This window comes from Nocardiopsis sp. NPDC006198, assembly GCF_040613895.1.
In the GTDB taxonomy this organism is placed as follows: domain Bacteria; phylum Actinomycetota; class Actinomycetes; order Streptosporangiales; family Streptosporangiaceae; genus Nocardiopsis; species Nocardiopsis tropica.
Genome location: NZ_JBEXSY010000020.1, coordinates 1 through 57,671 on the forward strand (window position 1 = coordinate 1; position 57,671 = coordinate 57,671).

Sequence of the window (57,671 nt, forward strand, 5' to 3'; positions counted from 1 at the left end):
GGTCGAGAAGGGGTGCGACCAGGTCGTCTGGCTCGACTCCCGCGAACACCGCTGGGTCGAGGAGATGGGCGGCATGAACCTGTGGTTCGTGTTCGGCTCGGGTGAGAACGCGCGCCTGCGCACGCCGCCGCTGACCGGCACCCTCCTGCCCGGCATCACCCGTGAGTCCCTGCTGACCCTGGCCCCCGACCTCGGCATCCCGGCGGAGGAGGCCCCCATCTCCACCGACGAGTGGCGCGAGGCGGCCGAGTCGGGGGAACTCACCGAGGTGTTCGCCTGCGGCACCGCGGCCGTGATCACGCCCGTCGGGTTCGTCAAGAGCGACGAGGGCGCGTTCACGGTCGGCGACGGCACGCCCGGACCGGTCACCATGCGCCTCCGCGAGGAGCTGGTGGGCCTCCAGACGGGGCTGCGCGCCGACAAGCACGGCTGGATCACCAAGTTCTCGGGCCGTGACGTCTAGGGCGTGACTGCGCGCGGGCCGTCCTGGAGGGGCGGCCCGCGCGGGCCGCCGCCTCCCCGGGAGCGCGTACGCCCCGGCGTGTCCCGGCGCCGCGGTCCGAGGGGGTGAAACGTCCGTTCCGAGAAACTCCCGTCTCGAACAATGGGACAATCGGCCGCTGAACACGGAGGACCCGGCCGCCTTGTGGCACACTGACCTCATGCCGTCTCAGGTTCTCATTATCGTGAGGCGCGCTGGCTGACCGACGTACCTCGCCAGCGCGCCGACCTCTCGTGTCCACGGGGGGTCTTTTTTGTTGGCGGGGGCCGGTCGGCCACACCACAGCATCCACCTTCGGGAGTTCCGCCCATGAGGGACGACAGTTTCCACGTCTTCGACACCACGCTGCGCGACGGAGCCCAGCGCGAGGGGATCAACCTGCGGGTCTCCGACAAGCTGGCCATCGCGCAGTTGCTGGACGACTTCGGGGTGGCGTTCATCGAGGGAGGGTGGCCGGGGGCGAACCCCAAGGACACCGAGTTCTTCCAGCGGGCTTCACGAGAGCTCACGCTGAGGCACGCGCAGCTCACCGCGTTCGGCGCGACCCGCCGGGCCGGTGTGCGGGCCGCCGACGACCCCCAGGTGGCCGCCCTGCGCGACAGCGGCGCGCCGGTCGTCACCCTTGTCGCCAAGAGTGACGACCGGCACGTCGAGCGCGCCCTGCGCACCACCCTCGACGAGAACCTCGCCATGATCGCCGACACGGTGTCCCACCTGCGCGAACACGGCCAGCGCGTGTTCGTGGACTGCGAGCACTTCTTCGACGGCTACCACCACAACCCCGACCACGCCCTCGACGTGGTCCGCACCGCAGCCGGGGCGGGGGCCGACGTCGTCGTCCTCTGCGACACCAACGGCGGCATGCTCCCCGGCGACATCACCCGCGTCGTCACCGAGGTCCGCGAGGCCACCGGCGCCCGCCTGGGCATCCACGCCCAGGACGACACCGGCTGCGCCGTCGCCAACACCCTCGCCGCCGTGGACGCCGGTGCCACCCACGTGCAGTGCACCGCCAACGGCTACGGGGAACGGGTCGGCAACGCCAACCTGTTCTCGGTGGTCGGCGCCCTCACCCTCAAGCGCGGCCTCGACGTGCTCCCCGACGGCTGCCTGCCGGAGATGACGCGCGTCGCGACCGCCGTCGCGGAGATCGTCAACCTCACCCCCGACACCCACCAGCCCTACGTGGGGGTGTCGGCGTTCGCCCACAAGGCGGGGCTGCACGCCTCGGCGATCAAGGTCGACCCCGACCTGTACCAGCACACCGACCCCGCCCTGGTCGGCAACACCATGCGGATGCTCGTCTCCGACATGGCCGGACGGGCCTCCATCGAGCTCAAGGCCCAGGAGCTGGGGCTGGACCTCTCCGGCGACCGGGCGCTGGCCGGCCGGGTCGTGGAGCGGGTCAAGGCCCTGGAGCTCTCCGGGTACAGCTTCGAGGCGGCCGACGCCTCCCTGGAGCTGCTGCTGCGCGAGGAGCTCGGTTCCCCGGTCCGCTACTTCGACACCGAGTCGTGGCGGGTCATCACCGAGCGCAGGCCGGCCACGGGCGCCGACTCCCTGTCCAACGGCTACGAGAGCCTCACCGAGGCCACGGTGAAGCTGCTCGTCAAGGGCGAGCGCGTGATCGCCACCGCCGAGGGCAACGGTCCGGTCAACGCCCTCGACCGGGCGCTGCGCAGCTCCATGGAGGGCGCCTACACCGCCCTGGCCGGACTGGAGCTGACGGACTACAAGGTCCGCATCCTGGAGGGCACCTCGGGTACCAACGCCGTCACCCGCATCCTCGTGTCCTTCAGCGACGGGGCGGGGGAGTGGACCACGGTGGGCGTCGGCCCCAACGTCGTCGACGCGTCCTGGGCGGCGCTCGAACAGGCCGTCACCTACGGACTCCTCCGGCAGGGCTATCCGCAGGTCTGACGGGACGGCCCGCGGCGGGCGCGCGGCGGCGGGTCAGTCGTCGGGGTCCTCGTCGGCCCCGTCGGCGGGCCCGTTGTCCGGGTGGACCCAGCCGTTGGCCTCGCACCCCTGGAGGCCGAGGGTCTGCTGCTGCATCACGGGGGCGGGCTCGCCCTCGCCGGGGCAGTTGACGTGGCCGTGGCCCAGGGTGTGCCCCACCTCGTGGTTGATCAGGTAGACCCGGTAGGTCTCCAGGTCGTCGTCGAAGTGGGGGACGCTCCCCACCCAGCGGTTCTGGTTGATGATCGCCCGGTTGCCGTTGGCGCAGGAGACGTACCCGTTGGTGTTGAGCGGGGCGCACATGCGGTCGACGGTGTCCGGCGCGGCCAGCAGGACCCGGATGTCGGCGTCGTCGCCGTCCACCCGCTGGAGCGAGCGCTCCCCGTCGTCCCCCCAGCTGCGGGGGTCGCCCAGGATCTCCTCGACGGCGGCCACGAAGTCCTCGGCCTTGCCGGGGAGCCCGTCCTCGACCTCCACGGCGAAGGTCGTCAGGGGGCCGTCCCCCATGACGTCGCTCTCGCCCTCCATCACGGTCATCTCGCCGTCGGCGCTGTCGACCTCCTCCTCCACGGAGCGGAGGAGGACGGGCTCCTCCTCTTCCGCCTCCTCCGGGGAGGGGGAGGTCTCCTGACCCTGCCCGGAGGCGCTGTCCACCTGCCCGGACTCCTCCGCCGAGGCCCTGGGGTCGCCGGAGTCGTCGGGAACGCCGTCGCCCACAGGGGCGGTGGCGGAGGTCTCCGAGGGGGAGTCGAGGTCGGACGGCGGCGCGGGCACGCTGATCATGAGCACGGCCGAGGCACCGGAGACCAGGCACAGGCCCAGTGCCAGCCCCATCGGGTACCGGCGTCGGCGGTGCCTGGCACGGGACCGGCCCGTGGGCGAAGCGGACGTGGGCACGACGAGCAACCTCTCGACAGTGGATATCGGACCCAGCATGCCAGAGTTCACCCGGAGTTCGGGCCAGGCGGGCATCCGGGGAACCCCGGTGTCCCGGAGCTCGGCCGTTGTGCGCCCGGAGGCCTGCGGACCGTCGCACCCCGGGTTCCGGTCCTGGCCCGCCGGGGTTCCGGACCGAGTCCCGCCCGCACCCCGGCCCCGGCGCGCGGATACGCTTCAACCGCAAGAGAGACAACGGGGCTGCTGGGAGGCACCAGGTGCGCATCGCACGGTTCGCGGTCGGGGACGAGGTCGGTTTCGGGCTGATCGACACCGATTCCGACAGTGGGGAGGAGTTCGTCGCGAGGCTGAGCGGACACCCTCTCCTCGGCGACATCAAACTGACAGGTGAGAGGGCCAGGCTCTCCGACGTCCGGCTGCTCTCACCGGTCCTGCCCACCAAGGTGGTCTGCATCGGCAAGAACTACGCCGACCACGTCGCGGAGATGAAGGACGTCACGGGCGAGTCCACCGACGAGCCCGTCGTGTTCCTCAAGCCGTCCACCTCCGTGGCCGGTCCCAACGACCCGATCTTCCACCCCTCGGTCTCGGAGCGGGTCGACTTCGAGGGCGAGCTGGCCATCGTCATCTCGCGGCCCTGCCGGGAGGTGCCGCGCGAGCGCGCCAAGGACGTGATCTTCGGGTACACCGTCGCCAACGACGTCACCGCACGCGACCTCCAGAAGAAGGACAAGCAGTGGACGCGGGCCAAGGGCTTCGACTCCTTCTGCCCGATCGGGCCCTGGATCACCACCGGGCTGAGCATCGAGGAGGCCCAGGACCTGGCGCTCACCACCACCGTGGACGGGGAGGTCCGCCAGTCCGGGCGGACCTCGCAGTTCATCCACGACATCCCGGACATCATCGCCTATGTCACTTCCTTCATGACGCTCCTCCCCGGTGACGTGGTCCTCACCGGCACCCCGGCCGGGGTGGGGCCGGTGCGGATCGGCCAGGAGGTCTCGGTGACGGTGGAGGGGCTGGGCACCATCAGCAACCGGGTGGTGGCCCGCGACTGACCGGGCTCCGCGGCCGGGAGCCCGCGGAACACCGTCCCACCACGGGGCCGGCGGCGCGCCTCGCCGCCGGCCCACGGACCAGCGGAAGGCCCACACGTGACGACCCCCCGACACCGCCGCCCCCGCCCCCTCGTCCTCGCGGGCGCGCTCGCGGCCGTGCTCCTGGTCGCGGGGACCTTCTACTGGACCGCCGTGCGCGACGACGGCGGCGAGACCGTACGGGAAGCGGAGGTACCAGTGGACCACCCGCGCCGCATCATGCTGGCGGGCGACTCGATGACCCAGGGCGCCAACGGCGACCGGACCTGGCGCTACCACCTGTGGAACCACCTCGCCCCGCAGGTGGAGGGGCTCGACTTCGTCGGCCCCTACACCGATCCCGCCACCCGGGAGATGATCCTGCCCGTCCCCACGACCGGGGACGAGGCCGTGGAGAGCCCCGCGCAGGACCCGGCCGAGGGCTACGAGGAGGGCGGCGGGGACGGCGCCCCGGCGGACCGCCCGGGACAGGAGCCCTCCGGCCCCTCCCCCGGGGAGCCGCAGGGGCTGGAGGGGGTCGTCTGGCCCGGAGCCGACGGCGACCCGGACACCGTCGAGTACCGCGACCCCGACTTCGACCAGAACCACAACGCCCTGTGGGGGCGCACCCTGCGCGACGCCGCGGCCTCCATCGGGGAGGAGGTCCGGGTCCACCGGCCCGACGTCCTGTGCGTCATGCTCGGCGTGAACGACCTGCTGTGGCCCGTCACCATGGAGGAGATGGAGCACCGGCTGCGCGGCTACGTGGAGTCGGCCCGCGCGGGCAACCCGCACCTGCGCATCGTGATCGCCGAGGCCCTCCCCATCGCCCTGGCCGAGTCCGACGAGGGGTTCGCGCTGCGGGTCTACGCCTACAACGAGCTCGTCCGCGAGGTCGCCGCCGACCTGTCCACGGACACCTCGCCCGTGATCAGCCTCGACGTCGCGGGCAGGGAGTCCTGGGACGCGGCCGCCGACACCTACGACGGCACCCACCCCAACGCCGGCGGTGAGACCAAGATCGCCGCGGCGTTCGCGGACGCCCTGGCCCAGGGGTACGGGATCGGTTTCGGCTTCCCGAGGCCCCTGGCGGTCAGGCCCGCGCAGGAGTGAGGCCGCCCGGCCGCCGGCGGACCTCCCCCGGGCCCCCGCGCACCACGGATACCCTGGGCTGCGTGACTGAGACTTCGCTTCGTACCCGCTTCGCCCCGTCCCCCACGGGCATGTTCCACGTCGGCGGCGCCCGATCCGCACTGTTCAACTGGGCGCTGGCCCAGCAGAGCTCCGAGGGGCGCATGGTGCTGCGCATCGAGGACACCGACGCCGCCCGCAACCGTCCCGAGTGGACCGAGGGCATCGTCCGTGCGCTGGCCTGGCTCGGCATCGGCGAGGACGACCCGCACTTCGAGGGCCCCTACTTCCAGTCGGCCTACGCCGACAAGCACCGCGAGACCGCGCAGGAGCTGTACAAGAACGGCCGCGCCTACTACTGCGACTGCACCCGAGAGCAGGTGCAGGAGCGGCGCGACAACCCCAACCTGGGGTACGACGGCCACTGCCGTGAGCGCGGCCTGGAGCCGGGCCCCGGCCGCGCGCTGCGCTTCCGCGTGCCCGACGGCGGGCCCACCGTGGTGGAGGACCGGATCCGCGGCCGGGTGGAGTTCGAGCACTCCGCCATCGAGGACTTCGTGATCGCGCGTGCCGACGGCTCGCCGCTGTTCGTCCTGGCCAACGTCGTGGACGACGTGGAGATGGGCATCAACCAGGTCGTCCGCGGCGAGGAGCACCTGTCCAACACCCCCAAGCAGCAGCTGCTGTGGGAGGCGCTGGGCCTGACCCCGCCGGTGTGGGCGCACCTGCCCGTCATCGTCAACGAGCAGCGCAAGAAGCTGTCCAAGCGCCGTGACAAGGTGGCCCTGGAGTCCTACCAGGAGGAGGGCTACCTCGCCGAGGCGATGGTCAACTACCTCATGCTGCTGGGGTGGGCCCCCGGCGACGACCGCGAGATCATGCCGTGGTCGGAGATGGTGCCCCTGTTCCGCATCGAGGACGTCAACAGCTCCAGCGCCTTCTTCGACGAGAAGAAGCTCCGCGCGTTCAACGGCGAGTACATCCGCGCGCTGAGCGCCGAGGAGTTCGCGGAGCGCTGCCGGCCGTGGCTGACCGGCGACGCCGCGCCGTGGGACCCGGCCGACTACGACCCCGAGGTCTTCGCCGCCGTCGCACCGCTCGCGCAGAGCCGTGTGGCGGTGCTCAGCGAGATCGTGCCCAACGTGGACTTCCTGTTCCTCCCCGAGCCCGTCGAGGACGAGAAGAGCTGGGCCAAGGCCATGAAGCCGGGCGTCGGCGCGGAGATGCTGGAGGCCGCCCTGTCCCGCTTCGCCGACCCGGGGCTGCCGTGGACCGCCGAGGACCTCAAGACCGCCACCGAGGAGACCGGCGCGACGCTCGGCCTGAAGCTGGGCAAGGCGCAGGCCCCGGTGCGCGTCGCGGTCACCGGGCGGACGGTCGGACTGCCGCTGTTCGAGTCGCTGGAGCTGCTCGGCCGCGAGCGCGTGCGGGCGCGGCTGGAGGCCGCGCTGGCCAAGCTGCGCGCCCAGGAGGCCTCCGCGTCCGAGTAGGCGCGGACCCCGGTCCGGGGTGGTCGGAGCCACAGGCCGGCCGCCCCGCATTCGGTTCGCGACCACTCCGAATGTCCGCTAGAGTTATCCACGTCGCCGAGGGGGACAGGGAAGCGGAAGCTACCGGGTCCTCCCAGAGCACTGGGGTATGGTGTAATCGGCAGCACGACTGATTCTGGTTCAGTTAGTCTAGGTTCGAGTCCTGGTACCCCAGCGCAGACTTGCGGTCTCCGTGAGTCTCACGGATCTCTGATCCGGTGCGCCCCCGTCGTCTAGTGGCCTAGGACGCCGCCCTCTCAAGGCGGTAACGGCGGTTCGAATCCGCTCGGGGGTACCAACAGGGAGAGACTCCCACGGTGTGGGAGTTTTTTTCTGGGTCGGTGCATGTCACCGATGTCCGGTTGGTGTGGGTATCGTGGTTTCGCGGTCCTGCTCCGACCCGTCCGGCCCCCGTCGTCTAGTGGCCTAGGACGCCGCCCTCTCAAGGCGGTAACGGCGGTTCGAATCCGCTCGGGGGTACCAGTCAGGCTCCATCCGCAAGGATGGGGCCTTTCGTGCGTCCGGGGCCGCCCCCCTCGCCGTGGCCTCAGGGCCCGCCGCCCGTGCAGGACGCCGGTCGGATCCGTGGGGCACCACCGTTGTCGCGGCCTCCCGGAGCCGTCCGTCCCCGGCGCCGCGGACCTCCTGCCGAGGTCTGCCCCGAAACCGCCGCCCGCCCGCGCTCCGGTCGTGCGGGGACCGGGGCCGGGGGCGCGGAAACCGTTCGCCGCCGCCGCGCGTGGCCCGGGTGTGCCCGCGCGGGCGGGCCGCCCCTGGAATACTGGGGCGGCGCAGTCTCCCCGACCGCCCAACCCCCTGTCGGAGCGTATGAAGAGCGACCTCTCCCCCCGGACGGCCGACCGGGCCGCACGCCCCTCCCCGCGGGGAGGCGGTGCGCCGTGACCGGCCGTGAGCTCGGTCCCGGGCGCCACCAGGACAAGGAGGTCCGGGAGGTCCTCAAGGAGCTGGGGGAGCGGGGGTGGGTGCTCAGGCGCGAGGGCCACTGGGGCCGCCTGTACTGCGACTGCGGCTGCACCCGCATCCAGGTTCCCGGGACGCCGAGGGACTCCGGCCGGGCCGCACGCCGGATCAGGCAGGAGGCCCGGCGCTGCCCCATGCCCCCGGACGACCCCCGGCGCGGTGCGAGCGGCCCCCGCGGGTGATCCCGGCGCGGGAGCCGGCGGGGCGGCCGGCCCCGCGGCGGAGCGGACGGCGCGTCCCGGGGTCCGGCCGCGGACGGCGGGTGCGGGCCGCGGCGGCGGCCCCGTCCCGGGCATGGTGCGATCACGCCGCGGCAGGTACCCTGTTGTTGACGTTTGTCAACGCCGACGCGGGGCCGGCGCGCCCCGGTCCCCGGTGCGCGGGGCGGTGCGACGGAGGAGGGCGGGGCCGATGGCCGAGTACGAGTTCGTCTTCGTCGTCGACGGGATCACCCTGGACGACCACGACTCGGTCCACACCCTCACCGAGGACCTCGACGCGGTGGTCTCCTCCTCCCACGGGGTGACCCGGCTGACCGTGGCCGGGGCCGGGCCCGACGCCGTCACCGCGGCCAGGGCGCTCATGGAGCGCGTCCACGCCACGGCGCCCCGGGTGCGGCTGGTCCGTCTGGACCGGGAGCTCGTCGGTGTCTCCGACATCGCGGAACTCACCGGCCGGACCAGGCAGAACGTCACCCAGTGGACCCGCGGCCAGCGCCGGGACGGCGTCCCGTTCCCCGCGCCGGAGGCGACCGTCGGCCGCTCCTCCGTGTGGCTGTGGTCCGAGGTCAACGCGTGGCTCGGCGGGATCGGCCTGGACGACGGCGAACTGCGCCCCACCCGCGCGGAGGCCACCGAGATCGACTGGCTCCTCCAGACCACGCGCAAGGTCGAGCTGGCCCTCGTGCGCCACGTCGACAGCCCCGACGTGCGGCGCGTGTCCAAGCTGCTCGCCGCGCACGCCCGCACGACCCGCGAGTTCATCCACTACCTGGTCAAGAACCCCCGGGTGCGCGATCCCCGGGGGCGCTACACCATCCTGGTCTGCTCGCCCGGCGACGAGGCCGTGGACGTCTTCCGCCGGCTGGAGTCGTTCGACCACCCCGTCGTGCTCGCCACGGTCACCAACCGCATCCACGCCCTGGTCATGGTCGACGGCGAGGGCGGCGCGGCGAAGCCGACCGAGCTGGTGCGCGGGATGACCGTGCGCGACTGGCTGGGGATGATCGCCCTGTCCCCGGAGAGCGAGTTCACCGTGGCGGCCGAGGGGGCGTCCACGAAGACGGCCACGATCTCGGCCCGTTCGCCCATGGACCTCGTGGGCGCCTGACGGTCGGGGCGGGACCGGCCCGGGCGCGGACCGACGTGCCCGGTCTTCGGGCCGGTGCCGTGCCGGGGCCGCAGGCGGCCCCCGGGGACCGCGGAGCGCCCGTGCGCACCGCCCCGGACGCGGAACCGCGCCGCCCGGAGCACCGGGGGCGCGGTCGCCTGTTCGAGGTGGGTCGGTTCCGGCGGAGGGGCGGGCCCCGTCCTCCGGTCGACCCGGGGGAAGGGCCTGCGGACGGTGGGGCGCGTCAGTGGGCGACCTCGGTGTGCAGCGACTCGCTGATCTTCTCGGCGGCCGACAGCACGGCCTGGGAGTGGATGCGGCCGGGGGAGCGGGTCAGGCGCTCTATCGGGCCGGACACCGAGACGGCGGCGATCACGCGCCCGCCGGGGCCGGACACCGGGGCGGACACCGACGCCACGCCCTGCTCCCGCTCGGCGACGCTCTGGGCCCAGCGGCGGCGGCGCACCTGGGCGAGGCTGGCGGCGGTGAAGCGGGCGCCCACCAGCGACCGCCGTATGCGGTCGGAGTCCTCCCAGGCGAGGAGGACCTGGGCGGCCGAACCGGCGTTCATGGGGAGCTCGCTGCCCACGGGGACCGTGTCCCGCAGGCCGCTGCTCCGCTCGGAGGCCGCCACGCACACCCGCAGGTCGCCCTGGCGGCGGTAGAGCTGGGCGCTCTCGCCGGTCAGGTCGCGCAGCTGCACGAGGACGGGGGCCGCGACGGCCAGCAGGCGGTCCTCCCCGGTCGCTATGGAGAGTTCGCCGAGGCGGGGGCCGAGCACGAACCGGCCCTGGCTGTCCCGGGAGACCATGCGGTGCCGTTCGAGGGCGACGGCCAGCCTGTGCGCGGTCGGCCGTGCCAGTCCGGTGATCTGGACCAACTGGGCGAGGGAGGCCGGACCGGACTCCAGGGCGTCGAGGACGGACATGGTCTTGTCCAGGACACCGACGCCGCTGGATGAGCTAGAGTTGTCCATGGCTTGATATTGCCGTCTCGAAATATGGAATGCAAGTCGGCCCGCAGTCCGCGCAGGGCACACCGAGACGAGCCCGACACGTCTGACACGAGAGAGGCGACCGCCCATGGCACGCACGATGGCCGAGAAGGTCTGGGAGGAGCACGTCGTCCGACGTGCCGACGGCGAGCCGGACCTGCTCTACATCGACCTCCACCTGGTCCACGAGGTGACCAGCCCCCAGGCCTTCGAGGGGCTGCGTCTGGCCGGCCGCAAGGTCCGGCGCCCGGACCTGACCATCGCCACCGAGGACCACAACGTCCCCACGCAGGACCTCCTCGCCCCGATCGCCGACCCCGTCTCCCGCAAGCAGGTCGAGACGCTGCGCAAGAACTGCTCCGACTTCGGCGTGCGCCTGCACCCGATGGGCGACATCGAGCAGGGCGTCGTGCACGTGGTCGGCCCCCAGCTGGGCCTCACCCAGCCCGGGATGACCATCGTCTGCGGCGACAGCCACACCAGCACCCACGGCGCGTTCGGGGCCCTGGCCTTCGGCATCGGCACCAGCCAGGTCGAGCACGTGCTGGCCACCCAGACCCTGCCCATGGCGCCCTTCCGGACCATGGCGGTCACGGTCGACGGAACGCTGCGGCCGGGGGTGTCCGCCAAGGACATCATCCTCGCCGTCATCGCCAAGATCGGCACCGGCGGCGGCCAGGGCTACGTCATCGAGTACCGGGGCGAGGCCATCGAGGCCCTGTCCATGGAAGCCCGCATGACCGTGTGCAACATGTCCATCGAGGCGGGCGCCCGCGCCGGGATGATCGCCCCTGACCAGACCACGTTCGACTACATCGAGGGCCGCGCGCACGCCCCCCGGGGCGAGGACTTCGAGGCCGCCGTCGAGCACTGGAAGAGCCTGCGCACCGACGAGGGCGCCGTCTTCGACGCCGAGGTCGTCCTGGACGCCGACGAGCTCAGCCCGTTCGTCACCTGGGGCACCAACCCCGGCCAGGGCGTGCCCCTGCACGCCGAGGTCCCCGACCCCGCCTCCTACGAGGACCCCTCGGCCCGCGCCGCCGCGGAGAAGGCCCTGGCCTACATGGACCTCGCGCCGGGGACGCCGATGCGGGAGGTCCGGGTGGACACCGTCTTCCTGGGCTCGTGCACCAACGGCCGCATCGAGGACCTTCGCACCGCCGCCGAGATCATCCGGGGCCGCAGGGTCGCCGAGGGGGTGCGCATGCTCGTGGTCCCCGGGTCCATGCGGGTCAAGGAGCAGGCCAACGCGGAGGGGCTGGGCGAGGTCTTCGAGGCCGCCGGCGCCGAGTGGCGCGAGGCGGGCTGCTCGATGTGCCTGGGCATGAACCCCGACCAGCTCAAGCCGGGCGAGCGCAGCGCCTCGACCTCGAACCGCAACTTCGAGGGCCGCCAGGGCCGCGGCGGGCGCACCCACCTGGTGTCGCCGCAGGTCGCCGCGGCGACCGCCGTGCGCGGCACCCTGTCCTCGCCCGCCGACCTGGCCGCCCTGTAGCCCCTGACCCGTTAGGAGAGACCTCCCCATGGAGAAGTTCGACGTCCACACCGGTCGGGCCGTGCCGCTGCGCTCCAGCAACGTCGACACCGACCAGATCATCCCGGCCGTCTACCTCAAGCGGGTCGCCCGGACCGGCTTCGAGGACGGCCTGTTCGCCGAGTGGCGCAAGTCCGACCCGGACTTCGTCCTCAACCGCCCCGAGTACGAGGGCGCGTCCGTGCTGGTGGCCGGCCCGGACTTCGGCACCGGCTCCTCCCGCGAGCACGCCGTCTGGGCGCTCCAGGACTACGGCTTCAAGACCGTGCTGTCCTCGCGCTTCGCGGACATCTTCCGCGGCAACTCGCTCAAGGGCGGGCTGCTGACCGTCCTGCTGCCCCAGGAGGTCATCGAGCGCATCTGGAAGGCCGTCGAGGCCGACCCGGCGACCGAGGTGACCGTCGACCTCGTCGAGCGCGAGGTGCGCTCCCCGGGCGCCGGGGTGCAGGAGCCGTTCGAGCTCGACGACTACACCCGCTGGCGGCTGATGGAGGGGCTGGACGACATCGCCCTGACGCTGCGCCACACCGACGAGGTCGGGGCCTTCGAGGCGACCCGGAAGCCGTGGCTCCCCGTGACCCTGTAGGGGCCGGATCGTGTTCTGGGCCGGGGATCGAGGCGTCGTGTGACGCAGCACACCCCCGGCCCAGAAATATTTTACCTTTACTTGGTGTGAGCGTTCGCTTACGTTCCCGCTGTCCTTAAGCTCGGCGTGTCTGCTGCCCGGAATCCGGTTATACGTAGGCATTTGAGAGCTACAGAAGGGGTCAAAAGGGACCGCAGTCCCGGGCTCCACCGGTCCAGACCGCACCCTCCGTGAGGCTCCCCCGCAGGTGGGGAAGGCGCCGACACGCCTTGCCCGTAGGCGTTTGTATTTGTGTAAGGGCCTCTGCTTCCCCTAATTTCGTGCGAGCAAGGGGGAACCGGAGGAACCTTATGAACAAGCGTGACCTGATCGACGCGATCTCCGATCGTCTCGGAGACAAGAAGACCGCGACCGAAGCGGTCAACGCTGTGCTTGAGACCATTCAGGCAACCGTGGCGTCGGGCGACAAGGTCGCCATCACGGGCTTCGGCGTTTTCGAGAAGTCCGAGCGCGCGGCTCGCACCGCGCGCAACCCGGCCACCGGGGCCACCATCAACGTCCCCGCGAGCTTCGTTCCGAAGTTCCGCGCCGGCGCTGACTTCAAGGCCCTCGTCAACGGGGACAAGAAGAAGTAGCCCACCGCCACACGGCGACGGGCCGAGTCCGCCCGGGTTCCCTTCGGGGAGCCCGGGCGGATCTCTGTTCCGGGTGCGTCTGTTCCGGGTGCGGCGAAGGCGTCCCGTGCTCCCGACGGCGGGAGGCACGCCCGGAGGGCGGTCACACGCGCCACAGGGCGTTCTGTGCGTCTCAGAGGTCCCACGAGCGCGGGACGGGTCCTCCCGGAGCCCCCAGGGGCGTCAGGGCGCGCCCTGCGACCGCAGGCAGCTGCCCGCGACCGTCTCCCACAGCTCACGGGTCCGCGGACCCACCCCCAGGCCCACCGCGTCGCACAGGTCCTCCGGGGTGTCCACGTCCCGCCGGACCGACGCCACGTCGGGGAGCGCGATCTCGTGCGCGCCCCCGTCCCGGTGCCGCGCACGCGAGGCCCCCTCGAACGCGGGGGTGAAGGGGTGCCCGGGCGCCGCCGCGAGCAGGGTCGTCCCCACACCCGGGGCGTCCGGCAGGAACGAGCGCCCGTGGCGGGCCGCCGCGGCGAGGACCCGGCCCAGCTCGTCCGGGCGCAGCGCGGGCAGGTCGGCCGACAGGGCGCACACCCCGGCCCCGGGCCGCCTGCGCCGTGCGGCCGCGGCCCCGTGGGCCAGGGCGGAGTTCAGCCCGGTGCCGGGCTCGCCGCCGACCACGACCGCGCCCAGGCCGGTCAGCTCGGCGCCGGCCCGGGGGTCCTCGGTCACCGCGAACACGGCCTCCACGCCGGGGCAGGCCAGGGCCGCCTCGACCGTGTCGCAGGCGATCGCCAGCGCCAGGTCCTCCCGGAGCCCCCCGGCGGCCAGGGCCAGTCGGGTCTTGGCGCGGCCGAGGTGCTTGACTGGGACGACGAGGGACCAGCGCACCCCGGGGCGCGGCGCCCCGCCCCGTACTCCAAAGCCGGTCACGCTTCCCCCGGGACGTCGAATCGGCCACGACAGTCACGAGGGTAGGCGCTCGGGGGAGGCGCGGCGCGGGCGCCCTGTGGCGTGTCGGAGCCTTGACCTGGCGGCCCTTCCCGGGCCGGTCCGGCGGGGGCACCTGGGAGGGTTCCGCCACGTCCTACACTGAACCGGTTGTGCTCCGCGGCCCGGACGGGCCGGGAGCGATGAAGTGAGGAGTCCCGTGGCCAAGCAACGAGAATCGCGGTGGGTGAAGGCGGTCGTCTCCCGGATCGTCAGGTTCGTGCTGTGGTTCATCACCAAGCCGACCTGGGAGGGCACCGAGAACGTCCCGGCCCGGGGCGGGGTGATCATCGCCGCGAACCACCTCTCGATGGCCGACCCGCTGACGGTCGCGCACTTCCTCTACATCGGGGCCCGCCGCTGGCCGACCTTCACGATGAAGGACGGGGTCATGAAGATCCCCGTGGTGCGCGCGGTGGCCAGGAGCACGGGGCAGATCCCGATCAAGCGCGGCAGCACCGACGCCGTGAAGGCGCTCCACGAGGCGGAGGTCGCCCTCACCCGCGACGGCTCCTCGGTGATCTTCTACCCGGAGGGCACCTGCACCCGCGACCCGGGCCTGTGGCCGATGACCGCCAAGACCGGGGTGGCGCGGCTGGCGCTGACCACGGGCGTGCCGGTCGTCCCGGTCGCGCACTGGGGCGAGCAGAACCTCCTGCCGTACGGGGCCAAGAAGCCCAGCCTGTTCCCGCGCAAGCGCATCGACTTCCGCGCCGGGCCGCCGGTGGACCTGTCCCGGTTCGAGGGCCGGCCGCTGACCGCGACGGTCCTCAAGGAGGCCACCGAGCTCATCATGGGCGACATCACCGCGCTCCAGGCGCAGATCCGCGGGGAGGAGCCGCCCGCGATCCCCTTCGACTTCAAGAGGGCGCGGGAGGAGGCCGCCGAGGCCAAGCGGGCCGAGCGGCTCACCGGCGGTGACGCCGACGGCGGAACGGGTGACGGCGCCGCGGGCGGCGGCGACAACGGGAAGAGCAGCGCGGGGACGTGACGGGGCAGATGGGTACCGACAACGTGAGGATCGCCGTTCTCGGCGCGGGCTCCTGGGGCACCGTGTTCGCGAACATCATCGCGGACGCCGCCGACCTGGCCCGGGAGCGGGACCCCGGCGCCAAACCCGTCGAGGTCGTGCTGTGGGGGCGCAGGGCGTCCGTCGTGGACGCGGTCAACGAGACCTCCGAGAACCCGGACTACTTCCCGGGCATCGGCCTGAACCCCCGGCTTCGGGCCACCACCGACGCCGCCGGGGCGCTCGCCGGGGCCGACGTGGTCGTGCTGGCGGTCCCCTCGCAGACACTGCGCGCGAACCTCGTCGAGTGGCGGCCGCACCTGCGCGAGGACGCGGTGGTCGTCAGCCTCATGAAGGGCGTGGAGCTGGGGACCTGCCTGCGCGTCAGCCAGATCATCGCCCAGGTGCTGGAGTACCCGGAGGAGCGCATCGCGGTCGTGTCGGGCCCCAACCTGGCCCGGGAGATCGCGGAGCGCCAGCCCGCCACCGCCGTCGTCGCGTGCCCGCACGAGGAGACGGCCGTCCGGCTCCAGTCGCTGTTCAAGTCGGCGTACTTCCGTCCCTACACCAGCACCGACCTGGTCGGGGTGGAGATCGGCGGCGCGATGAAGAACGTGATCGGCCTCGCCGTGGGCGTGGCCGAGGGCATGGGGTTCGGGGACAACACCAAGGCGTCCCTGATCACCCGGGGCCTGGCCGAGACCACCCGCCTCGCGGTGGCCCTGGGCGCCGACGAGCACACGCTGTCCGGCCTCGCGGGCATGGGGGACCTCGTCGCGACATGCTCCTCGCCGCTGTCGCGGAACCGGACCTTCGGTGAGAAACTGGGCGCGGGCAAGACCCTCGAACAGGTCGTGGCGGAGACCAGGCAGACCGCCGAGGGGGTCAAGTCCTCCGAGTCCGTCCTCGAACTCGGGTGGGCCAACGGGGTGGACATGCCGATCACCGAGGCCGTCGTCAAGATGATGCACCACGACCTGAGCCCGGCCGAGGCGCTGGTGGCGTTCATGTCGCGCACCAGCAAGCCGGAACGCTACGGGGTCTGAGAGCGAGCACGATGTCACACACAGCAGGGTCCGGCGGCGGCGAGCACACCCGGGCGGTCTCCCTCCCCGGGGCGCCGGTTCCGCAGGAGCGCCCCATGCGCATGCCGGTCCACAGGGCGACCACCTACGCGTTCGACACCTCCCAGCAGTACGCGGACGTCCTCGCGGGGGCCTCCCCCGGCTACTCGTACGCCCGCATCGACAGCCCCACCGTCGACGCGTTCGCCGACGCGGTGGCCGCGCTGGAGGGCTCGGGCCTGGAGGAGGACGTGCGCGGACAGGCCTTCTCCTCGGGCATGGGGGCGCTCAGCACCGTGTTCCTGGCGCTGACCGAGGCCGGCGCGCACGTCGTGGCCTCCCGCTCCATCTACGGCAACACCCACTCGCTGCTGGACCGGCTCCTGCGCCGGTTCGGGGTGAGCACCGACTTCGTGGACATCACCGACCTCGACGCGGTGCGCGCCGCCGTCGGTCCGCGGACCCGCGTCGTGTTCACCGAGACGCTGTCCAACCCCACGATGACCGTGTCCGACCTGCCGGGCCTGGCGCGGATCGCCCGCGGGGCGGGGGCCGCGCTGGTGGTGGACTCCACGTTCGCGTCACCGGCGGTCTGCCGGCCCCTGGAGCACGGCGCCGACGTGGTGGTGCACTCCGCCACCAAGTACATCGGCGGCCACAGCGACACCACCGGCGGCGTGGCCGTGGCCTCGCCGGAGCTCATCGGGCGCATCCGCTCGGCGCGCATCGACCTGGGCCCCTGCCTCGCCCCCGACGAGGCGTACCTGCTCCACCGCGGCCTGGAGACGCTGCCGCTCCGGGTGCAGCGCCAGTGCGAGACCGCGGCGGCCTTCGCCGCGGCGCTGGAGGGCCACCCCCTCGTGGAGCGGGTCGACCACCCCTCCCTCGACTCGCACCCGCAGTCCGTGCTCGCGGACCAGCTGTTCGACGCGGGGCGACGCGGAGCGGTCGTGACCGTGCACCCGGTCGGCGGGCGGGAGGCGGGTACGGCCTTCGCCGACCGCCTGCGCGTGGCGACCATCGCGGCCTCGCTCGGGGGCACGCACACCCTGGCCGGACACGTCGCCTCCACCTCGCACCGCAGCATGAGCGGGGCCGAACTGGCGGCCGCGGGCATCTCCCCGGGCGCGGTGCGGTTCTCCATCGGCCTGGAGGATCCCCAGGACCTCATCGAGGACGCCCTCCGGGCCCTTGACGGGGGAAACTGACACATCACGGGTATTTCTCCCGGTTCCGGTTCCATCAGTTGGCGAGATAAGGTCAGGCAGCATGTCGTCCGAGCAGCGCAAGATTCGGGTCGCCGTCGTCTTCGGCGGGCGTAGTTCCGAACACGAGATCTCCTGCGTCACCGCGGGAAGCGTGTTGTCCGTCATCGACGGGGACCGCTACGAGGTCGTGCCCGTCGGCATCACCAGGACGGGCAACTGGGTGCTGACCTCGGGCGATCCCGAACGGCTGCGCATCGACGAGGCCACCCGGGCGCTCCCGACCGTCCCCGAGGACGGCGCGGACCTCGCCCTGCCCTTCGACGCGGCCGGCCAGCTGATGGTCGTCAACCCGGAGAAGGGCCCCGAACGGCTCGCCGAGGTGGACGTCGTCCTGCCGCTGCTGCACGGCCCCTTCGGCGAGGACGGCACCATCCAGGGGCTGTTCGAGATGATGGGGGTCCGCTACGCGGGCGCCGGGGTGTTCTCCAGCGCCGCCGCCATGGACAAGGTCTTCATGAAGGCCATGCTCCGCGGCAACGGCATCCCCACCAGCGACTTCGTCGCGATCTCCGACCGCCAGTGGCGCACGGAGCGCAAGCGGGTGCTGGACGACGTCGCCGAGCTGGGAGCCACCGTGTTCGTCAAGCCCGCCCGCGCGGGCAGCAGCGTCGGCATCACCAAGGTGCGCGACACCTCGGACGCCGACGCCGTGGTCGCCGCCGTCGAGGCCGCCCGGGAACACGACCCCAAGGTGCTGGTGGAGGCGCAGGTCGTCGGCCGCGAGATCGAGTGCGGCGTCCTGGAGGCCGAGGACGGCGGGACCCCCGACGTGTCCTTCCCGGCCGAGGTGCACGTCGCCGACGGGTTCGACTTCTACGACTTCGAGGCCAAGTACCTCTCGACGAGCAGCCTCACCATCCCGGCGCGGATCCCGGAGGAGGTCACGGCGAGACTGCGCGCGATGGCGGCGGACGTGTTCGAGGCGATGGGCTGCGAGGGCCTGGCCCGTGTGGACTTCTTCTACACCGAGGACGGCGAGATCCTCGTCAACGAGCTCAACACGATGCCCGGGTTCACCCCGGCCTCGGCGTTCCCCCAGATGTGGGCCGCCACCGGTGTGGACTACGCGGCGCTGATCGAGCGGATGATCGCCTCGGCGCTGCGCCGCGCCCCCGGCCTGAGGTAGCGGGCGGGGCGAAGGGGCGCGGAACCCCCGGAGCGGGCACGCGCACGGGGGCGGTGACGCGTCCCGACACCGTCCACAGGCGGGTGACCGGTCGGTTGCCCGCCTGCGGCTCGCCCGGGAGACTGGGATCCGGGGGAGCCACCGCCTCCCGACGGCAGGCGCGGGTCCCCCCGGCTCCAGCCTAAGCGCGCACCGCGCCTCCGACCAGGCCCGATCCTCACCTGTGGACGACCGGGCCGACCTGCGACCGGCCGGGCTCAGCCCGGGTGCGGTCCCCGGGGCGGGTGCTGCGGGCCCCGGTCGCCCGGGTACGCCCGGGGCGGCCGGGTTCCCTCCGTACCGGGGGCTCCCCGGTGCGTGCTCCCGGCCGGGCCGCCGAGGGCCTGCCCGCCCGGCCCGGTCTGCCCACCCGGTCCGACCTGCCCGCCCCGCCCGTCCTGTCCGGACGCGAGCCCGGCAGGTCCGGAGGGCACCAGGTCGCGGGTGAGGATCGCGCCGGCCGCCGTGGCGGCGGGGAAGACCACGACCGCCACGAACGGGATCGCCAGCAGGAGGTAGGTCGGCACCGCGAAGCCCAGCACCCGCATCCGCCGCCTCGCCATGTGCTCCCTGCGGTCGCGGATGGTCGTCAGTCTCCGGCGGTCGAACGCGCTCGCCAGGAGCTCGATCGCCAGCAGCCACCCGCCCAGCAGGGCGGCCAGCACCGGGCCGACCACGGGCCCCACCAGAGGGACGAAGCCGACCACGAGGACGAGCACCGACACCAGCAGGGACACCGCGACGATCACCAGCGACTGGCGCACGGCACGCCACATCGACGCCATCAGCGACTCGTCGGGCTCCTCGGGCGCGTTGCCCAGCTCCTCCTCGACCAGCTCGGTGATCTTGTCGTAGATGGGCGACCCGAGCGTCAGGGTCACGGTCGTGAACGTCACCACCATCAGCAGGACCGTACCGGCCAGGATGCCGACCGACACGGCTCCGCGGAGGAGCCCCTGCCAGAAGGGGTCCCAGCCGTCGCTGAAGGGCGTCGCCCAGGCCGCCAGGTCGACCAGGTTCACCACGAGGAGGACCAGCAGGCCCAGGAACACCAGGGAGGTGAGCAGGGCGGGCAGGGCCCCGAGCAGGAACAGGCGCGGTTTGCGCAGAAGCAGGACGAAGCCGCGTGCCAGGACGCCGACGCCGCCGAAGAATTCACGTACAGGATTGGCCACGGGGGAACACTAGAGGAACCCGGCCCGGGTGTCAGATCCGGGCCGGGACCTCCGCGCGGACGGGCCCCGCGCGGAGGTCCCGGCGGGGTCAGCCCGAGCCGACGTCGCGGTACCAGCCCTCCGCGCGCGCGAGCTCCTCGTGCGTCCCGTGCTGGACGACCCTCCCGTCGCGCACCACGTAGATCCGGTCCACCCGGTCCAGACCCGTCATGTCGTGCGTGATCAGCAGGGTGGAGAACCCCTCGGCGGCGGCGAGCAGGTCGTCCACCACCGCGTCGCGGGTGTCCGGGTCCAGGTGGGCCGTCGGTTCGTCCAGCACGAGCACGCGGGGCGCCGCCAGCACGGCGCGGGCCAGGGCCAGCCGCTGCACCATACCGCCGCTCAACCCCAGGCCGTGCGTGCCCACCTGCGTGTCCAGCCCCTTCGGGGTCGCCGCGACGTCGTCGGCCAGCCGCGCCCGCCGCAGCGCCTCCCACAACTCGCCGTCGTCCGCCTCCGGCCGGGCCAGCCGCAGGTTCTCCCGCAGGGTCGAGGCGAACACGTGCGGGTCCTGCGGGACCCCGGACACCATCCCGCGCACCTCGTCCGCCGGGTACGTCGTGATGTCCTCGCCGCCGAGCTCCACCCGGCCGCCGTCGGGGTCGCGGAACCGCAGCAGCACCGACGCCAGGGTGCTCTTGCCGGCCCCGCTCGGACCGATCACCGCGACCGTCCACCCGGCGGGGATCTCCAGGTCCACCCCGTCCAGGGCCCACGGCTCGTCCGGCCCGTAGCGCACCCGCAGGTCACGCACCCGCACCGTCGGGTCGCCGCCGGGGTCGAGGCCCGCGCGGGTGGGCGGGGCGGTGGCGGGCGGGGTGTCCAGCACCCCGAACAGGCGGGCTCCGCTCGCGCGGATCGCCCCCAGCTTCGCGGCGACGGCGGGCAGGGGGGCGACGATCTCGAACGCCGCCAGGGTCGTCAGGACCAGGACCGCCAGTGACACGGCGCTCAGCGAGCCGCCCTCCACCGCGGCCACCCCGAGGAACAGGGCTCCCCACACGGTCAGCCCCGTGATCAGCGCGGACGCCCCGGCGCCGAGGCCGAGGACCGCCGCGTCCCGCTGCGCCAGGCGCGTCAGCTCGGCATCGGCGGCGTCGACCCGCTCCACCTGCCGGTCCATCGCGCCGTAGGCGACCAGGTCGGGCGCCCCGTGCAGGGTGTCCACGAGCGCGGTGGACAGCTCGCCGCGCGCCTTGCCCTGCCGCCGGCCCGGCTCCCGGCCCAGCGCGGCGGCGGCGAGCGGGACCGCGAGCCCGGCCAGCAGCAGGCCGCCGGCCAGGAGGAGCCCGCCCGGCACGTACACCGCCGTCAGGAAGAGGACGGTCGCGCCGCCGGTCACCAGGGAGATCAGCGGGGGTGTCAGCCCGCGCACCAGGAGGTCCAGGGTGGCCTCGGTGTCGTTGACCAGACGGGAGACCAGGTCGCCGGAGCGGAAGCGCCCGAACGGCTCGGTCGCGGCCAGCCGCTCGTAGACCCGCACCCGCACCTCGGCCAGCGTCCGGAACGCCGCGTCGTGGGTGACCAGCCGCTCCAGGTAGCGCGCGACGCCGCGGCCCACGCCCAGCGCACGGGTGGCGACCACGGAGAAGCCCAGCGCGGTGATGCCGGGATGGTTCGCCGCGGTGGCGAGCATCCACGCGGCGACCCCCAGCAGAGCGACCCCGGCGCCGGTGGCCGCGGCGCCCAGCAGGACCCCGAGGGCGAACCTCGCGCCGCGGGGCCGGGCCAGGGCGGCCATCCGCCACAGCGGGTCGCGCCGGCGCCCGCCCCCGGGGAGCGGCGGGGCGTCCCCGCCGGGGCCGGTCCGCACATCCGTCCCGGGAGCCCCTGCGGCTCCGGCGTTGTCGGCGTCGTCGCGGTTCATCGCGGCACGCTCCCTTCCCGGGTCGGCAGTGGCAGCGTCACGGTCCGCAGGGTGTCGCCGGGGAAGCCGCGCGCCCAACCGGTGTCGTGGGCGACGATGACGGCGGTCCGCCCCTCCAGGAGCCTGGCGACGGCGGTGCGCACAGCCGCCGCGTTCTCCGGGTCCAGGTGGGCGGTGGGTTCGTCCAGCAGCACGAGCGGGGCGTCGCGGCACATCGCCCGGGCCAGCGCGATCCGCTGCCGCTGCCCCGCGGACAGCCGTGCGCCGCGCTCGCCGAGCCTGGTGTCGTAGCCGTCGGGCAGGGCGCGGACGAAGGCGTCGGCCTCGGCGAGCCGGGCCGCCTCCCGCACCCGCTCCGGGGAGGCGCCGGGGGCGCCGAGCCGGATGTTGTCGGCCACGGACACGTCGAAGAGGTAGGGGTGCTGGGGCACCCACGCGACGCCGAGCCTCCAGTCGTCGGCCGGGATCCCGTCCAGGGCCTCCCACCCGCCGCCGGGCGCGCGCACGCTGATCCGCCCCGCCGTGGGCTCGGTCAACCGCAGCACCAGTGACAGGAGGGTGGTCTTCCCCGAGCCGCTGGGCCCGGTGAGCAGTACGTGCTCCCCGGCCGCGACCTCCAGGTCCAGCCCGGACAGCGCGGGCACGTCCCTGCCCGGGTAGCCCATCCCCACGCCCTCGAAGCGGATGTCGCCGCCCGCAGCGGCCGCGGCCCGGCCGGTCGCCGGGGGAGCCGAGCCCTCCGCCGTCCCCCCGCCGCGCCTGCGGTCCAGTTCGGCGAACACCTGCTCGGCGGCGGCCACGCCTTCCATGCTCGCGTGGAACCGGGCGCCGACCTCCCTCAGCGGCAGGTACGCCTCGGGTGCGAGGATCAGCACCAGGAGGGCGGTCTGGTAGTCCATGTGGCCGCCGAGCAGGCGCAGGCCGACCTCGACGGCGACCAGCGCCACCGCCAGGGTCGACAGGAGCTCCAGGGCGAACGCCGACAGGAACGCGACCCGCAGCGTTCCCATCGTCGCCCGGCGGTGGTCCTCGCCGACCCGGCGGATGATCGCCGCCTGCGCCTTGGCGCGGCGGAACACCGCCAGGGTCGGAAGCCCCTCCACCACGTCGAGGAAGTGGCCGCCCAGGCGGCTCAGGAGCCGCCACTGCCGGTCGGTGCGCGCCTGCGTGTGCATCCCGATCAGCGCCATGAAGACCGGGATCAGCGGAAGGGTCACCAGGACGACGATCCCGGAGATCCAGTCGGCCCGGAACACGACGGCCAGGACGGCGAACGGCACGATCGCCGCCAGGACGAGCTGGGGGAGGTAGCGGGCGAAGTAGTCGTCCAGGGCGTCCAGGCCCCTGGTCGCCAGGGTCACCAGTTCGCCCGCCTTCGGCGACCCCTGGCCGTCCTCGGCGCCGGGGCCGGCGGTCCACACCCGGCCGGACCCCGTCACGTGCGCCACCAGGCGGCGGCGCAGCTGCGACTTCGTGCGCGCGGCGCTGTACAGGGCGGAGGTCTCGGCCAGGTAGGACAGCAGCGCCCGGGCCAGGGCGATGGCGGCGACGCCGCCGATCGCCCAGCCCAGCAAGTCCAGGCCCTCGCCCTGCCAGGCGCCAGTGACGGCGCGGGCGAGCAGCCATGCCTGGGCCAGGATCAGGCCCGTGATGAGCACTCCGCTGACCACGGAGACCGCCAGGTGCACCCGGACCGCGCTCGCGGTGCGGACCAGGCGCGGATCAAGGGGTTTCATGCGTGCGGTCCTCGTCGTCTCGGCCGGGTCCCGCGGGTACCCGGGGTGTGCGGTTCTCACACGGTGGCGCGGTGCGGGCTCCGGGCCAGTATCCACCGGGGCGTCCCGGCCCCGCGGGGAGCCCCGCGCCGGGCCGGGAGCGCCGCGGTGCGGGGCTCCCGCCCCGAGGGTCAGGCGACGGGGGTCCTCCGGGGCTCCGCCGCCCCGCCCCCGTGCCCCGGTCCGTCCGGCGCGGTGACGCTCTCCCCGGTCACCGAGGCGCCGGTCACCCGGCGGCGGAACACCCAGTAGCTCCAGCCCTGGTACAGGAGCACCAGCGGCAGGAAGACCACCGCCACCCACGTCATCACCGTGAGCGTGTAGTCGGCGGAGGACGCGTTGTCCACGGTCAGGCTGAACGCCGGGTCGGTGGTGGAGGGGAGCACGTTCGGGAAGAGCGCCCCGAAGAGCGCGGCGACGGCGGTGAGGACGGTCAGCGCCGTGAACGCGAACGACCACCCCTCGCGCCCCTTCCAGGCCGCGGCGACCCCGCCCACCAGGGCGGAGGCGGCGACGACGACGAGCGGCAGGGTCCACGGGTGGCCGTACGCGGCCTGGGTCCACAGCAGGAAGACGGCGCCCGCGGGGACCGCCGCGCAGGCCGTGCCCAGGGCGGCCCGCCGGGCGCGCGCCCGCACCGGCCCGTCGGTCTTCAGGGTCAGGAAGATCGCCCCGTGCAGGGTGAACAGCGACAGCGTCGTCAGACCGCCGAGCAGGGCGTAGGGGTTGAGCAGGTCCGGCAGGGAGGCGGTGACGATGTGGTCGGCGTCCATGGCCACGCCCCGCACGACGTTGGCGAACACGACGCCCCACAGCAGGGCGGGTGCGGCACTGCCGAAGAAGATCGCCCGGTCCCACCAGGTCCGCCAGGCGTCGCTGTCGCGCTTGCCCCGGTACTCGAAGGCGACGCCGCGCAGGATCAGGGCGATGAGGATGGCGAACAGCGGGATGTAGAAGCCGCTGAACAGCGAGGCGTACCAGGCGGGGAACGCGGCGAACATGGCGCCGCCCGCGGTGAGCAGCCACACCTCGTTGGCGTCCCACACCGGGCCGATGGAGTTGATGGCGACCCGGCGGTCGACGGAGTTGCGCCTGCCCATGAACGGGAGGAGCGTGCCGACCCCGAAGTCGAACCCCTCCAGGACGAAGTACCCGATCCACAGGACCGAGATGGCGATGAACCAGATGACGGGGAGTTCCATGGTCCGTGGCTCCTAGTAGCTGAAGTGCGGGATCTCGGACTCGTCCTCGTCGTTCTCCAGGGCGGGGACGAGGTGGGAGGGTCCGGCCTTGACGTACTTGACCAGCAGTCCGACCTCCACCACGGCGAGGAGCCCGTAGACGGCGGTGAAGATGCTCAGGCTCATCGCGACGGTCCCGAGGCTCACCCCGGGCGAGACGCTGTCGGCGGTGAGCAGGTAGCCGTGCACCGTCCAGGGCTGCCGGCCCATCTCGGTGAGCACCCAGCCGAAGATGTTCGCGGCCAGGGCGGCGGGCAGGGACAGCATCGCCGCGAGGTAGAACCACCGGTTGGTCGGGGTGCGCTCCCTGCCCCTGGTGAGCCACAGGCCCAGGGCGGCGACGGCGACCCCGGAGAGGCCGAAGCCCATCATCAGGCGGAAGGACCAGTAGACGACGAACACGTTGGGGGTGTAGTCGCCCGGGCCGTAGTACTCCTCGTAGGCCTGCTGGAGGTTGTTCATCCCGTGGACCTCGCCGTCGAACGTGCCGGTCGCGAGGAAGCTGAGCACGTTCGGGACGGTGACGTCGATGGGGTTGTAGCGCTCCTCCGTGTCGCCGACGGCCAGGGCGGAGAAGGGGGCCCCCTCCTCGGTCTCCCACAGGGCCTCGGCGGCGGCGAGCTTCATGGGCTCGTACTCGGCGGCGAGCTTGGCCTGGTGGTCGCCGGAGAAGACGACGACCGCCCCGGCGACGAGGGTGAAGACCAGGCCGACCTTGAGGGTGCCGCGGAAGAGGGCGAAGTCGCTCCTGGGCGGCGTGACGCCCGCGGTGCCGGTGTCGCCGTGCCGCTGGTTGCGCCAGAGCTTGTAGGCGCTGACGCACACGACGAACAGGCCGGCGGTGATGAACGCCGCCGAGACGGTGTGCAGGTAGGTGGACCAGGCCTGGTCGTTGCTGAGGACGGCCCAGATGTCGTTGAGCTCGGCGCGCCCGTTCTCCGGGTTGACGGTGAAGCCGACCGGGTGCCGCATCCACGCGTTGGCGGCGAGGATGAAGTAGGCGGACAGGTTGGTGCCGACCGCCACCATCCAGATGCAGGCCAGGTGGACGCCGCGCGGGAGCCGGTGCCAGCCGAAGATCCAGAGCCCGATGAAGGTCGACTCGAGGAAGAAGGCGAGCAGGGCCTCCATGGCCAGGGGCGCCCCGAACACGTCGCCGACGAACCGGGAGTACTCGCTCCAGTTCATGCCGAACTGGAACTCCTGCACGATGCCGGTGACCACGCCCATGGCGAAGTTGATCAGGAAGAGCTTGCCGAAGAACTGGGTCGCCTGGAGGTACTCGTGCTTGCCGGTGCGGTACCAGAGGGTCTGGAGCACGGCCACGATGAACGACAGTCCGATCGTGAGCGGAACGAACAGGAAGTGGTAGATCGTGGTGACACCGAACTGCCACCTCGCGAGTTCAAGAGCTTCCATGCCCACCTCTCAGGTACCGACCTCCGGTAGTACTACACAATGTAGTGCTACGACGTGTCGTCGTCTCTGCGGGCCCCCGGCAATCGCGTGTGGTCCGCGTCTCGGCGGACGCCCGGGGCGGCGCACGCGGATCGCGCCGCACCGGCCCCGGGTGAGCGAAATCGGCCTGACCTGCGGTGATTCGGTTGCGGTTCCCTGCTCCGGCCGCCCGTCGGTACAGGGGGGAGGGTCCTTGTGTGCTTGGGCACACGCCGCGCCGGGCCCTCTCCCACGGGGTCGGGAGGGGGCCGCACACGACGACGGCGCGCCCCGGTGGCCGGGTGCGCGCCGTCGTCGTGTGCGGGAGCGGTCGGTCAGTCCCCGCCGGAGCCGCTCCGCTCGTCGATCATGCCCTCCATGAGGTTCACCTCCGACTGCTGGGCGTCGATCATCCCCTGGGCGAACCGGGTGACCATCTCCTCGCCGCCCAGGTCCACCTCGGCCTCGGCCATCTCGATGCCGCCCCGGTGGTGGGCGATCATGAGTTCGAGGAACAGGAGTTCGGCCTCCACGCCCTCGGCGTCCTCCAGGGCCTCCAGGTCCTCGGGGCTCGCCAGACCCGGCATGGTGTCGGGGACCTCCCCACCGCCGTCGCCGTGGTCGTGCCCCTCCATCCAGGTCATCGGAGGCTGGGCCCCCCGGGCGGGCAGGTCCCAGGCCATCAGCCAGCCCTGCATGATGCCGATCTGCGCCTGCTGCGTACGGGTCATGTCGGTGGCGACTGTGTGCAGCTCGGGGTCCTCGGTCTTGTCCAGGATGACCATCGACATGTCCACCGCCTGGGCGTGGTGAGCGCTCATGTCACGCAGGAATCCGGCGTCCGCCCCCGTGTCCAGCGGGTAGGACGGGCGCCCGAGGAGATACCCCGCGGCGAGGGCCAGTGCGACGAGGATCACCGTGGTCCAGGTCGGTACCGAACGCCATGACACCTGCGGGGACGCGCCCTCCTCCGAGAGCCGCTCCGCCCGGGAGTGCTCGCCCTCGTCCGGGGTTCCGTCGGCGTCCCCGACGCCGTCGGCGGCTCCCGAATCGGGGCCGTTCGTCTGTTCCATAGGAACCATCCTGGTCAAATCGCCCAACTGTGGTGCCAAAGTAGAGGATAGATAAGTCCCTTATGTCACCACCCACCTCAGGAGACCCCGTGGCAAAGAAGAAGACGGCGGAGGAGCGCCGCCAACGCGCAGCCGAGCTCAAGGCGCAACGCCTCAAAGAGGAGCGCCGCCGTAAGATCCTTACCATTTCCGGGGTCGTCACCGCTGTGGTTCTGGTGGTGGGCCTGATCGCCTTCCTCGTCTTCATGGAGGTCCGCAGCCGGTCGGTCTCCAACGTGGCCGAGTACGAGGTCCCCTCGTACGAGCACGTCGAGACGGGTCAGCCGGTCGACTACGAGCAGTCCCCGCCCGTGGGCGGCGACCACTGGAGCGCCTGGCAGAACTGCGGCGTGTACCCCGAGCCGGTCACCCCCGAGTTCGCGGTCCACTCCCTGGAGCACGGCGCCGTGTGGATCAACTACGAGCCCGGCCTCCCCGAGGACCAGGTCGAGCAGCTGGTGGGCATGTACAGCGCGGGCGACTACCTCGTCATCAGCCCCTACGAGGGTGAGATGGAGGCGCCGATCGTCGCCTCGAGCTGGGGCCGCCAGATCACGGCCGAGACCGCCGACGACGAGATGCTCCAGCGGTTCGTGCGCCTCTACGAGCGCGGCACCGACGTGCCCGAGCCGGGGGCCTCCTGCTCCGGCCAGGTCGCGGAGACGGCGGCCGAGGTCGAGTCCCTGCTCACCGGTGGGGGAGCCGAGGGCGGCGAGGGCTCCGGCGAGGAGGACCCCGACGCGCCGGCCGAGGGCTCCGAGGAGCAGCCCATGGAGGAAGAGGAGTGACGGCGTCCCCGTCCGCTCCGTGAACGCCTGAGAGGAGGACCCGGCCCCTCGGCCGGGTCCGACGACCGCGGGGGCCGCCGTACGCCGGCGGCCCCCGCCCGTGTGTCCGGGACCGGTCAGAGCTCGCCGTCGGGCAGGGGCGGGACGTGCTCGGAGACCAGGTCGCTGACCGTGCTCAGCGCCCCCGCCGGGGCGCCGTGGGCCGGCGGGACCGACAGTTCGACGTAGGCCTCGCGCCCGACGACCGTGTACAGGGTGGGGGCGTCCTCCGGCTGGGGCAGCCAGGCCACGCCGTTGACCTCCTGGAGGAGGGAGTCCGGAGCGAGGACCACGGGCCGCGGGACCCCGCAGCGCAGTCCGATGGCCGGGTCGCCCCAGGCCGCGGTGAGTTCCGAATCGGGGCGCACCCGGGCGCGCTCGGCCTCCAGCAGTGTGTCCGGCAGCGCCTCGACGAGCCCCGCGCAGGTCCGCGCGGTCGCCTCGTCCGCCTCGGGGGGCTCCATCCGCACGGTCTGTGCGCCGCAGCCCGTGGCCACGAGCGCGACGGCCAGAGCCGCTCCGGCGAACCGCTTCAGCACAAGCAACCCCCGGGGTGCCGCCGACGCGGCGGAGCGCGTCAGATGTTGACGATGGGACAGGTGAGGGTCCTGGCGATCCCGTCCAACCGCTGGATCCGCGCCACCACGAGGGTGCCCAGCGAGTCGATGTCGGAGGCCTCGGCCTGGACGATCACATCGTAGGGCCCGGTCACGTCGTGGGCCGTCTCGACCCCCTCGATGCCCCGGATCCGCTCCGCCACCTCCGCAGCCTGACCGACCTCGGTCTGGATCAGGATGTATGCCTGCACCATGAGAACTCCTTCGTGTGCGCCGGGTGTGAGCGGTGGGCGGTGAGCGGTTCCCGGCCGAGCCGGGGGTGCGGCCGATGACGAACGGATGACGGACGTGGGTCCGGACCGCTGCGCCGGAGCGTCACCGTACCCTGATCCCTGTGCAGAACACCATTGGGGGCCTGGGGGAGTTCGCTCTGATCACGCGCGTGACGAGCCAATTCCCCACGACGGACGATGTAATCCTCGGACCCGGCGACGACGCGGCGGTCGTCGCGGCGCCCGACGGCCGAACGGTCGCGACCACCGACCTGCTGGTCGAGGGGCGCCACTTCCGGAGGGAGTGGTCCACCGCCCGGGACGTCGGCCACCGGGCCGTCGCCCAGAACTTCGCCGACATCGCCGCGATGGGCGCCCGTCCCACCGGCCTCCTCATCGGCTTCGCCGCCCCCTCCGACCTCCCCGTGGCCTGGGCGGAGGAGTTCACCGCCGGTGTGCGCGACGAGTGCGCGGTCGCGGGCGGGGCCGTCGTGGGCGGCGACATGGTCGGTTCGGACACCCTCACCATCGCCGTCACCGCCCTCGGCGACCTCCAGGGGAGGGCGCCCGTCCGCCGGGACGGGGCCCGGCCGGGCGACGTGGTCGCCTACACCGGTCACCTCGGGCTGTCCGCCGCCGGCCTGGCCCTGCTGGAACGGGGGATCGACGGCCCGGCCGAGTGCCTGTCCGAGCACCGCCGCCCCAGCCCGCCCTACGCGCGGGGCGTCGAGGCCGCCCGGCTCGGCGCCACCGCCATGCTCGACGTGAGCGACGGTCTCGTGCAGGACCTCGGGCACGTCTGCCGGGCCGGCGGCGTACGCATCGACCTGGACTCGGCGGCGCTGCGCCCCGACCCCGCGCTCCTGGAGGCGGTCGCCGTTCTCGGCGCCGAGGGGCCCGGGGCGGCGGCGGAGGCCGCGGTCGCCCTCATGGTCGCGGGAGGGGAGGACCACGCGCTGGTCGCGGCGTTCCCCCCGGGCACCGCCCTGCCGGGCCACTGGCACCGGATCGGGTCGGTCACCGACCCCGCGGCCGGGACGCCGGGCGGTGGCGGGGCGGGGGACGAGAACCCTGTCACAGTGGACGGGCGTGCGCCCCGGAACAGGGGCTGGGATCATTTCCGCGAAGGGTGAGCCCCTTTGGATTTGTCCTGTTTGGCTGTCACGCTAGGCTTTGCCAACGCGGCCCGCGTCTCGTTCCGGGCTGACCGCCCGGGTCCGTGTGGCGCGGCGGCCCCGGGAAGCCCCATGAGGAGCGGCCCGGGAACGGGCGGAGAAGACATCCCGGCGTGACCGAGGGCGACGGGCGGGCAGCGGAGCGTCGAGAGGCGGTTTATGGGGCGCCATGGCTGGCAGAACGGCACCCGGCGGGGTGCGCACCGCAGTGAGCCGACGGACGTCGGCGCGCTGCGACGGCTCGGCGGCCTCATCGAGAGCACGGTGCCCAAACGCGTCGAACCGCCCCGGCTCCTCAACGTGCTCGTCGTCTCCGGTGTCATCCTCGGGCTGATCCTGTTCGGCTACAGCACCACGCAGATCTATCTGCAGTTCGGCGGCGCGCCGGGCTCGAGCCGGACGCCGGGGACGCAGGACGGGGCCCAGCCGACCCACGACGCCTCCCCGGGGACGGAGGGGGACGAGTCGGCCGCCGACCGGCCCCGGGTCCCGCAGAACCAGGCGGGCGCGGAGCCCACCACGGTCGCCTACCAGGTGCTGGGGACGACGTCGGCCGGGTTCACCGGCCACGTCACCGTCACCAACACCTCGCGGACCAGGCTCGACGCCTGGGAACTGGCCCTGGCCTTCGACAGCGCCGAGATCACCGACGTGACCGACGCCGACTGGGAGCCGATCGACGACGGCATCCTCGCCCGGCAGCCCGGGGACCGGGACGGGCTGGACCCGGGAGCCTCCGCCACCCTGACCTTCGAGGCCCTGGGCGTTCCGCAGAGCCCGGTGCGCTGTTCCCTCAACGGGCACGTCTGCGAGCTGTGACCCCGGCGGCCGGAGCACGGCCGCCCCCGTGCGGCCGGGCCGCCGCGCCCGGTCCCGTACCGTCGGGGCGGAGGCACGACGAAGGCCCCCCGACCGTGGTCGGAGGGCCATCGAGGAACATGCAGCGGTGCGGGGACCCTAGCGGGTCACCTTGCCGGCCTTGATGCACGAGGTGCAGGCGTTCACGCGCTTGGGCGTGCCACCGACACGGGTGCGAACAGTCTGGATGTTGGGGTTCCAGCGGCGGCGGGTGCGACGGTGCGAGTGGGAAACACTGTTACCGAACCCTGGTCCCTTGCCGCAAACGTCGCATACGGAAGCCACGGTAACTCCATTCAAGCGCTCAGGATCGCGCACGTCGCCGCACGCGAAGATTCATCCGACCGGGAGAGGTCGGGCGGACAGGTCGGCGCGGACGCCAACCGTGGAAGAGTACACGAAGGACAAGGCCGTACACGGATCAGACCGCTGGCCAGCGCCCGTACGCGCAACGGTGGAACGTGGTGTGGTCGAGGACCCCAGCACCCACCGGCGCATCGAATCCCCCATGGCGGGCATGGCGAAAACGCGATGAACTCTGACGAGTATACCCCGGTCCGGTGGGGCGGACGCCCGGCCGCCGACGGGGCCCGCCGCCGGCCGGCCCCCGGAATCCCGGCGGACGACGACGCGGTGGGCGCCCGAGCGTCGCAGCGGGGGTCTACCGTTGCGGTGACCAGCGATCCAGAGACGCCGGGACGGGAACAGACGTGACTACCTGGGACGAACCGCTGAGCAGGGGACCGCTCAGGGGCAAGACGGCGAAGGCGCTCGCCGAGAAGCTCGACCTGCACACCCTCGGTGACCTGCTGCGCTACTACCCGCGCAGGTACGACCGGCGGGGCGACCTCACCGACCTCGCCGCGCTGCGCGAGGGGGAGGAGGTCACCGTGCAGGCCCGCGTCCTGGACGCCAGGAGGCGGACCGTCCCCGCCCGGCAGGGGCGCCGGCGCATGGACATGATGGAGGCCACCGTCACCGACGGCACCGGCCGCCTGCACCTGACCTTCTTCAACCGGGGCTCGTACCACCAGAACGCGCTCGTCCCCGGGCGGCTGGCCATGTTCTCGGGGCGGGTGTCCACCTTCAAGGGCCGCCGCCAGCTCGACCACCCCCAGTACGAGCTCCTCGACGAGGAGGGCGACACGGAGGAGCGGGCCCAGGCCTACGCCGACGAGCTCATCCCCGTGTACCCGGCGGTCAAGGGCCTGGACTCCACGACGATCGCGCGCACGGTCGCCACCGTCCTCGCCGACGTCGACAGCCTCCCCGACCCGCTCCCCCCCGGACTGCGCGGGAGCCGCGGACTGCTCGGCGTCGCCGACGCGCTGCGCCGCATCCACCGGCCCGCGGAGTGGGCCGACGTCGGCGCGGCCCGGCGCCGCCTCAAGTGGGACGAGGCGTTCGTGCTCCAGCTCGCGCTCGCCCGCCGCCGCAGGCAGGCCGAGGAGCTGCCGGCCAAGCCCCGGCCCGGGGCGGACGGGGGGATCCTCGACGCCTTCGACGCACAGCTCCCGTTCACGCTCACCGACGGCCAGAGGGAGGTCGGCGAACGCCTCGCCCGGCGCCTCGACGCCTCCCACCCCATGCACTGCCTGCTCCAGGGCGACGTGGGCGCGGGAAAGACCCTGGTGGCGCTGCGCGCGATGCTCCGCGTGGTCGACTCCGGCGGCCAGGCGGTCATGCTCGCCCCCACCGAGGTCCTCGCCCAGCAGCACCACCGCTCCGTCAACGCCATGCTCGGCGCCCTCGGACGCGCCGGGCAGATCGACGGGGCCGACACCGCGACCAGGGTCGCCCTGCTCACCGGTTCCATGAACGCGGCCGCCCGCAGGGAGGCCCTGCTGGACGCCGCCTCCGGCGCCGCGGGGATCGTCGTCGGCACCCACGCCCTCCTCCAGGAGCACGTGTCCTTCGCGGACCTGGGGCTCGTGGTGGTGGACGAGCAGCACCGGTTCGGTGTGGAGCAGCGCGACGCCCTGCGGGAGAAGGCCGTGGACGGCCGTCCGCACGTGCTCGTGATGACCGCCACGCCGATCCCGCGCACCGTCGCGATGACCGTCTACGGGGACCTCGACGTGGTCGCCCTCACACAGCTGCCCTCCGGGCGGGCCCCCGTCTCCACGCACGTGGTGCCCGCCGCGGAGAAGCCGCACTTCCTGACCCGGGGCTGGGAGCGCATCAGGGAGGAGGCGGCCGAGGGCCACCAGGCCTTCGTGGTCTGTCCGAGGATCGGCGACGACGACGCCGGGGAGGCCGGCGAGGAGGTCGGCGCCGCCCCGGAGGGGGACGCCCCCGGCGGGCGCCCCCCGCTCGCCGTGCTGGAGGTGGCGGCCCGGCTCGCGGAGGGCCCGCTCTCCGGTCTGCGCGTGGAGAGCCTGCACGGCCGGATGGCCCCGGACGACAAGGACGCCGTCATGCGCCGCTTCTCCGCGGGGGAGACCGACGCGGTCGTCTCCACCACCGTCATCGAGGTCGGCGTGGACGTGCCCAACGCCACTGTGATGGTCATCATGGACGCGGACCGGTTCGGGGTCTCTCAGCTCCACCAGCTGAGGGGCCGGGTCGGGCGGGGCGGGCTGCCCGGGCTGTGCCTGCTGGTCACCGATGCGGAGGAGGGCTCGCCGGCCCGGGAGCGGCTGGCGGCCGTGGCGGCGACCACCGACGGGTTCGAGCTGTCCCGCGTGGACCTGGAGATGAGGCGCGAGGGCGACGTCCTGGGCGACTCCCAGTCGGGGGCCCGCTCCAGCCTGCGGATGCTCACCCTGCTCAAGGACGAGGAGTTGATCGGCGAGGCCCGGGAGGAGGCCACCGCCTACGTGGCCGAGGACCCCGGGCTGGAGGCCCACCCCCCGCTGGCCGAGGCCCTCGAGGCGCTCCTCCCGGAGGAGCGGGCGGAGTACCTCGACAAGACCTGACCGGGGAGGCGAGGGGCCGGGCGCGAGGCGGCCGGGGCCGTCCGGGGTTCTCCTGCCCCGGACGGGACACTCCGCTCCGCCGCGCCCCGGCCCCTGCGGCGCACCGGGCCCCGCCCGCCGACCCGCCGGGCGTCCGGGCGCACCCCCGTCCGGCGTGGCCCCCCGGACGCGGCCCGCCCCCGTGGGGTTCCGGGATCCGGCTCCGCCCCGGCGGAGTCCCGGCCCCTGCGGCGCACCGGGCCCCGCCCGCCGACCCGCCCGTCCACAGGCGGGCGACGGGTCTGGCGGGGCCCCGCCGACCGGCCTACCGTGGTATCAGGGGGCCGCCGGCTCCGCCCGCACCGTGCTGCCCCCGGTCGGCACCGCGGTCCGCCGCCCCCGGCCGCTACCGTGGGGGCATGACCCGCATCATCGCCGGGACGGCCCGCGGACGGCGCATCTCCGCGCCCGACGGCCGCAACACCCGCCCCACCAGCGACCGCGCCCGCGAGGCGCTGTTCTCCTCCGCCCGGTCCGACCTCGGCCCGCTCGACGGCCTCCGTGTCCTGGACCTGTACGCGGGCTCCGGGGCGATCGGCCTGGAGGCCCTGTCCCGCGGCGCCGCCCACGCGCTGCTGGTGGAGGCCGACCGCAAGGCCGCCCAGGTGATCCGGGACAACATCGCGGTGCTCGGGTTCTCCGGAGCGCGCCTGGCGTCCGACCGGGTGGAACGGGTCGTCGGCCAGGACAACCCCGGCGCTCCCTACGACCTCGTGGTGGCCGACCCGCCCTACGCCGTCACCGACGACGAGGTCGCCGGAGTCCTCGGTGACCTCGCCGGGCGCGGCTGGCTCACCCCGGACGCCCTCGTCGTCGTCGAGCGCTCCAAGCGCGGCGCCGAACCCGCGTGGCCCCCGGGGCTGGAGCTCGACCGCAGCCGCGGGTACGGGGAGGCGGTTCTCTGGTACGCCCGCCCGTCTCCCTCCACCACCCTCAACTGACGCCTGCGGCGCGGTTCTCCCCAGGGCCCGTCTCCCTCCACCACCCTCGACTGACGCCTGCGGCGCGGTTCTCCCCAGGGCCCGTCTCCCTCCACCACCCTCGACTGACGCCTGCGGCGCGGTCCCCCGGGCCCGTCACACACACGCCCCCGCGCCCCTCCCCGGTGCGTTCCCGCACACCCCCGTCCGCCCCCCACGAGCGCCTCCGGCCACGGCGACAACCGGTCGAAAGCGGGCAGAGTGTCTGTTTTCGCACATGCGGGGTAGGGGTCCCCGGGTGCGGGGGTGAGTTCGGGGCGGTTGTCGTGCGACAAGCGCACGAGAGTCCGGACCGTGCGTGAATGCGGACACTAAGTGGGTGTTGCCCGGATTGGCGCAGGAGTGAGCCCCTACCATCGCGTTACCCGAAGGTAGTTCTTGAGAGGGGCGATCCACCGTGCGCCGTGTCGTCTGTCCGGGGTCCTTCGACCCGGTGACCTACGGTCATATCGACATCATCGGCAGGGCGGCCAAGCAGTACGACGAGGTCGTCGCCGCCGTGCTCAACAACGTCAACAAGCGCGGGCTGTTCAGCGTCCCGGAGAAGCTGGACATGCTGGAGGAGGGCACCGCGGAGTTCGACAACGTCCGGATCAGCGAGTTCGACGGCCTCCTCGTCGACTTCTGCCGCGAGAACGGCATCGAGACCATCGTGCGCAGCCTGCGCTCGGTCAGCGATTTCGACTACGAGCTCCAGATCGCCCAGATGAACTACCGCCTCTCGGGTGTGGAGACGGTGTTCATGACGGCGAACCCCCAGTACTCGTTCCTGTCCTCCAGCCTGGTGCGCGAGATCGCCCAGCACAGGGGCGACGTCTCCAGCCTGGTCACCCCCTACGTCCAGGGCCGCCTGCGGGAGAAGTACGCGAAGAGGGACTCCCAGGGCTGAGGGGCTCCGGCCCGCGGATCCGCCGCACGCGCCCCGGCCCGCCCTCACCCCGGGGTGGAGGCGGACCACGCGGATCCGCCGCACGCGCGGGTCCCGGTCCCGCCCCGCGGCGGCGCGGACGGCGCCCGACCCTGTTCCGGAAGGCCCTGGCACAGCGCTGATCGGGGCCTGATTTGGGTGGTCGGGGACATGATAGGTAGGATCAGGGTTTGACCATGGGCGTCGCCGGTTCTCGGTGTGCGCTCGCGCTGGTCGCGGCCGTCGTCACGACGCCTTCCGCGCGCCCGGCGACCCGTCTTCTCGTGAAAGCGCGATTACCCTGTCTCGTCTAGATCCTCGCGACCCGTTCGTGGTCGACACCCGCCAGCTGGGCCGCCAGCCGGGGTCGATGCGGACCGTCAACCGCATCGTGACCGTCCCCGAGGCGTTCGCGACGGCGATGGCAGCCGTGCCCGAGGGCAGCGAGGTCGAGCTGGACCTGCGGCTGGAGGCGGTGATGGAGGGCGTCCTCGTCACCGGCACCGTGCGCGGCCAGCTCACCGCGGAGTGCTCGCGCTGCCTCGACCCCCTGTCCGACGACATGGAGGCGGGCTTCCAGGAGATGTACCGCTACCCCGGCGACGAGGACGACAAGGTCTCCGGGGTGGACGAGGACGCGGCCGACGAGGATGAGGACTACTATCTAGAGGGCGATCTGCTCGACCTCGAACCGGTGGTCCGAGACGCCGTCGTGCTGGCGCTCCCACTCTCACCGCTGTGCGGACCGGACTGCCCCGGCCTGTGCTCCGAGTGCGGGGCCAAACTCGCCGAGGTCGGCCCCGACCACGGCCACGGTGACAACGTCGACCCCCGTTGGGAGGCGCTCCGCGATCTCGCGGACGACCCCGGCGAACGATGAGCTCGTGAACCGATCGCGGACGGCGCCTGTCGGCGCCGGCGACGACCGGAGCACACCCTCCCCGCCACAGCGCGCGGGGTGACCAGATAAGCGACCTCCCGCGACCGCGCGGGGGTGACCCAGGAGGATTGAAGTGGCCGTCCCGAAGCGGAAGATGTCGCGGAGCAACACCCGGACCCGCCGTTCCCAGTGGAAGGCTTCGCGCCCGGTGCTGGTCAACTGCCCGCGCTGCCGTGACCCGAAGCAGCCCCACATCGCGTGCCCGACGTGCGGCACCTACAACAACCGCCAGGTCATCAACCCGGCCTAGGCGCGGATGACAGGCTTCGGGTCCCGGTACCCGATTCCCGACTCATCTCGGGGCGGACCCTCCACGGGTCCGCCCCGTCGTGCTTGCCGGGGCGGGGAGGCCGCCGGCGCCCTGACCGGGCGGGCGCTCGCGAGACAGCGCGGCGCCGGGGTTTGTAGAGTGATCCCAGAGACAGCGGGCACACGACGACAAGCAACAGGAACACCGAGCACCACACCAGAGATCCGGGCCCCTCGGGTTCCCGAGTTCGTGGTGGTTGCCGGGGGAGCGGACGCTCCCGCGACGGTCACCTCGTTTTCGAGCACCCCTGACGGGCCGCGGGGTCCACACCCGACTCCAGCCGTCCGCGCGCCGCTCCACGGCGCGTACGAACAGGGAAGTGAACGAGTGGCTAGCCAACTCTCCGTCTCCGAGGCCCGGGCTTTCCATCGGGCCATCGGGGTCGAGGTCGACTCGAAGATCCTGCTCCGGGCCCTGACCCACCGCTCCTACGCCTACGAGAAGGGCGGGCTGCCGACCAACGAGCGCCTGGAGTTCCTGGGCGACTCCGTGCTCGGCCTGGTGGTGACCGACACCCTCTTCCGCAAGCACCCCGACCTGCCCGAGGGGCAGCTCGCCAAGCTGCGGGCCGCCGTCGTCAACATGCGCGCGCTCGCCGACGTGGCCCGCGGCCTGGGCATCGGCGCCTACATCCGCCTCGGCCGGGGCGAGGAGGGCACCGGGGGCCGGGACAAGTCCTCGATCCTCGCCGACACCCTCGAGGCCATCATCGGCGCCGTCTACCTGGACAGGGGGCTGGACGTGGCGTCGGAGTTCGTGCACAGGCTCTTCGACCCGCTCATCGCCACCGCCTCCGGGCTGGGGGCGGGCCTGGACTGGAAGACCTCCCTCCAGGAGCTCACCGCGGCCGAGATGCTCGGCGTCCCCGAGTACCACGTGGACGAGAGCGGCCCCGACCACCAGAAGACCTTCCGGGCCACGGTCCGCGTCGCGGGGGAGAGCTACGGCCTGGGCGAGGGCCGCAGCAAGAAGGAGGCCGAGCAGCAGGCCGCCGAGTCCGCGTGGAAGGCCATCAAGGCCAGGTCCGAGGCACGGGCCGCCGAGACCGCCGGGGACAACCCCTCCGGCGAGGGCCGGGGCTGAGGCGGCCATGCCCGAACTGCCCGAGGTCGAGGTCGTCCGCCGCGGACTGGCCGAACACGCGGTCGGCCGTTCCATCGGCGCCGTCGAGGTCCTGCACCCCAGGTCGGTACGGCGCCACGAGCCCGGCGCCGCCGACTTCGCCGCCCGTCTGGAGGGCCGTGTCCCCACGTCGGCACGCCGGCGCGGGAAGTACCTGTGGCTCGTCCTGGACAGCGGCGAGATGCTCCTCGCCCACCTGGGGATGAGCGGGCAGATGCTGGTCCAGCCCGCGGGCAAGCCCGACGAGCGTCACCTGCGGGTGCGCCTGCCCCTCTCGGACGGCGCCGAACTGCGCTTCGTGGACCAGCGGACCTTCGGCCACGTGATGGTGGACGTTCCCGGCGAGCGCGTCGACGTGCCGTCGTCCGTGGACCACATCGCCCTGGACCCGCTGGACCCCGCGTTCGTCCCGGAGGCGTTCGTGCGGGCGCTGCGCGCGAGGGACACCGAGGTCAAGCGGGCGCTGCTGGACCAGTCGCTCATCAGCGGCGTCGGCAACATCTACGCGGACGAGGCGCTGTGGCGGGCCGGCCTGCACTGGGCGCACTCCACGCGGGCCCTGTCGGACGGCCGGGCGACGGAGCTGCTGGGGCACGCGCGCGACGTGATGACCGAGGCGCTGGAGGTGGGAGGGACCACCTTCGACGGCCTGTACGTCAACGTCAACGGGGAGAGCGGCTACTTCTCACGCGGGCTCAACGCCTACGGGCGGAGGGACCGGCCGTGCGGCCGCTGCGGCACGGCCATCGTGCGCGAGGCGTTCATGAACCGCTCCTCGTTCAGCTGTCCGCGCTGCCAGAAGCGGCCGCGACCGCGCTCCTGAGGGGACACGGGACCAGGGCACGGGCCCGGCGGGTGACCCGGTGGATTCCGGGAGCACTCTTGCCGTGCTCCTGACGGAGTCCTGGACGTCCCGGTGCCGGAACTTGGGCGTGTCGGTGAGAGAACTCTGTCTGTCGGGTAAGGAAGCAGGTCGGACCGTGGGGAACGAGAGCGCATCCGTGCGGATGACCGCCTGGGTGCGGGGACACGTCCAAGGAGTGGGTTTCCGCTGGTGGACGCGTGCTCGCGCCCTTGAACTGGGGTTGACCGGGGCCGCCACGAACCTCGAGGACGGCCGGGTCGAGGTGGTCGCCGAAGGCCCGAGGGACGCCTGTGAACGCCTTCTTGGCCATCTCCGGGGCGGCGGTACACCCGGTCGTGTGGACTCCGTGGTCGAACGTTGGGCTCCGGCTGGGGGCAGGTTCACCGGTTTCGTCGAGCGGTGAGTATGCTGGAGGCGTAACGCGATTCGAGCACACCGCGGAACCGCGGCGGCCCAGAGGGCTCGTGGCAAGGGTTCCGGGGGGTGTGGGGCGATCATCGTGCGGGACCCCTGGAGGCCCGCACACGCCGGCGGAGCCGGGGGTCGTCACGTTTGAATCGTGCGCCACCACGTGCCCAGATCGTCTCTCGCTGGGTTGTGGTCGTTACGTACTGTCGTAATCCAATCTTGACCGGCGGCGCGCAGAGTGAGACTCTGGAAGGCACATCGCGCAACCTTCCACCCGCGTAGAGGACAACTCCAGTTGGAAATCCCGCGGGACATCGCATGCGCAGAATCCACTGGTCACTCAGTGTGGAGGACCTACATCATGGCGAAGGCTCTGTTTGGCCACGTCGGCGGCTCCGACCCTCGGATGGTCTCGGAGATGCGGCGGCTGCAGAAGCGGGTACGCGACCTCGAGGACGAGATCAGCCGTCTTCAGGCACAGAACGACCAGCTCAACATGGCCGTCACCGATGTCGCCGCCGGCGCGACCGACCGCGAGCCCGCGCTCGCCTGACCCGCGCCACCGACGTACCGGCCGACAGGCCGACCGTTTCCGGGATGTTCCGTTCACCGGCGGGGGCGCCGAACGCGTCATCCAGGCGTCCCTGAGGAACCCGTCGGCCACCACGGTCCGGCGAGAGCCCGCACGCCGCAGATTTTCCTTTCCCTTGCGGCTTCCTTTACCGTTGTACCCGGCGGACCCTGTCACAACCCTCCGTGTCCGCCGGACATCCCCCCTCCCCCGATCCCGGCCCCGACCCAGGTCAGCGGCCGATTCCATCGGAGGACGTCGGCCGGAACCACCCCCCGCGGTCACCGCTTCGTGGCACCCTTGGATGGTCGTGCCGTGAATGGCAGGTGAGCGCCGTGGGAGGTGTGCGTGTATCTGAAGAATCTGACGCTGCGCGGCTTCAAGTCGTTCGCGTCGGCCACCACCCTGCGTTTCGAGCCCGGGATCACCTGCGTGGTCGGTCCCAACGGCTCGGGCAAGTCCAACGTCGTCGACGCGCTCTCCTGGGTGATGGGGGAACAGGGGGCCAAGTCCCTGCGCGGCGGCAAGATGGAGGACGTGATCTTCGCGGGCACCTCCACCCGCCAGGCGCTGGGCCGTGCCGAGGTCAGCCTCACCATCGACAACACCGACGGCGCCCTGCCCATCGACTACACCGAGGTCACCATCAAGCGGACCATGTTCCGCAACGGCGGCTCGGAGTACGCCATCAACGGCGACACCTGCCGCCTCCTCGACATCCAGGACCTGCTCAGCGACTCCGGCATCGGCCGCGAGATGCACGTCATCGTGGGCCAGGGGCAGCTGGACACCGTCCTGCACGCCGGCCCCGAGGAGCGCCGCGCCCTCATCGAGGAGGCCGCCGGCATCCTCAAGCACCGCAAGCGCAAAGAAAAGGCGATCCGCAAGCTCAACGCGATGCAGGGCAACCTCGACCGCGTCAACGACCTGACCGCCGAGCTGCGCCGCCAGCTCAAGCCGCTGGGCCGCCAGGCCGAGCTGGCCCGCAGGGCCGCCGTCATCCAGGCCGACCTGCGCGACGCGCGCCTGCGCCTGCTGGCCGACGACATCGTCACCCTCACCGAGCAGCTCGCCAAGGAGGAGGCCGACGAGAAGGAGGTCCTCACCCGGCGCCGGGCGGCGGAGACGGCCCTCGCCCGGACACAGGAGCGCGAGACGGAGCTGGAGGCCCAGGCCACCGCGGCCGCGCCCGCCCTCGCCCAGGCCTCCGAGACCTACCACGCGCTCTCCCGCCTCACCGAGCGGCTCGACGCCGTGCGCGGCCTCGCCGACGAGCGCCACCGCAACCTGGCCGACGTCGCGGACGAGCCCGTCCACCGCCGCGACCCCGAGGAACTGGAGACGGAGGCCGAGGAGGCCGCCGCCCAGGAGGAGGAGCTGCTCACCCGGCTGGAGGAGGCCCGCGAGGCCCTGGAGGCCACCGTCACCGAGCGGTCCGCCGCCGAGGACGCGCTGCACCGCGAGGAGAAGCGGCTGGAGGCCGCCGCCCGCGCCGCCTCCGAGCGCCGGGAGGGCCTCGTCCGCCTGTCCGCCCGGGTGGAGGGCCTGCGCGGCCGGCTGTCCTCCGACGAGGACGAGACCACGAGGCTGGAGGAGTCCGCCCGGCAGGCCGCGGAGCGCGCCCGGCAGGCGCAGGCGGAGTACGAGATGGCCGCCGAGGAGTCCGCGGGGCTGGACGAGGGCGACGCCGAACTCGACTCCGCGCAGGAACTGGCGGCCCGTCAGCTCTCCGCGGCCGACACCGACCTCAACCGGCTCCGCGATGCCGAGCGCACCGCCGAGGGCGAGCGTTCCGCCCTCTTCGCCCGCAAGGAGGCCCTCGAGCTGGGCCTGGCGCACAAGGACGGCGCGGGCCCCCTCCTCGACTCAGGCCTGCCCGGCATGCTGGGCGGGTTCGCCGCCCTCGTCCAGGTCGACCCCGGACACGAGACCGCGGTCGCGGCGGCCTTCGGCGCGGCCGCGGGAGCCGTCGCGGTGGAGTCCCCCGACACGGCCGTCGCCGCCCTCGAACTCCTCCGGGACCGCGACGCGGGCCGCGCGGGCGTCGTCGTCGCCGACGCCGTGCCCTCCGCGCCCCGCGAGACCTGGCCCGTACTGCCCGCCGGCGTCCGGTACGCCGTCGACGCCGTCGTGGTCCCGGACCACCTCCGGGGAGCCGTCACCGCGCTGCTCGACCGGACCGCCCTGGCCGACGACGTCCACGCGGCCCGCGCCCTCGTCGCCGCCCTGCCCGGGGTCCGGGCCGTCACCCCCGAGGGCGACCTGTTCACCGAGGCGCTGGTGCAGGGCGGCTCCGCCGGGGCGCCCAGCCTCCTGGAGGTCCAGGCCGCGGTGGACGAGGCGGGGGAGAAGCTGGAGGCGGCCACCGAGAGCGCCAAGCGGATCGCCGCCGAACTCGAGGCCAAGAAGCGCGAACGGGCCGACCTGGCCGCCCGGGCCGACGAGCTCACCGCCCGCCGCCGCCAGAGCGACCGCAAGCGCAACGAGTCCGCGCAGAGGCTGGGCAAGCTCGGCGGCCAGGCGCGTTCGGCGGAGGCGGAGTCCGAGCGCTACGCGGCCGCCGCGGCCACGTCCTCCGCCGCGAGGGACGAGAACGCCGAGAAGCTGGCGCGGCTGGAGGAGGAGCTGGCCGAGGCCGAGGAGGTGGCCGCCTCCATTGAGGAGGACGCCCCCGACGCGCAGACCCGCGACGAGCTCGCCGTCCGGGCCTCGCGGTCCCGGGCCACCGAGATGGAGCGCCGCCTGGCGGTGCGCACCGCCGAGGAGCGGGCCCGGTCGATCGCCGGGCGCGCCGAGCAGCTGCGCGCGCAGGCCTTCGAGGAGCGGCGCGCCATGGAGCGCGCCGTCGAGCGCCGCCGGACCCGCGCCGCGCAGGCCACCGTCGCCCGGGCGGTGGCCGAGAGCGCGCGGCTGGCCCTGGAGCGGATCGCCGTGTCCCTCGCGGCCGCCGAGAACGAGCGGGCCGTCGCCGAGGCCGGGAAAGAGGCGCGCGACGGCGAGCTGAGGACCGTGCGCGCCCGGGTCCGCGAGCTGTCCGTCGACCTGGAGAAGCTGACCAGCTCGGCGCACAGCGGCGAGGTGGCCCGCGCCGAACGGCGCCTGCGCCTGGAGCAGCTGGAGACCAGGGCGATGGAGGAGCTGGGCGTCGACGTGCCCACACTCGTCGCCGAGTACGGTCCGCGCGTGCCCGTGCCGCCGCCCGCCGACGCGGGCGAGGAGGCCGTGCCGCTGCCGTACGTGCGCGAGGTGCAGGCCAAGCGGGCCAAGGCCGCCGAGCGCCAGCTCAACCAGCTGGGCAAGATCAACCCGCTGGCCCTGGAGGAGTTCGCCGCCCTGGAGGAGCGGCACGCGTTCCTCAACGCGCAGCTGGAGGACCTCAAGAAGACCCGGCGCGACCTGATGGACATCGTCCAGGAGGTGGACGCCCGCGTGCAGGAGGTGTTCGCGTCCGCCTACCTGGACGTGGAGCGCGAGTTCGCGGCGATCTTCGGCCGCCTCTTCCCGGGGGGCGAGGGGCGCCTGCTCCTCACCTCGCCCGAGGACATGCTGACCACCGGCATCGAGGTCGAGGCCCGGCCGCCCGGCAAGAAGGTCAAGCGGCTGTCCCTGCTGTCCGGCGGGGAGCGGTCCCTGACCGCGGTGGCGTTCCTCGCGGCGATCTTCAAGGCGCGCCCGTCGCCGTTCTACGTGATGGACGAGGTCGAGGCGGCCCTGGACGACACCAACCTCCAGCGGCTGCTGGTGATCTTCGAGGAGCTGCGCGCCTCGTCGCAGCTGATCGTCATCACCCACCAGAAGCGCACCATGGAGGCGGCCGACGCGCTGTACGGCGTCACGATGCAGGGCGACGGCATCTCGCAGGTCATCAGCCAGAAGCTCGTGCGCCCGGCCTGAGGCCGGTTCCGGTCGCGCACCCCTCTCCGCCCGCCCGTGGCGTCCCCGCGGCCCGGGGGGGCGGACGGCGGTCGTCGCCGTGGTGCCCGCGTTCGTGTCCCGGCCCGGTCCGCGCCGGCGGGCCGGGGGCCGGACACGGCGGAGGCCGCCCTCCCCGGGGGGAGGACGGCCCCGTGGCGCGTGCGGGACTACCCGCGGTCGATGGTGATGACCGGGGAGGTCCAGGTCTCCCAGTGGTCCGGGTTGTCGGGGTCGCCGAGCGCCTTGAGCGCGCGGGCCTCCAGCCGGTAGGAGCCGTCCCTCACGTCGGTGATCCGGCCGTGCCTGTCCACGACCGTGCCGTCCCACGGGTAGCTGAAGAACGACGTCCTCGTCGCGCTGCGGTGCACGTGGTCCACCGACACCCCCACGTTGCGGTCGGGGTGGACGGGGCGGCCGGTGCGCTCGTCGATGACCACCATGTCGAGCCTGGTGACGTGGTGGTCGAAGTGCGCGATCACGTACGGCACGTCGGGAAGGCCGTCGACCCACTCCATCGTGTAGGAGGCGCCGTCCGGCTGGTTCTCGAACGTGCCGCCGCTGTCGCTCGCGCAGTCCAGGCCGGAGAAGGCCTCGCACTCCGTGATCCTGGTCAGCCACGGCAGGTCCGCGACCACGCCCGACCCGTCGCTGATCGGGGTCATGGCCTCGATCTCCTGGTAGTCGCCGTTGTAGGCGGCGTACGGGACCCGGTAGGTCTCCCCGCCGGTCTCGGACACGGTGACGTACCCGCCGTAGATCATCTGCTCGAAGTCCTGGGCGGGCGGGGTGACGGTGACCCGCACCTCGGCCGACCCCCCGGCGGGGACGGTCACCGAGTCGCTGTCGAAGGCCACCTCGGCGGAGCCGTCGTTGTAGCCGGGCGCGAAGGTGTCGCCGTGGGTGCCCAGGGCGGCCTCGTGGGAGAGCTCGTACGTGGCCTCTCCGTCACCGTCGTTGGTGATGGTGACCGTCTCGGTCACGGCCTCCCCGGTGGCGCCGAGGGACAGCTTGCCGGGGGTCACGGTGGTGGTGGCGAGCACGGAGCCGGGGACGTCCAGCATGCCCGCCCCCTGGCGGTGCACGTTGTCGGGGTGGCCCAGGCCGGGGTTGCCCCACCACGCCTTCGGGTCGGCGCTGTTCTGGAGGACGGTGCGCACCTCGTGCGAGTCCAGGTCGGGGCGCGCCTGCAGCAGCAGTGCGACGCCGCCCGCCACGTGCGGCGACGACATGGAGGTGCCGCTGATGGTGGCGTAGCCGCCCTGGTCCATCGGGTACGTGGAGTTGATCAGGCCGCCGGGGGCGCCGATGTCCGGCTTGAGGGACAGGTCGGCGGCCAGGCCGAAGGAGCTGAAGGAGCTGATCAGCCCGCCGGTCGGGTTGGGGATGGTGATGTCCTCGCCCGTCCAGGTGAGGGTGACGGGCTCGTCGCCCTCCAGGAGCTCCAGCAGGTGGGCGCCGGCCTCGTCGGAGACACCGATCGAGAAGGCGCCCCGGTCGACGATGCCGCCGCCGGCGAACATGCCGGGCACGTTGTTGTACATGACGACGCCGGTGGCGCCGGCGTCGAGGGCCGCGTCGTACTTCTCGGCGAAGGTGCACTCGCCGCGCACCATCAGGGCCGTCCGGCCGTCCAGGTCCGCGACCTCGTCGCCCAGGGCGGTGCAGCCCCGTCCGACGTGGACGAGCTCGTCGGTGTCGCCGGAGGCGGGCGGCGGCTCGGCCGCGCCCATCTCCATGTAGGCGAGGGCCTCGCCGCTCGGGTTGGCGGTCACGGACGCGGCCTGGATGTGCGTGTTGTCGAAGGAGGCGACGCCGATCACGTCCTCGCCGAGGCCGGGGGCGCCCGCCGAGTACAGGCCGGTGGCGCCCTCGTTGCCGATGGAGGCGACGACGACCATGCCCTCGTCGACGAGGTTGTCGGAGGCGACGGCGGTCGGGTACTGGGGCCAGGAGTGCGAGGAGCCGATGCTCATGTTGAGCACGTCCATGTCGTCCGCGAGGGCCTGCTCCATGGCGGCGATCATGATGTCGGAGGTGGTGGACCCCGTGCAGCCGAACACCTTGTAGGCCCCGAACTCGACGGCGGGCGCCACACCGGTGACCCCGCCCTCGGCGCCGACGATCCCGGCGACGTGCGTGCCGTGCCCGTTGCAGTCCTGGGGGTCGTCGTCGGGGACGGGGACGGACGCGGGGTCGCCGGCGTTGAAGTCGTCGCCCACGAAGTCGTGCCCGACGACCACGCGGTCGTTGGGGAACCCGCCCCCGCCCAGGTCGGGGTGGGTGTAGTCGACGCCGGTGTCCATGATGGCCACCCGGAGCCCCTCGCCCGTCAGCCCGAGTTCGTTCTGGGCGATGTCGGACCCCGTCATGGGGAGCGCGGTGTCCAGGTCGGGGACGTTCTCGCCGGTCTCGGGGATCCGGTAGGTGAGGACGGGGTGGATGGCGCTCACGCCGGGGATCTCCCGCGCGGTGCCGACCTGTGTGTCGTCCATGCGGACGGAGAGGCCGTTCCACAGCTCGCTGAACGAGTGCCGTTCGGTGTACTCCAGGCCGTGCTCCTCGGCCTCGGCCCGGAAGTCCTCGTGCTCGCCGTCCACCGTCGCCGGGGAGGTGCCCTCGGTGGTGGGCGGGCTCTCGAGCTCGATGAACCACAGGCCGTTGGCCTGGTGGGTCAGTTCACCGTTCTCGGAGGAGGGCGCGGGATGGAGGGGGGCGAGTTCGGAGACCTCGTCGGCGTTCGCCGGTGTGGAGGCGGCGAGGCCCGCCACGAGTGTCAACCCGGCGAGCGCCGCCAGGCGTGATCGGTGGGGTACCACCTTGTCAACACATCCCTTCTCGGTGCACGCCGCTGGACACCGGGGGAGCGGAATACCCCACTAAGGACATATGTGGTGCTCAGGGGGATACGCCGCTTCATGTCCTTGTTCGTTTGATCGGCGCGCATAGCAACGAGATCATTGCCGTGTGCCATGAATGTGTCAATGTTCGCGAAGACTCAATATGGCCACATGGTGGAGCCAAGTTGCACCAGGGGTTGATGTTTCACGAGAGGTTCATAAACGGACATGAATTCACTTTTTCCTCGTACTGGGATAAAAGGAATTCTGGTACGGAGTTCCGTCGCTCTGCGCAGGCCCCTGTCCGTGCGGGGCAGATGCGGGGAAGACGCAGGCCGGGGCGGCCACCGGCCCGCCAGCGAGGAGCCGGGGGGACGCGAGTAGGCTGGGGACGTCGGGCCGCCTCCGGGCGGCCCGTCCGGTGTCGAAGGAGCGAAGTCCGGTACAGCGGCCCTGCGGGGCCGTCCAATCCGGCGCTGTCCCGCAACTGTGGAGCCCCGCCCCGGCGGGGACGAGCCAGGTCGCCTCCCGGCATCGACTCACCCGTCCTCGTGGGAAGGACAGGCCAGTCTCCGCCAGGACCGTGCTCCTTCCCCCGTCCCGCAAGGAGCACCGTGCGGATCGCACGCCCCTTCCCCGCCGTCCTCCTCGGAGCCGCCCTCACCCTGACCGCCTGCGGCGGCGGGGCGGAGAACGGTGAGCCCGAGGCCGAGCCGACGACCGACGCCGCGCCCGCCTCCTGCGGCGCCCCCGAGGCCGATCCCGACCGTCCCACCGTGGGCGACGGCACCTTCCCCGTCACCCTCACCGGCGCCACGGGCGACGTCACCCTCGAGGAGGAGCCCCGGCGGATCGTCTCCCTGTCGCCCAGCCACACCGAGATGCTCTTCGCCATCGGCGCGGGCGACCAGGTCGAGGCCGCCGACGAGTACTCCGACTACCCGGAGGAGGCCCCCACCACGGCGCTGAGCGGCTTCGAGCCCAGCGTCGAGGCCGTCACCGAGTACGACCCGGACCTGGTCGTCCTCGCCCGCAGCGCCGAGGACACCGCCTCCCAGCTGGAGACCGTGGGCATTCCCACCCTCGTCATCGACGCCGCCCAGGACCTGGAGGACACCTACGCGCAGATCCGCCTGCTCGGGGACGCCACCGGCCGCACCGCCGAGGCCGACGCCGAGGCGGACCGGGTGGAGAGCGAGTTCAACGCGGTCGTCGAGGGCGTGTGCGACACGGCCGACGGCGCCGGGCTGACCTTCTACCAGGAGCTCGACGAGACGTCCTTCTCCGCCACCTCCGAGACCTTCGTCGGGCAGATCTACCGGTCCTTCGGGCTGGTCAACATCGCCGACGCGGCCGACGACGGCTCCGCGGGCGGGTACCCGCAGCTGTCACAGGAGTACATCGTCGAGGAGAACCCCGACATGGTCTTCCTGTCCTACGGCGACGAGTCCACGGTCGAGGACGTCGCCGGGCGCCCGGCCTTCGACACCGTCACCGCCGTGCGGAACGACGCCGTCTACCTGCTCGACGCCGACATCGCCTCCCGCTGGGGACCTCGCGTCGTCGACTTCGCCGAGCTGGTCGGCGAGGCCGTGACCGAGAACGCGGGGAACTAGCGTGAAGGGCGGTGTCGGCGTCCCCGTCGGCTGGGCGGCCGTGGGAGCGGTCGCGCTGGTCGCGGCCGGCCTCTTCGGCATCTCCGCCGGAGCGGCCTCCCTGTCGGCGGCCGACATCGTCCGGCACCTCCTCAGCCTCCTGCCGTTCGGGGTGGAGTCGCCCCTGACCGAACGGCAGGCGGCCCTGCTCGTGGAGCTGCGCCTTCCCCGCGTGGTGATGGGCGCGATCGTCGGCGCCCTCCTGGCCACGGCGGGCGGCGCCTACCAGGGCGTGTTCCGCAACCCCCTCGCCGACCCCTTCCTCCTCGGCGCCGCCGCCGGGGCCGGGCTCGGTGCGACCCTGGTCATGGTGTTCGGCCAGGAGCTCGGCGGCTCGCCGCGCGCCCTGGTCCCCGTCGCCGCCTTCGTCGGGGCCCTGCTCGGCGTGGCGGCCGCCTACCTGCTCGGGTCCACCGCGGGGGGCGGTGGCACGGCCTCCCTCGTCCTCGCGGGCGTGGCCGTGTCGTCCTTCCTCTCCGCCGCCCAGACCCTGGTCCAGCAGATGGGCGTCGACCAGCTCCAGCGCATCTACGCCTGGCTGCTCGGCGGGCTGGGCCGCGACGGGTGGAACGACGTCCGGCTGATCGCCCCCTACGCGGTGGTCGGCCTGGCCGTCCTCCTGCTGTGCGGCTACCTGCTCGACATGCTCGCCCTCGGCGACGACAAGGCGGTCAGCCTGGGCCTGAACCCGGCGGCGGTGCGCATCGTGGTGATCGGCGCGGCGTCGCTGGCCACGGCCGCCGCGGTGTCGGTGAGCGGGCTGATCGGCTTCGTCGGGATCGTCGTCCCGCACGTGGTGCGCCGGCTGGTGGGGTCCAACTACCGGGCGATCCTGCCGGTGACCGTGCTGTTCGGCGGGGCCTTCCTCGTCCTGGTGGACATCGTGGCCAGGACCCTGGTGTCCCCGGCCGAGCTCCCCATCGGCGTGGTGACCGCTTTTCTCGGCGCGCCCTTCTTCGTTCTCATCCTGCGCACCACGCGCCACCGCAGTACCTGAGGCGCGACGGCGCGGGCACTCGCGGCCACCGGCCGCGGACCCCGCGCACCGTTCGTTCCCGGCACGCCACCCGGCCGTGACGCGAACGCGTCGAACACTCTGGGAGACTGGTGCACGCTATGGACATCACCTTGATCGCCGCCATCGTCATCGCCGTCGTGCTCCTGGCCGTCGGCGGGTTCTTCCTGGTCAGGACCCAACGCCCGGTCAAGCCGGGCAAGGAGGAACCCGGACCCGAGACCACGGGGGCCGCCGGGGCGACCGCCGTCGAGGAGGACCGGGACAGGGACTCCGGAACCGTCCGCACGCCTCCCTCGCAGGCCCCGCCGGAGGCCCCGGCCGCCGAGCCCGCCGCGCCGGAGCTGGAGACCCCGCCGCCCTCCGCGGGGCGCATGGTGCGCCTGCGCGCGCGGTTGGCCCGGTCGCAGAGCTCCTTCGGGCAGGGACTGCTCAACCTCCTCTCCTCCGACACCCTGGACGACGACGCCTGGGAGGAGATCGAGGACACCCTCATCACCGCCGACATCGGCGTGGCCTCCGCCTCCCAGATCGTGGAGAGCCTGCGCACCCGCGTCAAGGTGCTCGGCAGCCGCGGCCACGACGAGGTGCGGGCGCTGCTGCGCGAGGAGCTCCTCGCGCACATCCGCACGGACGCCGACCGCACCGTGCGAACCGAACCCCACAACGGCCGCCCCGCCGTGATCATGGTGGTCGGGGTCAACGGCACCGGGAAGACCACGACCACCGGCAAGCTGGCCCGGGTCCTGGTCGGCGACGGGCGCAGCGTCGTGCTCGGCGCCGCCGACACCTTCCGCGCCGCCGCCACCGAGCAGCTCCAGACGTGGGGCAGCCGCGTGGGGGCCCCGGTCGTGCGCAAGGAGGAGGGCGCGGACCCGGCGAGCGTGGCCTTCGACGCCGTCTCGCGCGGCATCGAGGAGGGCGCCGACACGGTCATCATCGACACCGCCGGGCGCCTGCACACCAAGACCGGCCTGATGGACGAGCTGGGCAAGGTCAAGCGGGTCGTGGAGAAGAAGTCGCAGGTCGACGAGGTGCTCCTGGTCCTCGACGCGACGACCGGGCAGAACGGCCTGCGCCAGGCCCGGGTGTTCGGCGAGGTCGTGAACGTCACGGGCATCGCGCTGACCAAGCTGGACGGCACCGCCAAGGGCGGCATCATCGTGCAGGTCCAGCGCGAGCTGGGCGTGCCGGTCAAGCTGGTCGGGCTCGGGGAGGGGCCGGACGACCTGGCGCCCTTCGACCCCGAGGTCTTCGTGGACGCCATCCTGGGCTGAGGCGGCTCCCCCGTCGCCGGGGCGGATCCGCGAGCGTGGCCGGGCACCCGACCGGGTGCCCGGCCACAGCCGTGTCCGCACGGCGCGAACCCGGCCGTACCCGGACACCGGCGCCGCGGCGGCCCGTTTCATGCGATCGACACGCCGGTGAAACACCGAGCGCCGCCTACTTGACGGCGCCGTCCCCACGGGCGTGAGATCTGACCGAGAGTGACCATTTGGTCCTCCTCGGCTGATGTGACGGGGGTCGCTCTGTGCCGGTGCACGTGCGTTCGGGCGTGCTGGGGGTTCGGTTCATGGTGCGTTAACACTTCTGGCTGTCCTTTTACCCCTGCGCAACACGTCGGGTCCCGGGGAGAAACACCCCGGTCGGACAGTTGCCTGCGTGGTGATCTGCATCGGGCCCGATGATGCGCTCGCTGACCGCCGCCCTCACAGACACAATCCCCCGCCCGTCCTACGGAGGCGACGTAATGATTGACACCGGCAACACGGCGTGGCTGCTCATCAGCGCAGCGCTCGTGATGCTCATGACCCCGGGCCTGGCCTTCTTCTACGGAGGCATGTCGCGGGCCAAGAGCGTCCTGAACATGATGCTGATGAGCTTCGCGAGCATCGCGATCGTCAGTGTCCTCTGGGTCGTGGTGGGCCACTCGCTCACCTACTCCGACGGCGGTCCGCTCAACGCGTTCATCGGTGGCTTCGACTACGTCGGGCTCAGCAACCTGATCGGCGAGATCGAGCCCGCGGCCGACGGCGAGGGCGGCTACCCGCTGCTCGTCGACGCCGGCTTCCAGATGATGTTCGCGGTGATCACCGTGGCCCTCATCAGCGGCGCGATCGCGGACCGCGCCAAGTTCGGCGCCTGGATGCTGTTCGCCCCGGTCTGGGCCCTGCTCGTCTACTTCCCCGTCGCCCACTGGGTCTGGGGCGACGGCTGGATCGGCGGCCTGACCATCGGCGGCTACGAGGTCATCGACTTCGCCGGCGGCACCGCGGTCCACATCAACGCCGGCGCGGCGGCGCTGGCCCTGACCTTCGTCCTCGGTCGCCGCAAGGGCTTCGGCTCCGAGTCGATGCGCCCCCACAACCTTCCGTTCGTGCTGCTCGGCGCGGCGCTCCTGTGGTTCGGCTGGTTCGGCTTCAACGCCGGCTCCGCCTACGCCGCCAACGAGACCGCCGCCCTGGCCCTGGTCAACACGCAGGTCGCCACCGCCGCCGCCACCGGGGCCTGGATGCTCGTCGAGCGCCTGCGCTACGGCAAGGTCAGCGCCCTGGGCTTCGCCTCCGGCGCCATCGCCGGCCTGGTGGCCATCACCCCGGCCGCCGCGAACGTCACCCCCCTCGGCGCGATCGCCGTCGGCGCGCTGTCCGGCGCCGTGTGCGCCTACGCCATCAGCTGGAAGTTCAAGTTCAAGTACGACGACGCGCTCGACGTCGTGGGCATCCACATGGTCGGCGGCATCATCGGGTCGGTGGTCCTCGGACTCGTGGCCGCGGGTGTGGTCGGCGGCTCGGACGGCCTGCTCTACGGCGGTGGCATCGGCCTCCTGGCCGTCCAGGTCGTCGCGGTCGTCGGCGTCATGATCTACTCCTTCGTCGTCACCTGGGTCATCGCCAAGGTCATCGACCTCGTCGTCGGGTTCCGCATCACCGAGGAGGTCGAGACCAACGGCCTGGACCACGAGCTGCACGCCGAGTCGGCCTACGCCTTCGAGGAGCTCGACGAGATCGAGGCAGAAGCTGTCTCCCCGCCGACGCCTCCGGGCGGGGAGGCGGCCTCACCGCAGGTCAAGGCCTAGTCCTCAGCGTGGAGGCCGGAGGCCCTGCACCGTTGACGCGGTGAGGTGCCAGGGACCGGCGGGGAGAGATCCCCGTCGGTCCCGTTTCTGTTTTCTATAGTGCTTCGTGGCATATATGGGCATTCATAGGCCGGTATTGGCCGTGGCCTGCGTGTTGGTTCGGTACCCTCTGAGCGGTGCGGCTGTCATGCCGCGGGACGGGTGCGCCCGGCCGGGGACGCCGGCCGAATCACAGGTGCGTATCGGCGCCCTTCGGGCGGCGCCGGGGTGAAACCAGGCGCCGCGCATCCGCGTCCCACGCCAATGACGGGTCTCGGGCCGGTCGTCCCGCCGCCCACCCGGAAACTCACGCTGATTCGTACAGTGCCCCACAGGTCGGGGTCAGGAGGCAAGATGGCGCCGGTTAGTCACTTCAGGGGTCGCAGGGCCAGGCGCTCCGCGCTTGCCGCGACGAGCGCGATCGCCGTTCTCGGCTTGACGGCGTGCTCCATCGACCTGAGCAGCCTGCGCCCCGGCGGGGGCGAGGAGGAGCCCAGTCCCGAACCCGCCGAGCCGGTGGCCGCGGCTCCCCTCCTGGAGAGCGCGCTGGCGGACCTGGCCGCCTACCCGGCGCTCACCGCCACCGGGCAGGTCGCGGAGACCGTCGGCTCCTCCGAGGTTCGTGACGCCTCGCTCACCGTCGCCGACACCGGCGCGACGAGCGGGACCATCCGGGCCAATAGCGTCGAGGCGGACGTGCTCGCCGCCGACGGCAAGCTCTTCATCCGCGCGGTCGAGGACTTCTGGCTCGACCAGGGCGTCTTCGGTCCGGACTTCGACGACTTCAACGAGAACTGGGTGCGCTCCTCGGCGGCCCATGCCGGGCTCAACCCCAGCACCACCCTGGCCCCGCCGGAGCTCTCCGCGACCCTGGCCGCGATCGAGCTGGACTCGGAGGAGGCTGTCGAGGAGAACCTGGACGGCACGCTCACCTACCGGATCGACCTCGCCGGCGAGCGCAACCAGGTCTGGATCAACGCGGAGACCGAGCAGGTCCAGCGCATCGCCGTCGAGGAGCTCGTCCCCGAGGGCGCCGAGACCGGCCCCCAGGTCCGGCTGGACCTGGCCGAGGCCGACACCGCAGCCGTCGAGGAGCTCTACGACGGCATCATCACCACGGCCGAGGACGACCTGACCGGGTCCCGGGACGCCCGGATCGAGGTGGGCTGGGACGGCAACCCCGAGATGAACTGCGAGGACGGGCCCAACTGCACCTGGTCGGGAACGGTGCGGGACGCGGGCGGCGACGGCAGCGGCGAGGTGACCGTCCGCATGGACGTGACCTTCACCAACGCCGACATCGGCGAGCAGACCTGCGACGACGGCGGCACCCTGGAGGCGGGCGCGACCCTGGACCTCTCGTGCAGCGCCGACTACAACATCGTCAGCTCCACCCAGCAGACCTACACCATCGACGGTGAGGCCCAGCTGTCCACCCGCGGCCTGACCGGCGGCCAGCAGGAGGAGATGCTGGCGGCCCTCGCCGAGCAACGCGAGGCCACGCTGGCCGGCGGCGCCCCCTCCGAGGAGGAGTCCGCGGAGGACGGGGGCAACTAGCGCCCCGCGCCCCCGCCGGTCCGCGGACCGGCGGCCGGGTACGGGCGCGGTGGCGGAGACAGGCGACGACAGGGAGGGCGGGGCGCACGGGCCCCGCCCTCACCCCGTTCCCGGCCCCGCGGCCTCGGACTACTGTCCGGCGGCGGTGGGCGGGTAGGCTGGGAAACCACTTACGAGACGAAGGACTGGCCAAACTCGTGTTCGAGACGCTTTCCGACCGGCTGACATCGGTCTTCTCCTCGCTGCGCGGCAAGGGGCGGCTGTCCGAGGAGGACATCAACGCGACCGCGCGGGAGATCCGTCTCGCGCTGCTCGAGGCGGACGTCGCGCTGCCGGTGGTCCGCGAGTTCATCTCGCGGATCAAGGAGCGCGCCCGCGGCGAGGAGGTCTCCAAGGCCCTCAACCCGGCGCAGCAGGTCATCAAGATCGTCAACGAGGAACTCGTCGAGATCCTCGGCGGCGAGACCCGGCAGGTGCGGTTCGCCAAGAACCCGCCCACCGTGATCATGCTCGCCGGCCTCCAGGGCGCCGGTAAGACCACCCTGGCGGGCAAGCTCGCCAAGTGGCTGTCGGCGGACCGCAACACGCCGCTGCTGGTCGCCGCCGACCTCCAGCGCCCCAACGCCGTCACCCAGCTCCAGGTGGTCGGTGAGCGCGCCGGGACCCCGGTGTTCGCTCCCGAGCCCGGCAACGGCGTGGGCGACCCGGTCGAGGTCGCCCGGGCCTCCGTCGAGCACGCGCGCCGCAACAACCACAACGTCGTCATCATCGACACCGCGGGCCGCCTCGGTGTGGACACCGAGATGATGCAGCAGGCCGCCGACATCCGCGACGCCGTCAGCCCCGACGAGATCCTCTTCGTCGTCGACGCGATGATCGGCCAGGACGCGGTCAACACCGCCCAGGCCTTCCTCGACGGCGTCGGCTACGACGCGGTCGCGCTCACCAAGCTCGACGGTGACGCCCGCGGCGGTGCGGCACTGTCCATCCGGCACATCACGGGCCGTCCGATCATGTTCGCGTCCACCGGCGAGAAGCTGGAGGACTTCGACCTCTTCCACCCGGACCGGATGGCGTCGCGCATCCTGGACATGGGTGACGTCCTCACGCTCATCGAACAGGCGCAGCGCACGTTCGACGAGGCCGAGGTCGAGAAGATGGCCTCGACCATGGCCTCGGACGACGACTTCACGCTGGACGACTTCCTCCAGCAGATGTCGATGGTCCGCAAGCTCGGCCCGATCGGGAACCTGCTCGGCATGATGCCCGGCATGGGGCAGATGCGCGACCAGATCGACAACATCGACGACAAGGACCTGGACCGCATCCAGGCGATCATCCAGTCGATGACGCCGGGCGAGCGGGCCAACCCCAAGTCGATCAACGGCTCGCGCCGGCTGCGCATCGCCAACGGCTCGGGTACGCAGGTCAGCGACGTCAACGGCCTGGTCACCCGCTTCTTCGAGGCGCAGAAGATGATGCGCAAGATGAAGAACGGCGGGATGCCGGGCATGCCCGGGATGCCCGGGGTCGGCGGCGGCAACCGCAAGAAGGCCAAGGCCCAGGCCAAGAAGGCCAAGAAGGGCAAGCAGCGCAGCGGCAACCCGATGAAGGCCCGCCAGCAGGAGGCCGAGCGCGCGGCCGAGCGCCAGAAGCGCCAGGAGGAGGGCGGCCAGCAGATGCCGCAGCTGCCCCCGGGCCTCGGCGGAGGCGGCGGCGGGCAGCCCACGCTCCCGCCCGGTTTCGGCGGACCCAACATGCCGGACCTGTCCAACTTCAAGCTGCCCAAGCAGTAGCGGAGACCACAGGCGGCCCGTCCCCGGCGAGGGGGCGGGCCGTTCGCGTCGGCGGGGCCACGCGGGCGCCTGTGTCCTGTCCGAGGAACACGCTCGCGTCTGGCACAATGAGTAGTCGACTAACGGTGGACGGGTCAGCCCTCTAACTAACCCGCCACCCACGTCTTGCCTTGGCGGGTACTGCAACCCCACGTGGTTTCGCCGCCGGGCGCCGAACACCGTTCATCGGGAGAAGACCACTCCAGTGGCTGTCAAACTGAAGCTCAAGCGTATGGGCAAGATCCGTACGCCCCAGTACCGCATCATCGTCGCCGACGCCCGCACCAAGCGTGACGGCAAGGCGATCGAGGAGATCGGCAAGTACCACCCCAAGGAGCACCCGAGCCTCATCGAGGTCGACTCCGAGCGGGCGCAGTACTGGCTGTCCGTGGGGGCCCAGCCCTCCGACGCGGTCAAGGTCCTCCTGCGCAAGACCGGCGACTGGCAGAAGTTCAAGGGCCTTCCCGCTCCGGCTCCGCTCCAGGTCGCCGAGGCCAAGGACCCCGAGGCCAAGGAAGCCGCCTTCCAGGCCGCGCTGAAGGAGCTCGTGCTCCCCGGCGGCGAGGGCAAGACCAAGGCCAAGAAGACCGAGAAGAAGGCGGAGAAGGCGGCCGACAAGCCCGCCGAGACCGCCGAGGCCGAGAAGTCCGAGGGCGAGGCCTGACGTGCTGGAAGAGGCGCTTGAGCACCTCGTGAAGGGGATCGTTGCGAACTCCGACGACGTCCAGGTGAGAGCCAAGCGGCTCCGCAAGGGCAAAGTCCTGGAGGTCCGGGTCCATCCCGACGACCTCGGCAAGGTGATCGGTCGCAACGGCCGCACCGCCAAGGCACTCCGGACCGTGATCGGCTCCCTCGCCGGGGGCCGCTACGTCCGAGTGGACCTGCTGGACCTGCACGAAGTGCGCTGACGCGCCTCTTGGGGCGCCGACCACGACCGGTCGGCGCCCCGTAGTTGTGCCCGGGGCACCTGCCCCGGGCACAGTTTTCCCGTCTCCACGGTGGGACGGGCGGAAGGACGGAACCTCCCATGCGACTCGTTGTGGGCCGGATCGGCCGCGCGCACGGTATCCGGGGCGATGTCGCCGTCGACGTGCGGACGGACGACCCGGCGGCCCGCTTCGCCGACGGCACCGTGATGGAGACCGACCCGGCCGGAGCCGGACCGCTCACCGTCGCGTCCAGCCGTCGCCACAGCGACCGGCTGCTGGTGCGCTTCAAGGGGGTCGCCGACCGCGACTCCGCCGAGGCGCTGCGCGGCACCCTGCTGTTCGTGGACTCACGGGACATCGCCCCCCTGGACGACCCCGACGAGTTCCACGACCACGAACTCATCGGCCTGGCCGCGGTGACCACCGGGGGCGAGGCCGTCGGCACGGTCGACGACGTGCTCCACCACGCCCAGGACGTCCTGGTCGTCGCCACCCCCGGCGGCGGCGAGGTGCTGGTGCCCTTCGTCGCCGCACTGGTGCCCGAGGTCGACGTGGCCGGGGGCCGGATCGTCATCGACCCGCCGCCCGGCCTGCTCGACCTCGCCGACTGAAGGGGCGCGCAGTGCGCATCGACATCATCAGCATCTTCCCCGACTACTTCGCCCCCCTGGACCTCTCCCTGATCGGGAGGGCACGCGCCTCGGGCCTCCTCGACGTGCGGGTCCACGACCTGCGCTCCTGGACGCACGACAGGCACAACACCGTGGACGACACCCCCTAC

At 72.6% G+C, this 57,671-nt stretch carries 50 protein-coding genes and 3 tRNA genes (1 of these 53 running past the window's edge); 40 read left to right on the forward strand and 13 right to left on the reverse strand.

Features of this window, described 5'->3' with window-relative positions:
- Both ABZ234_RS15715 and cimA read left to right on the forward strand, forming a co-directional pair.
- A partial coding sequence (locus ABZ234_RS15715) for an aminotransferase class IV (RefSeq protein ID WP_355012529.1) occupies positions 1–463 on the forward strand: 463 nt, incomplete at its 5' end.
- Positions 464–811: 348 nt separating this feature from the next.
- The gene (cimA, locus tag ABZ234_RS15720; protein ID WP_267946488.1) at positions 812–2,422 is read left to right on the forward strand and encodes a citramalate synthase; all 1,611 of its coding nucleotides are present in this window, start codon (positions 812–814) and stop codon (positions 2,420–2,422) included.
- A 33-nt stretch (positions 2,423–2,455) separates the two neighbouring features.
- On the opposite strand, the gene ABZ234_RS15725 is transcribed toward cimA, so the two are convergent.
- A complete protein-coding gene (locus ABZ234_RS15725) occupies positions 2,456–3,295 on the reverse strand; it encodes a DUF3152 domain-containing protein (RefSeq protein ID WP_355012575.1) in 840 nt (279 codons plus the stop codon).
- 320 nt (positions 3,296–3,615) lie between these two features.
- Here ABZ234_RS15725 and ABZ234_RS15730 point away from each other — a divergent pair, with 320 nt between their 5' ends.
- The 8 genes from ABZ234_RS15730 (at position 3,616) to ABZ234_RS15765 (ending at position 9,404) form a co-directional block, all read left to right on the forward strand.
- Positions 3,616–4,416 (forward strand): fumarylacetoacetate hydrolase family protein, encoded by an 801-nt coding sequence (locus ABZ234_RS15730; RefSeq protein WP_267946487.1) that lies wholly within the window; start codon positions 3,616–3,618, stop codon positions 4,414–4,416.
- Positions 4,417–4,512: 96 nt separating this feature from the next.
- The gene (locus ABZ234_RS15735; RefSeq protein WP_355012530.1) at positions 4,513–5,547 is read left to right on the forward strand and encodes a GDSL-type esterase/lipase family protein; all 1,035 of its coding nucleotides are present in this window, start codon (positions 4,513–4,515) and stop codon (positions 5,545–5,547) included.
- A gap of 62 nt (positions 5,548–5,609) precedes the next feature.
- A complete protein-coding gene (gene gltX, locus ABZ234_RS15740; protein WP_355012531.1) occupies positions 5,610–7,055 on the forward strand; it encodes a glutamate--tRNA ligase in 1,446 nt (481 codons plus the stop codon).
- Between the two features lie 142 nt (positions 7,056–7,197).
- Positions 7,198–7,269, forward strand: a tRNA-Gln gene (locus ABZ234_RS15745).
- 47 nt (positions 7,270–7,316) lie between these two features.
- Positions 7,317–7,392, forward strand: a tRNA-Glu gene (locus ABZ234_RS15750).
- A 109-nt stretch (positions 7,393–7,501) separates the two neighbouring features.
- Positions 7,502–7,577: transfer RNA gene (locus ABZ234_RS15755), tRNA-Glu, on the forward strand.
- Between the two features lie 416 nt (positions 7,578–7,993).
- Complete coding sequence (locus ABZ234_RS15760; protein ID WP_267946484.1) at positions 7,994–8,257, forward strand: hypothetical protein; 264 nt, start codon at positions 7,994–7,996, stop codon at positions 8,255–8,257.
- Positions 8,258–8,486: 229 nt separating this feature from the next.
- Positions 8,487–9,404: a hypothetical protein gene (locus tag ABZ234_RS15765; RefSeq protein WP_267946483.1), complete on the forward strand. Its 918-nt coding sequence runs from the start codon at positions 8,487–8,489 to the stop codon at positions 9,402–9,404.
- Positions 9,405–9,648: 244 nt separating this feature from the next.
- Here ABZ234_RS15765 and ABZ234_RS15770 read toward each other — a convergent pair whose 3' ends face one another.
- Positions 9,649–10,380 carry an IclR family transcriptional regulator gene (locus ABZ234_RS15770; protein ID WP_267946482.1) on the reverse strand — a complete coding sequence of 244 codons (732 nt, stop codon included), beginning with the start codon at positions 10,378–10,380 and terminating at the stop codon, positions 9,649–9,651.
- 106 nt (positions 10,381–10,486) lie between these two features.
- Between ABZ234_RS15770 and leuC the strand changes: the two genes are divergently transcribed.
- The 3 genes from leuC (at position 10,487) to ABZ234_RS15785 (ending at position 13,153) form a co-directional block, all read left to right on the forward strand.
- Entirely contained in the window at positions 10,487–11,893 is a 1,407-nt protein-coding gene (leuC, locus tag ABZ234_RS15775; protein ID WP_267946481.1) for a 3-isopropylmalate dehydratase large subunit, read from the forward strand.
- A gap of 28 nt (positions 11,894–11,921) precedes the next feature.
- Complete coding sequence (gene leuD, locus ABZ234_RS15780) at positions 11,922–12,518, forward strand: 3-isopropylmalate dehydratase small subunit (RefSeq protein ID WP_267946480.1); 597 nt, start codon at positions 11,922–11,924, stop codon at positions 12,516–12,518.
- A 350-nt stretch (positions 12,519–12,868) separates the two neighbouring features.
- Positions 12,869–13,153 (forward strand): HU family DNA-binding protein, encoded by a 285-nt coding sequence (locus tag ABZ234_RS15785; protein ID WP_267946479.1) that lies wholly within the window; start codon positions 12,869–12,871, stop codon positions 13,151–13,153.
- A 222-nt stretch (positions 13,154–13,375) separates the two neighbouring features.
- Here the strand turns inward: ABZ234_RS15785 and cofC are convergent, their stop codons facing one another.
- The gene (cofC, locus tag ABZ234_RS15790) at positions 13,376–14,071 is read right to left on the reverse strand and encodes a 2-phospho-L-lactate guanylyltransferase (protein ID WP_352984086.1); all 696 of its coding nucleotides are present in this window, start codon (positions 14,069–14,071) and stop codon (positions 13,376–13,378) included.
- A 217-nt stretch (positions 14,072–14,288) separates the two neighbouring features.
- Here cofC and ABZ234_RS15795 point away from each other — a divergent pair, with 217 nt between their 5' ends.
- From ABZ234_RS15795 to ABZ234_RS15810, 4 genes are all read left to right on the forward strand, one after another.
- Positions 14,289–15,119, forward strand: a complete 831-nt coding sequence (locus ABZ234_RS15795; protein WP_267946477.1) for a lysophospholipid acyltransferase family protein — start codon at positions 14,289–14,291, stop codon at positions 15,117–15,119.
- Positions 15,120–15,127: 8 nt separating this feature from the next.
- Positions 15,128–16,183, forward strand: coding sequence for an NAD(P)H-dependent glycerol-3-phosphate dehydrogenase (locus ABZ234_RS15800; protein WP_355012532.1), 1,056 nt, complete (start codon positions 15,128–15,130; stop codon positions 16,181–16,183).
- A gap of 11 nt (positions 16,184–16,194) precedes the next feature.
- Complete coding sequence (locus ABZ234_RS15805; RefSeq protein WP_355012533.1) at positions 16,195–17,409, forward strand: aminotransferase class I/II-fold pyridoxal phosphate-dependent enzyme; 1,215 nt, start codon at positions 16,195–16,197, stop codon at positions 17,407–17,409.
- A 61-nt stretch (positions 17,410–17,470) separates the two neighbouring features.
- Positions 17,471–18,595 (forward strand): D-alanine--D-alanine ligase family protein, encoded by a 1,125-nt coding sequence (locus ABZ234_RS15810; protein WP_355012534.1) that lies wholly within the window; start codon positions 17,471–17,473, stop codon positions 18,593–18,595.
- A gap of 257 nt (positions 18,596–18,852) precedes the next feature.
- Here the strand turns inward: ABZ234_RS15810 and ABZ234_RS15815 are convergent, their stop codons facing one another.
- The 6 genes from ABZ234_RS15815 to ABZ234_RS15840 form a co-directional block, all read right to left on the reverse strand.
- Complete coding sequence (locus ABZ234_RS15815) at positions 18,853–19,809, reverse strand: EI24 domain-containing protein (RefSeq protein WP_344176478.1); 957 nt, start codon at positions 19,807–19,809, stop codon at positions 18,853–18,855.
- 88 nt (positions 19,810–19,897) lie between these two features.
- Entirely contained in the window at positions 19,898–21,589 is a 1,692-nt protein-coding gene (gene cydC, locus ABZ234_RS15820; RefSeq protein ID WP_355012576.1) for a thiol reductant ABC exporter subunit CydC, read from the reverse strand.
- A 122-nt stretch (positions 21,590–21,711) separates the two neighbouring features.
- Positions 21,712–23,451, reverse strand: coding sequence for a thiol reductant ABC exporter subunit CydD (gene cydD / locus ABZ234_RS15825; protein ID WP_355012535.1), 1,740 nt, complete (start codon positions 23,449–23,451; stop codon positions 21,712–21,714).
- Between the two features lie 170 nt (positions 23,452–23,621).
- Positions 23,622–24,692 (reverse strand): cytochrome d ubiquinol oxidase subunit II, encoded by a 1,071-nt coding sequence (gene cydB, locus ABZ234_RS15830; protein ID WP_355012536.1) that lies wholly within the window; start codon positions 24,690–24,692, stop codon positions 23,622–23,624.
- Positions 24,693–24,704: 12 nt separating this feature from the next.
- Entirely contained in the window at positions 24,705–26,150 is a 1,446-nt protein-coding gene (locus ABZ234_RS15835) for a cytochrome ubiquinol oxidase subunit I (RefSeq protein ID WP_355012537.1), read from the reverse strand.
- Positions 26,151–26,503: 353 nt separating this feature from the next.
- A complete protein-coding gene (locus ABZ234_RS15840; protein ID WP_355012538.1) occupies positions 26,504–27,241 on the reverse strand; it encodes a DUF305 domain-containing protein in 738 nt (245 codons plus the stop codon).
- A gap of 89 nt (positions 27,242–27,330) precedes the next feature.
- On the opposite strand from ABZ234_RS15840, the gene ABZ234_RS15845 reads away from it, so the two are divergent.
- Positions 27,331–28,068 (forward strand): DUF3105 domain-containing protein, encoded by a 738-nt coding sequence (locus ABZ234_RS15845; protein WP_267946468.1) that lies wholly within the window; start codon positions 27,331–27,333, stop codon positions 28,066–28,068.
- 116 nt (positions 28,069–28,184) lie between these two features.
- Here the strand turns inward: ABZ234_RS15845 and ABZ234_RS15850 are convergent, their stop codons facing one another.
- Both ABZ234_RS15850 and ABZ234_RS15855 read right to left on the reverse strand, forming a co-directional pair.
- On the reverse strand, positions 28,185–28,646 hold the full coding sequence (locus tag ABZ234_RS15850; RefSeq protein WP_267946467.1) for a DUF3515 domain-containing protein: 462 nt from the start codon (positions 28,644–28,646) through the stop codon (positions 28,185–28,187).
- Positions 28,647–28,684: 38 nt separating this feature from the next.
- Positions 28,685–28,918, reverse strand: a complete 234-nt coding sequence (locus tag ABZ234_RS15855) for an Lrp/AsnC ligand binding domain-containing protein (RefSeq protein WP_267946466.1) — start codon at positions 28,916–28,918, stop codon at positions 28,685–28,687.
- 140 nt (positions 28,919–29,058) lie between these two features.
- Between ABZ234_RS15855 and ABZ234_RS15860 the strand changes: the two genes are divergently transcribed.
- A complete protein-coding gene (locus tag ABZ234_RS15860) occupies positions 29,059–30,069 on the forward strand; it encodes a thiamine-phosphate kinase (protein WP_267946465.1) in 1,011 nt (336 codons plus the stop codon).
- Between the two features lie 201 nt (positions 30,070–30,270).
- The gene (locus ABZ234_RS15865) at positions 30,271–30,930 is read left to right on the forward strand and encodes a cellulose binding domain-containing protein (RefSeq protein WP_267946464.1); all 660 of its coding nucleotides are present in this window, start codon (positions 30,271–30,273) and stop codon (positions 30,928–30,930) included.
- 138 nt (positions 30,931–31,068) lie between these two features.
- Here ABZ234_RS15865 and rpmB read toward each other — a convergent pair whose 3' ends face one another.
- Complete coding sequence (gene rpmB / locus ABZ234_RS15870) at positions 31,069–31,254, reverse strand: 50S ribosomal protein L28 (RefSeq protein ID WP_013151263.1); 186 nt, start codon at positions 31,252–31,254, stop codon at positions 31,069–31,071.
- A 425-nt stretch (positions 31,255–31,679) separates the two neighbouring features.
- On the opposite strand from rpmB, the gene recG reads away from it, so the two are divergent.
- From recG to smc, 10 genes are all read left to right on the forward strand, one after another.
- Positions 31,680–33,887 carry an ATP-dependent DNA helicase RecG gene (recG, locus tag ABZ234_RS15875; protein WP_355012539.1) on the forward strand — a complete coding sequence of 736 codons (2,208 nt, stop codon included), beginning with the start codon at positions 31,680–31,682 and terminating at the stop codon, positions 33,885–33,887.
- A gap of 398 nt (positions 33,888–34,285) precedes the next feature.
- On the forward strand, positions 34,286–34,867 hold the full coding sequence (rsmD, locus tag ABZ234_RS15880; RefSeq protein WP_344176461.1) for a 16S rRNA (guanine(966)-N(2))-methyltransferase RsmD: 582 nt from the start codon (positions 34,286–34,288) through the stop codon (positions 34,865–34,867).
- Between the two features lie 436 nt (positions 34,868–35,303).
- A complete protein-coding gene (gene coaD / locus ABZ234_RS15885; RefSeq protein ID WP_267946461.1) occupies positions 35,304–35,795 on the forward strand; it encodes a pantetheine-phosphate adenylyltransferase in 492 nt (163 codons plus the stop codon).
- Between the two features lie 349 nt (positions 35,796–36,144).
- Positions 36,145–36,693: a DUF177 domain-containing protein gene (locus tag ABZ234_RS15890; protein ID WP_355012540.1), complete on the forward strand. Its 549-nt coding sequence runs from the start codon at positions 36,145–36,147 to the stop codon at positions 36,691–36,693.
- A 133-nt stretch (positions 36,694–36,826) separates the two neighbouring features.
- Entirely contained in the window at positions 36,827–37,003 is a 177-nt protein-coding gene (gene rpmF / locus ABZ234_RS15895) for a 50S ribosomal protein L32 (RefSeq protein WP_121187691.1), read from the forward strand.
- Between the two features lie 387 nt (positions 37,004–37,390).
- Complete coding sequence (gene rnc, locus ABZ234_RS15900) at positions 37,391–38,146, forward strand: ribonuclease III (RefSeq protein ID WP_344176459.1); 756 nt, start codon at positions 37,391–37,393, stop codon at positions 38,144–38,146.
- Between the two features lie 7 nt (positions 38,147–38,153).
- Positions 38,154–39,008: a bifunctional DNA-formamidopyrimidine glycosylase/DNA-(apurinic or apyrimidinic site) lyase gene (gene mutM, locus ABZ234_RS15905; protein ID WP_355012541.1), complete on the forward strand. Its 855-nt coding sequence runs from the start codon at positions 38,154–38,156 to the stop codon at positions 39,006–39,008.
- A gap of 184 nt (positions 39,009–39,192) precedes the next feature.
- Positions 39,193–39,453, forward strand: a complete 261-nt coding sequence (locus ABZ234_RS15910) for an acylphosphatase (RefSeq protein WP_267950509.1) — start codon at positions 39,193–39,195, stop codon at positions 39,451–39,453.
- A 366-nt stretch (positions 39,454–39,819) separates the two neighbouring features.
- The gene (locus tag ABZ234_RS15915) at positions 39,820–40,011 is read left to right on the forward strand and encodes a hypothetical protein (RefSeq protein ID WP_267946457.1); all 192 of its coding nucleotides are present in this window, start codon (positions 39,820–39,822) and stop codon (positions 40,009–40,011) included.
- 366 nt (positions 40,012–40,377) lie between these two features.
- Positions 40,378–43,923 (forward strand): chromosome segregation protein SMC, encoded by a 3,546-nt coding sequence (gene smc, locus ABZ234_RS15920; RefSeq protein WP_355012542.1) that lies wholly within the window; start codon positions 40,378–40,380, stop codon positions 43,921–43,923.
- 188 nt (positions 43,924–44,111) lie between these two features.
- On the opposite strand, the gene ABZ234_RS15925 is transcribed toward smc, so the two are convergent.
- Positions 44,112–46,760, reverse strand: a complete 2,649-nt coding sequence (locus ABZ234_RS15925; protein WP_355012543.1) for a S8 family serine peptidase — start codon at positions 46,758–46,760, stop codon at positions 44,112–44,114.
- A gap of 635 nt (positions 46,761–47,395) precedes the next feature.
- Between ABZ234_RS15925 and ABZ234_RS15930 the strand changes: the two genes are divergently transcribed.
- From ABZ234_RS15930 to trmD, 10 genes are all read left to right on the forward strand, one after another.
- A complete protein-coding gene (locus tag ABZ234_RS15930; protein ID WP_355012544.1) occupies positions 47,396–48,397 on the forward strand; it encodes an ABC transporter substrate-binding protein in 1,002 nt (333 codons plus the stop codon).
- Between the two features lies 1 nt (position 48,398).
- Positions 48,399–49,433 (forward strand): iron ABC transporter permease, encoded by a 1,035-nt coding sequence (locus ABZ234_RS15935; protein WP_330158519.1) that lies wholly within the window; start codon positions 48,399–48,401, stop codon positions 49,431–49,433.
- Between the two features lie 119 nt (positions 49,434–49,552).
- Positions 49,553–50,728, forward strand: a complete 1,176-nt coding sequence (gene ftsY, locus ABZ234_RS15940; RefSeq protein WP_267946452.1) for a signal recognition particle-docking protein FtsY — start codon at positions 49,553–49,555, stop codon at positions 50,726–50,728.
- A 473-nt stretch (positions 50,729–51,201) separates the two neighbouring features.
- Positions 51,202–52,530 (forward strand): ammonium transporter, encoded by a 1,329-nt coding sequence (locus ABZ234_RS15945; RefSeq protein WP_267946451.1) that lies wholly within the window; start codon positions 51,202–51,204, stop codon positions 52,528–52,530.
- 393 nt (positions 52,531–52,923) lie between these two features.
- Positions 52,924–54,126, forward strand: coding sequence for a hypothetical protein (locus ABZ234_RS15950; RefSeq protein WP_355012545.1), 1,203 nt, complete (start codon positions 52,924–52,926; stop codon positions 54,124–54,126).
- 197 nt (positions 54,127–54,323) lie between these two features.
- Positions 54,324–55,922, forward strand: a complete 1,599-nt coding sequence (gene ffh / locus ABZ234_RS15955) for a signal recognition particle protein (RefSeq protein ID WP_267946449.1) — start codon at positions 54,324–54,326, stop codon at positions 55,920–55,922.
- Between the two features lie 244 nt (positions 55,923–56,166).
- Complete coding sequence (gene rpsP / locus ABZ234_RS15960) at positions 56,167–56,625, forward strand: 30S ribosomal protein S16 (RefSeq protein WP_267946448.1); 459 nt, start codon at positions 56,167–56,169, stop codon at positions 56,623–56,625.
- A 1-nt stretch (position 56,626) separates the two neighbouring features.
- Positions 56,627–56,869, forward strand: coding sequence for an RNA-binding protein (locus ABZ234_RS15965; protein WP_073704564.1), 243 nt, complete (start codon positions 56,627–56,629; stop codon positions 56,867–56,869).
- 119 nt (positions 56,870–56,988) lie between these two features.
- Entirely contained in the window at positions 56,989–57,501 is a 513-nt protein-coding gene (gene rimM, locus ABZ234_RS15970; protein WP_355012546.1) for a ribosome maturation factor RimM, read from the forward strand.
- A gap of 11 nt (positions 57,502–57,512) precedes the next feature.
- Positions 57,513–57,671, forward strand: the beginning of a protein-coding gene (gene trmD, locus ABZ234_RS15975; protein ID WP_355012547.1) for a tRNA (guanosine(37)-N1)-methyltransferase TrmD. Its footprint extends 606 nt past the window's final position; only the first 159 of its 765 coding nucleotides appear in the window; its start codon is at positions 57,513–57,515; its stop codon lies off the right edge, out of view.

Coding starts and splice junctions, on each gene's coding strand:
- cimA (WP_267946488.1), top strand. CDS start 812: ATGAGGGACGACAGTTTCCACGTCTTCGACACCACGCTGCGCGACGGA.
- ABZ234_RS15725 (WP_355012575.1), bottom strand. CDS start 3,295: ATGGGGCTGGCACTGGGCCTGTGCCTGGTCTCCGGTGCCTCGGCCGTG.
- ABZ234_RS15765 (WP_267946483.1), top strand. CDS start 8,487: ATGGCCGAGTACGAGTTCGTCTTCGTCGTCGACGGGATCACCCTGGAC.
- ABZ234_RS15770 (WP_267946482.1), bottom strand. CDS start 10,380: ATGGACAACTCTAGCTCATCCAGCGGCGTCGGTGTCCTGGACAAGACC.
- leuC (WP_267946481.1), top strand. CDS start 10,487: ATGGCACGCACGATGGCCGAGAAGGTCTGGGAGGAGCACGTCGTCCGA.
- leuD (WP_267946480.1), top strand. CDS start 11,922: ATGGAGAAGTTCGACGTCCACACCGGTCGGGCCGTGCCGCTGCGCTCC.
- ABZ234_RS15785 (WP_267946479.1), top strand. CDS start 12,869: ATGAACAAGCGTGACCTGATCGACGCGATCTCCGATCGTCTCGGAGAC.
- ABZ234_RS15800 (WP_355012532.1), top strand. CDS start 15,128: ATGGGTACCGACAACGTGAGGATCGCCGTTCTCGGCGCGGGCTCCTGG.
- ABZ234_RS15805 (WP_355012533.1), top strand. CDS start 16,195: ATGTCACACACAGCAGGGTCCGGCGGCGGCGAGCACACCCGGGCGGTC.
- ABZ234_RS15810 (WP_355012534.1), top strand. CDS start 17,471: ATGTCGTCCGAGCAGCGCAAGATTCGGGTCGCCGTCGTCTTCGGCGGG.
- cydC (WP_355012576.1), bottom strand. CDS start 21,589: ATGGCCGCCCTGGCCCGGCCCCGCGGCGCGAGGTTCGCCCTCGGGGTC.
- cydD (WP_355012535.1), bottom strand. CDS start 23,451: ATGAAACCCCTTGATCCGCGCCTGGTCCGCACCGCGAGCGCGGTCCGG.
- cydB (WP_355012536.1), bottom strand. CDS start 24,692: ATGGAACTCCCCGTCATCTGGTTCATCGCCATCTCGGTCCTGTGGATC.
- ABZ234_RS15835 (WP_355012537.1), bottom strand. CDS start 26,150: ATGGAAGCTCTTGAACTCGCGAGGTGGCAGTTCGGTGTCACCACGATC.
- ABZ234_RS15840 (WP_355012538.1), bottom strand. CDS start 27,241: ATGGAACAGACGAACGGCCCCGATTCGGGAGCCGCCGACGGCGTCGGG.
- ABZ234_RS15855 (WP_267946466.1), bottom strand. CDS start 28,918: ATGGTGCAGGCATACATCCTGATCCAGACCGAGGTCGGTCAGGCTGCG.
- ABZ234_RS15865 (WP_267946464.1), top strand. CDS start 30,271: ATGGGGCGCCATGGCTGGCAGAACGGCACCCGGCGGGGTGCGCACCGC.
- rsmD (WP_344176461.1), top strand. CDS start 34,286: ATGACCCGCATCATCGCCGGGACGGCCCGCGGACGGCGCATCTCCGCG.
- mutM (WP_355012541.1), top strand. CDS start 38,154: ATGCCCGAACTGCCCGAGGTCGAGGTCGTCCGCCGCGGACTGGCCGAA.
- ABZ234_RS15910 (WP_267950509.1), top strand. CDS start 39,193: ATGACCGCCTGGGTGCGGGGACACGTCCAAGGAGTGGGTTTCCGCTGG.
- ABZ234_RS15915 (WP_267946457.1), top strand. CDS start 39,820: ATGGCGAAGGCTCTGTTTGGCCACGTCGGCGGCTCCGACCCTCGGATG.
- ftsY (WP_267946452.1), top strand. CDS start 49,553: ATGGACATCACCTTGATCGCCGCCATCGTCATCGCCGTCGTGCTCCTG.
- ABZ234_RS15945 (WP_267946451.1), top strand. CDS start 51,202: ATGATTGACACCGGCAACACGGCGTGGCTGCTCATCAGCGCAGCGCTC.
- ABZ234_RS15950 (WP_355012545.1), top strand. CDS start 52,924: ATGGCGCCGGTTAGTCACTTCAGGGGTCGCAGGGCCAGGCGCTCCGCG.
- rimM (WP_355012546.1), top strand. CDS start 56,989: ATGCGACTCGTTGTGGGCCGGATCGGCCGCGCGCACGGTATCCGGGGC.